The 56,951-nt window shown below is 71.8% G+C and carries 51 protein-coding genes and 3 tRNA genes (2 of these 54 running past the window's edge); 38 read left to right on the plus strand and 16 right to left on the minus strand.

Features of this window, described 5'->3' with window-relative positions; translation table 11 throughout:
• A protein-coding gene (locus ABZ822_RS04470; protein WP_360847068.1) for a roadblock/LC7 domain-containing protein crosses the window boundary here: on the minus strand, nt 1-234 show its 5' portion. The gene continues 180 nt to the left of window position 1, outside the view; the window shows 234 of its 414 coding nt (coding positions 1-234); the start codon lies at nt 232-234; its stop codon lies off the left edge, out of view.
• Between the two features lie 9 nt (nt 235-243).
• Nucleotides 244-3,819: a nitrate- and nitrite sensing domain-containing protein gene (locus ABZ822_RS04475; RefSeq protein ID WP_360846610.1), complete on the minus strand. Its 3,576-nt coding sequence runs from the start codon at nt 3,817-3,819 to the stop codon at nt 244-246.
• A gap of 472 nt (nt 3,820-4,291) precedes the next feature.
• On the opposite strand from ABZ822_RS04475, the gene ABZ822_RS04480 reads away from it, so the two are divergent.
• The 3 genes from ABZ822_RS04480 to gltX all read left to right on the plus strand — a co-directional run bounded on the left by ABZ822_RS04480 (nt 4,292) and on the right by gltX (nt 6,880).
• Complete coding sequence (locus ABZ822_RS04480) at nt 4,292-4,471, plus strand: hypothetical protein (RefSeq protein WP_360846612.1); 180 nt, start codon at nt 4,292-4,294, stop codon at nt 4,469-4,471.
• A gap of 158 nt (nt 4,472-4,629) precedes the next feature.
• Nucleotides 4,630-5,412: a fumarylacetoacetate hydrolase family protein gene (locus ABZ822_RS04485; protein ID WP_360846614.1), complete on the plus strand. Its 783-nt coding sequence runs from the start codon at nt 4,630-4,632 to the stop codon at nt 5,410-5,412.
• Nucleotides 5,405-6,880 (plus strand): glutamate--tRNA ligase, encoded by a 1,476-nt coding sequence (gltX, locus tag ABZ822_RS04490; RefSeq protein ID WP_360846616.1) that lies wholly within the window; start codon nt 5,405-5,407, stop codon nt 6,878-6,880. Before ABZ822_RS04485 ends, gltX begins: the two co-directional genes overlap by 8 nt.
• Before the next feature lie 70 nt (nt 6,881-6,950).
• Here gltX and ABZ822_RS04495 read toward each other — a convergent pair whose 3' ends face one another.
• From ABZ822_RS04495 to ABZ822_RS04505, 3 genes are read right to left on the minus strand one after another with little or no spacing between them, the layout of a single operon-like run.
• Entirely contained in the window at nt 6,951-7,154 is a 204-nt protein-coding gene (locus ABZ822_RS04495) for a DUF397 domain-containing protein (RefSeq protein ID WP_360846618.1), read from the minus strand.
• A 13-nt stretch (nt 7,155-7,167) separates the two neighbouring features.
• Nucleotides 7,168-7,374, minus strand: coding sequence for a DUF397 domain-containing protein (locus ABZ822_RS04500; protein ID WP_360846620.1), 207 nt, complete (start codon nt 7,372-7,374; stop codon nt 7,168-7,170).
• On the minus strand, nt 7,371-8,153 hold the full coding sequence (locus tag ABZ822_RS04505) for a helix-turn-helix transcriptional regulator (protein ID WP_360847071.1): 783 nt from the start codon (nt 8,151-8,153) through the stop codon (nt 7,371-7,373). The genes ABZ822_RS04500 and ABZ822_RS04505 overlap by 4 nt, the downstream gene beginning before the upstream one ends.
• 178 nt (nt 8,154-8,331) lie before the next feature.
• Here ABZ822_RS04505 and ABZ822_RS04510 point away from each other — a divergent pair, with 178 nt between their 5' ends.
• The 4 genes from ABZ822_RS04510 (at nt 8,332) to ABZ822_RS04525 (ending at nt 9,265) form a co-directional block, all read left to right on the plus strand.
• Nucleotides 8,332-8,784 (plus strand): ATP-binding protein, encoded by a 453-nt coding sequence (locus ABZ822_RS04510; protein ID WP_360846622.1) that lies wholly within the window; start codon nt 8,332-8,334, stop codon nt 8,782-8,784.
• 157 nt (nt 8,785-8,941) lie between these two features.
• Nucleotides 8,942-9,013: transfer RNA gene (locus ABZ822_RS04515), tRNA-Gln, on the plus strand.
• A 37-nt stretch (nt 9,014-9,050) separates the two neighbouring features.
• Nucleotides 9,051-9,123, plus strand: a tRNA-Glu gene (locus ABZ822_RS04520).
• Nucleotides 9,124-9,189: 66 nt separating this feature from the next.
• Nucleotides 9,190-9,265, plus strand: a tRNA-Glu gene (locus ABZ822_RS04525).
• Between the two features lie 269 nt (nt 9,266-9,534).
• Here the strand turns inward: ABZ822_RS04525 and ndgR are convergent.
• Nucleotides 9,535-10,251, minus strand: coding sequence for an IclR family transcriptional regulator NdgR (ndgR, locus tag ABZ822_RS04530; protein WP_360846624.1), 717 nt, complete (start codon nt 10,249-10,251; stop codon nt 9,535-9,537).
• A gap of 172 nt (nt 10,252-10,423) precedes the next feature.
• Here ndgR and leuC point away from each other — a divergent pair, with 172 nt between their 5' ends.
• The 4 genes from leuC (at nt 10,424) to ABZ822_RS04550 (ending at nt 13,607) form a co-directional block, all read left to right on the plus strand.
• Complete coding sequence (gene leuC / locus ABZ822_RS04535) at nt 10,424-11,848, plus strand: 3-isopropylmalate dehydratase large subunit (protein WP_360846626.1); 1,425 nt, start codon at nt 10,424-10,426, stop codon at nt 11,846-11,848.
• Nucleotides 11,849-11,853: 5 nt separating this feature from the next.
• Entirely contained in the window at nt 11,854-12,447 is a 594-nt protein-coding gene (leuD, locus tag ABZ822_RS04540) for a 3-isopropylmalate dehydratase small subunit (RefSeq protein ID WP_360846628.1), read from the plus strand.
• A 115-nt stretch (nt 12,448-12,562) separates the two neighbouring features.
• Entirely contained in the window at nt 12,563-12,790 is a 228-nt protein-coding gene (locus ABZ822_RS04545) for a hypothetical protein (protein ID WP_360846630.1), read from the plus strand.
• A gap of 148 nt (nt 12,791-12,938) precedes the next feature.
• Nucleotides 12,939-13,607 carry an HU family DNA-binding protein gene (locus tag ABZ822_RS04550; RefSeq protein ID WP_360846632.1) on the plus strand — a complete coding sequence of 223 codons (669 nt, stop codon included), beginning with the start codon at nt 12,939-12,941 and terminating at the stop codon, nt 13,605-13,607.
• Between the two features lie 152 nt (nt 13,608-13,759).
• On the opposite strand, the gene ABZ822_RS04555 is transcribed toward ABZ822_RS04550, so the two are convergent.
• Both ABZ822_RS04555 and cofC read right to left on the minus strand, forming a co-directional pair.
• On the minus strand, nt 13,760-13,963 hold the full coding sequence (locus tag ABZ822_RS04555) for a hypothetical protein (RefSeq protein WP_360846635.1): 204 nt from the start codon (nt 13,961-13,963) through the stop codon (nt 13,760-13,762).
• A gap of 98 nt (nt 13,964-14,061) precedes the next feature.
• Nucleotides 14,062-14,844 (minus strand): 2-phospho-L-lactate guanylyltransferase, encoded by a 783-nt coding sequence (gene cofC, locus ABZ822_RS04560; protein WP_360846637.1) that lies wholly within the window; start codon nt 14,842-14,844, stop codon nt 14,062-14,064.
• A gap of 150 nt (nt 14,845-14,994) precedes the next feature.
• On the opposite strand from cofC, the gene ABZ822_RS04565 reads away from it, so the two are divergent.
• Genes ABZ822_RS04565 through ABZ822_RS04575 form a run of 3 tightly spaced genes read left to right on the plus strand, consistent with a single transcriptional unit; the run spans nt 14,995 to nt 17,988 of the window.
• Nucleotides 14,995-15,810 carry a lysophospholipid acyltransferase family protein gene (locus tag ABZ822_RS04565; protein WP_360846639.1) on the plus strand — a complete coding sequence of 272 codons (816 nt, stop codon included), beginning with the start codon at nt 14,995-14,997 and terminating at the stop codon, nt 15,808-15,810.
• Nucleotides 15,807-16,808, plus strand: a complete 1,002-nt coding sequence (locus ABZ822_RS04570) for an NAD(P)H-dependent glycerol-3-phosphate dehydrogenase (protein WP_360846641.1) — start codon at nt 15,807-15,809, stop codon at nt 16,806-16,808. The genes ABZ822_RS04565 and ABZ822_RS04570 overlap by 4 nt, the downstream gene beginning before the upstream one ends.
• A gap of 34 nt (nt 16,809-16,842) precedes the next feature.
• The gene (locus ABZ822_RS04575) at nt 16,843-17,988 is read left to right on the plus strand and encodes a D-alanine--D-alanine ligase family protein (RefSeq protein ID WP_360846643.1); all 1,146 of its coding nucleotides are present in this window, start codon (nt 16,843-16,845) and stop codon (nt 17,986-17,988) included.
• 49 nt (nt 17,989-18,037) lie between these two features.
• Here ABZ822_RS04575 and ABZ822_RS04580 read toward each other — a convergent pair whose 3' ends face one another.
• Together ABZ822_RS04580 and ABZ822_RS04585 are read right to left on the minus strand one after the other, a co-directional pair.
• Entirely contained in the window at nt 18,038-18,544 is a 507-nt protein-coding gene (locus tag ABZ822_RS04580) for a DUF3515 domain-containing protein (RefSeq protein ID WP_360846645.1), read from the minus strand.
• Nucleotides 18,545-18,564: 20 nt separating this feature from the next.
• Complete coding sequence (locus ABZ822_RS04585) at nt 18,565-18,798, minus strand: Lrp/AsnC ligand binding domain-containing protein (protein ID WP_064070330.1); 234 nt, start codon at nt 18,796-18,798, stop codon at nt 18,565-18,567.
• A gap of 188 nt (nt 18,799-18,986) precedes the next feature.
• Here ABZ822_RS04585 and ABZ822_RS04590 point away from each other — a divergent pair, with 188 nt between their 5' ends.
• Both ABZ822_RS04590 and thiD read left to right on the plus strand, forming a co-directional pair.
• Nucleotides 18,987-19,955, plus strand: coding sequence for a thiamine-phosphate kinase (locus ABZ822_RS04590; protein WP_360846647.1), 969 nt, complete (start codon nt 18,987-18,989; stop codon nt 19,953-19,955).
• Between the two features lie 49 nt (nt 19,956-20,004).
• Entirely contained in the window at nt 20,005-20,853 is an 849-nt protein-coding gene (thiD, locus tag ABZ822_RS04595; protein WP_360846649.1) for a bifunctional hydroxymethylpyrimidine kinase/phosphomethylpyrimidine kinase, read from the plus strand.
• A gap of 144 nt (nt 20,854-20,997) precedes the next feature.
• Here thiD and rpmB read toward each other — a convergent pair whose 3' ends face one another.
• Nucleotides 20,998-21,183: a 50S ribosomal protein L28 gene (gene rpmB / locus ABZ822_RS04600; RefSeq protein ID WP_014628431.1), complete on the minus strand. Its 186-nt coding sequence runs from the start codon at nt 21,181-21,183 to the stop codon at nt 20,998-21,000.
• A gap of 255 nt (nt 21,184-21,438) precedes the next feature.
• Between rpmB and ABZ822_RS04605 the strand changes: the two genes are divergently transcribed.
• From ABZ822_RS04605 to ABZ822_RS04655, 11 genes are all read left to right on the plus strand, one after another.
• Nucleotides 21,439-23,598 (plus strand): DAK2 domain-containing protein, encoded by a 2,160-nt coding sequence (locus tag ABZ822_RS04605; RefSeq protein WP_360846652.1) that lies wholly within the window; start codon nt 21,439-21,441, stop codon nt 23,596-23,598.
• A gap of 141 nt (nt 23,599-23,739) precedes the next feature.
• Nucleotides 23,740-25,956, plus strand: coding sequence for an ATP-dependent DNA helicase RecG (gene recG, locus ABZ822_RS04610; protein ID WP_360846653.1), 2,217 nt, complete (start codon nt 23,740-23,742; stop codon nt 25,954-25,956).
• A gap of 270 nt (nt 25,957-26,226) precedes the next feature.
• A complete protein-coding gene (locus ABZ822_RS04615; RefSeq protein ID WP_360846655.1) occupies nt 26,227-26,745 on the plus strand; it encodes a hypothetical protein in 519 nt (172 codons plus the stop codon).
• Between the two features lie 130 nt (nt 26,746-26,875).
• Complete coding sequence (gene rsmD / locus ABZ822_RS04620) at nt 26,876-27,475, plus strand: 16S rRNA (guanine(966)-N(2))-methyltransferase RsmD (protein ID WP_360846657.1); 600 nt, start codon at nt 26,876-26,878, stop codon at nt 27,473-27,475.
• A gap of 26 nt (nt 27,476-27,501) precedes the next feature.
• Entirely contained in the window at nt 27,502-27,987 is a 486-nt protein-coding gene (coaD, locus tag ABZ822_RS04625; protein WP_360847074.1) for a pantetheine-phosphate adenylyltransferase, read from the plus strand.
• A gap of 127 nt (nt 27,988-28,114) precedes the next feature.
• On the plus strand, nt 28,115-29,197 hold the full coding sequence (locus ABZ822_RS04630) for a cell division initiation protein (RefSeq protein WP_360847077.1): 1,083 nt from the start codon (nt 28,115-28,117) through the stop codon (nt 29,195-29,197).
• A gap of 182 nt (nt 29,198-29,379) precedes the next feature.
• The gene (locus ABZ822_RS04635) at nt 29,380-30,009 is read left to right on the plus strand and encodes a YceD family protein (protein ID WP_360847080.1); all 630 of its coding nucleotides are present in this window, start codon (nt 29,380-29,382) and stop codon (nt 30,007-30,009) included.
• A gap of 2 nt (nt 30,010-30,011) precedes the next feature.
• A complete protein-coding gene (rpmF, locus tag ABZ822_RS04640; RefSeq protein ID WP_009714764.1) occupies nt 30,012-30,185 on the plus strand; it encodes a 50S ribosomal protein L32 in 174 nt (57 codons plus the stop codon).
• Nucleotides 30,186-30,204: 19 nt separating this feature from the next.
• Nucleotides 30,205-31,041 carry a ribonuclease III gene (gene rnc, locus ABZ822_RS04645; RefSeq protein WP_360846660.1) on the plus strand — a complete coding sequence of 279 codons (837 nt, stop codon included), beginning with the start codon at nt 30,205-30,207 and terminating at the stop codon, nt 31,039-31,041.
• Nucleotides 31,042-31,420: 379 nt separating this feature from the next.
• Complete coding sequence (gene mutM / locus ABZ822_RS04650; protein WP_360846662.1) at nt 31,421-32,302, plus strand: bifunctional DNA-formamidopyrimidine glycosylase/DNA-(apurinic or apyrimidinic site) lyase; 882 nt, start codon at nt 31,421-31,423, stop codon at nt 32,300-32,302.
• 209 nt (nt 32,303-32,511) lie between these two features.
• Nucleotides 32,512-33,870, plus strand: a complete 1,359-nt coding sequence (locus ABZ822_RS04655) for a glycosyltransferase 87 family protein (RefSeq protein ID WP_360846664.1) — start codon at nt 32,512-32,514, stop codon at nt 33,868-33,870.
• A gap of 4 nt (nt 33,871-33,874) precedes the next feature.
• On the opposite strand, the gene ABZ822_RS04660 is transcribed toward ABZ822_RS04655, so the two are convergent.
• Nucleotides 33,875-34,585 carry a CAP domain-containing protein gene (locus ABZ822_RS04660; RefSeq protein WP_360846666.1) on the minus strand — a complete coding sequence of 237 codons (711 nt, stop codon included), beginning with the start codon at nt 34,583-34,585 and terminating at the stop codon, nt 33,875-33,877.
• Nucleotides 34,586-34,861: 276 nt separating this feature from the next.
• On the opposite strand from ABZ822_RS04660, the gene ABZ822_RS04665 reads away from it, so the two are divergent.
• From ABZ822_RS04665 to ABZ822_RS04680, 4 genes are all read left to right on the plus strand, one after another.
• Nucleotides 34,862-35,143 (plus strand): acylphosphatase, encoded by a 282-nt coding sequence (locus tag ABZ822_RS04665; protein WP_360846668.1) that lies wholly within the window; start codon nt 34,862-34,864, stop codon nt 35,141-35,143.
• 384 nt (nt 35,144-35,527) lie between these two features.
• The gene (locus tag ABZ822_RS04670) at nt 35,528-35,740 is read left to right on the plus strand and encodes a hypothetical protein (protein WP_360846670.1); all 213 of its coding nucleotides are present in this window, start codon (nt 35,528-35,530) and stop codon (nt 35,738-35,740) included.
• A 193-nt stretch (nt 35,741-35,933) separates the two neighbouring features.
• Nucleotides 35,934-40,037: an AAA family ATPase gene (locus ABZ822_RS04675; protein WP_360846672.1), complete on the plus strand. Its 4,104-nt coding sequence runs from the start codon at nt 35,934-35,936 to the stop codon at nt 40,035-40,037.
• Nucleotides 40,038-40,234: 197 nt separating this feature from the next.
• Complete coding sequence (locus ABZ822_RS04680) at nt 40,235-41,659, plus strand: sugar porter family MFS transporter (protein ID WP_360846674.1); 1,425 nt, start codon at nt 40,235-40,237, stop codon at nt 41,657-41,659.
• 42 nt (nt 41,660-41,701) lie between these two features.
• Here ABZ822_RS04680 and ABZ822_RS04685 read toward each other — a convergent pair whose 3' ends face one another.
• Nucleotides 41,702-42,691, minus strand: a complete 990-nt coding sequence (locus tag ABZ822_RS04685) for an LLM class flavin-dependent oxidoreductase (RefSeq protein ID WP_360846676.1) — start codon at nt 42,689-42,691, stop codon at nt 41,702-41,704.
• An 89-nt stretch (nt 42,692-42,780) separates the two neighbouring features.
• Nucleotides 42,781-44,274, minus strand: a complete 1,494-nt coding sequence (locus tag ABZ822_RS04690; RefSeq protein WP_360846678.1) for a cytosine permease — start codon at nt 44,272-44,274, stop codon at nt 42,781-42,783.
• A gap of 207 nt (nt 44,275-44,481) precedes the next feature.
• On the opposite strand from ABZ822_RS04690, the gene ftsY reads away from it, so the two are divergent.
• Nucleotides 44,482-45,705: a signal recognition particle-docking protein FtsY gene (ftsY, locus tag ABZ822_RS04695; RefSeq protein ID WP_360846680.1), complete on the plus strand. Its 1,224-nt coding sequence runs from the start codon at nt 44,482-44,484 to the stop codon at nt 45,703-45,705.
• 163 nt (nt 45,706-45,868) lie between these two features.
• Here ftsY and ABZ822_RS04700 read toward each other — a convergent pair whose 3' ends face one another.
• A complete protein-coding gene (locus ABZ822_RS04700) occupies nt 45,869-46,540 on the minus strand; it encodes a bifunctional DNA primase/polymerase (protein ID WP_360846682.1) in 672 nt (223 codons plus the stop codon).
• 437 nt (nt 46,541-46,977) lie between these two features.
• Here ABZ822_RS04700 and ABZ822_RS04705 point away from each other — a divergent pair, with 437 nt between their 5' ends.
• The 5 genes from ABZ822_RS04705 to ffh all read left to right on the plus strand — a co-directional run bounded on the left by ABZ822_RS04705 (nt 46,978) and on the right by ffh (nt 54,924).
• The gene (locus ABZ822_RS04705; protein WP_360846684.1) at nt 46,978-48,471 is read left to right on the plus strand and encodes a hypothetical protein; all 1,494 of its coding nucleotides are present in this window, start codon (nt 46,978-46,980) and stop codon (nt 48,469-48,471) included.
• A 458-nt stretch (nt 48,472-48,929) separates the two neighbouring features.
• Nucleotides 48,930-50,291, plus strand: a complete 1,362-nt coding sequence (locus tag ABZ822_RS04710) for an ammonium transporter (protein ID WP_360846686.1) — start codon at nt 48,930-48,932, stop codon at nt 50,289-50,291.
• Nucleotides 50,288-50,626 (plus strand): P-II family nitrogen regulator, encoded by a 339-nt coding sequence (locus ABZ822_RS04715; protein ID WP_360846688.1) that lies wholly within the window; start codon nt 50,288-50,290, stop codon nt 50,624-50,626. The genes ABZ822_RS04710 and ABZ822_RS04715 overlap by 4 nt, the downstream gene beginning before the upstream one ends.
• 47 nt (nt 50,627-50,673) lie before the next feature.
• The gene (locus ABZ822_RS04720; protein WP_360846690.1) at nt 50,674-53,241 is read left to right on the plus strand and encodes a [protein-PII] uridylyltransferase; all 2,568 of its coding nucleotides are present in this window, start codon (nt 50,674-50,676) and stop codon (nt 53,239-53,241) included.
• A gap of 111 nt (nt 53,242-53,352) precedes the next feature.
• Nucleotides 53,353-54,924, plus strand: a complete 1,572-nt coding sequence (gene ffh / locus ABZ822_RS04725; protein ID WP_360846692.1) for a signal recognition particle protein — start codon at nt 53,353-53,355, stop codon at nt 54,922-54,924.
• A 108-nt stretch (nt 54,925-55,032) separates the two neighbouring features.
• Here the strand turns inward: ffh and ABZ822_RS04730 are convergent, their stop codons facing one another.
• Nucleotides 55,033-55,878, minus strand: coding sequence for an SAM-dependent methyltransferase (locus tag ABZ822_RS04730; RefSeq protein ID WP_360846694.1), 846 nt, complete (start codon nt 55,876-55,878; stop codon nt 55,033-55,035).
• Nucleotides 55,879-56,144: 266 nt separating this feature from the next.
• Between ABZ822_RS04730 and proS the strand changes: the two genes are divergently transcribed.
• Nucleotides 56,145-56,951, plus strand: the 5' portion of a protein-coding gene (gene proS, locus ABZ822_RS04735) for a proline--tRNA ligase (protein WP_360846697.1). Its footprint extends 609 nt past the window's final position; 807 of the gene's 1,416 nt are visible here — the first part of the coding sequence; the start codon lies at nt 56,145-56,147; its stop codon lies beyond the right edge, outside the window.

The raw sequence follows: 56,951 nt of genomic DNA on the forward strand, positions 1-56,951 counted from the left end.
CTCCACCACGGTCTGGTTGACCATGCCGCCTTCGAAGATGCGGGAGGCGCCGGATGTCAGTGAGGTCAGGCCCGAGGCCACGGCCGCCAGCTGGTCGGCGCGGTCGCGCGGGAACCCTTCGGACATCGCGAGCAGCAGGCCGTCGGCCGAAACCACCACCGTGTGCGACACCCCGGGGGTGTTGTCCACGAAGTTGGTGATCAACCAGTTCAGGTTCTGCGCCGCCTGGCTCATCGGACTCAACTAACGCTCCTGCTGGTAAGTGGGGCCGAAGCCCTGGTTGTTGCTGTCGTGCCCGTCCGTCCCGGCCTGACGGCCTCGTTGGATGCCCCGCCGGAGGTTGGTCAGCCGGCCGCGCACGTCGTCGGGCGCACGGGAGACCTGCGGTGACGTCGGGTGGGTCTGCTGCTGCGACGCGGTGCCCGCCACGAGGTTGGCGCGCGGCACACGGCGCGGAAGCCCCGAGGTGGTGACACCGCCGGAGGCGGGCTGCCGGACCCGCTCGGCCTGGCGGCCGAGCTCGTCGTTGGGCGAGGAGCGCCAGGCGTCCGAGCCGTTCTGGCCGCGGGCGGGCTCGCGCTGCTCTCGCTGTTCGCGCTGCGGCGGTGCGGACTGCTGCGGCGGCACCGGGGACGCCGGACGGCCCGAGGGCTGCTGCGGCACGGAGCGCGACGGCTGGCCCTGCGTACGGCCCGGGCGTTCGGCCAGCCGGCCGCCACCGCGGAACCAGTCGGACTCCAGGGTGTCGAAGAGCGGCGTACGGCCGTCCCCGCCGCTGGTGGGCGGCCCGTCCAGCTCGGAGGGCGGCAGCGCGAACTGGCCGCTCTCCTGCGGCTGTTGCTGCTGCCGCTGCTGCTGTGGCTCCCGCTGCTGCGGTGCCTCGTCGTAGTCCGGGCGCGGGAACTGCGTCGTCGACTCGACGTCCTCGTGACCGCGCGGGGTGTCGGCGTTGTCGCGGGGGGCCGTGGTCGGCCAGTCGTCGGAACCGGCGGCGCGGCGCGCGCCCCAGCTGGTCCCCGGCTCCTGGGTTCCCGGGCCGCCGGAGCCGCCCGGCAGCTCGGCGGCGGGACCACGCGGCGGCAGCTGGGGCCGCCCGCCCCGGTCGGAGCCGGAGGGACCGCGGCCCGCGGGGCCGCCTGAGGGCGCCCCGCTCGGCGAGGCGACGGTCGGAGTCGAGCCGCGGCCGTCGCTCGCGCCGGGACGCGGCGGAAGAGCGGGGGCACGGCCCTGGTCGTCGGTGCGGCCCGGTCCCGCCGGGGGCATGCCCGTACGGGAGCCGGGGGCGTTACCGGCGGGCGCGGATCCGCCGGGGCGGCCCGGACCGCTGCCGGGACGCCCGGCGGGGGAGAAGGCCCCGCTGTCGCGGGATTGGGCGGTGTCCTCGGTGCCGCCGGGTCGGCCGCCCGGGGCGAAGGCATTGCCGGTACCGGCACCGGCGGTGGGGCGGGAGGGCAGCGGGTTGCCCGTGCGGCCCTGCTGGCCGCCGGATCCCGGGCCACCGGAGCCCGGACCGTTCCCGCCGGGGCCGCCCTGGGCACCGCCCGGGTCGCGGCTCGGCAGCGCGGCACGCGCTCCGCCGCCCGTGACCTGGCTGCGCGGCGTCATGCCCGCGAGACGGCTGGTTCCGGGAGTGGAAGCACCGCCCGAACCGCCCACGGGGGGCGCCGGCTTGCCGGCCGCCTTCGCGCCGCCCTGGGCGACGTCGACGGGCAGCATGACGAGCGCGGTCGTGCCGCCGGAGTCCGAGGGACGGAGCTGGATGCGGATGCCGTGCCGCAGGGACAGGCGGCCGACCACGAAGAGACCCATGCGCCGCGAGACGGAGACGTCCACGGTCGGCGGGCTGGCCAGCCGCTCGTTGATCGCGGCCAGGTCCTCGGGTGAGAGGCCGATGCCGGTGTCATGGATCTCGACGAGCACGCGGCCGTCGGGCAGCGCGTGACCGGTGACCTTGACCTTGGTCTGCGGCGAGGAGAACGACGTCGCGTTCTCCAGCAGCTCGGCGAGCAGGTGCACGAGGTCGTTGACGACGCGTCCGGCGACCTCGGTCGTCGGGACGGCGCTCAGCTCGATCCGCTCGTACTGCTCCACCTCGGATGCCGCGGCGCGGAGGACGTCGACCAGCGGGACCGGGCGGGTCCAGCGGCGGCCGGGCTCCTCGCCCGCGAGGACGAGGAGGTTCTCGCCGTTCCGGCGCATACGGGTCGCGAGGTGGTCCAGCTTGAACAGCGACGAGAGCTGGTCCGGGTCGGCCTCGCGGCTCTCCAGTTCGGAGATCAGCGAGAGCTGACGCTGGATGAGGCCCTGGCTGCGGCGCGAGAGGTTGGTGAACATCGCGTTGACGTTGCCCCGCAGCAGCGCCTGCTCGGCGGCGAGGCGGACCGCCTCGCGGTGCACGTCGTCGAACGCCGCGGCCACGCGGCCGATCTCGTCCCGGCTGTGCACACCGACGGACTTGACGGAGGTGTCCACGTCCTGCGGGTCGGACTCGGAGAGCTGCTTGACCAGTTCGGGCAGGCGCTTCTGCGAGACGTCCTGCGCGGTGTCCTGCAGCCGGCGCAGCGAACGCACCATGGAGCGGGCCACGACGAACGCGCCGACGAGCGAGACACCGAGGACGAGCAGGATGATCGCACCGTTGAGGATGGCTTCCTGCTGGGCCTCGGAGCGCAGCTCGCGCGCCTTCTCCTCCATCTCGGAGAGCAGCGTCTGCTCGATCCGGGACATCTCGTCGATCTTGGTGCTGTCCTGGTCGTACCAGTCCTTGTACGACCGCTTCTCGTTGGAGATCTGGCCGTCGGTCTTCAGCACCCGGGCGGCGTAGGTGTCCGCCAGGATGATCTCGGAGTTGCCGCCGTCCTCCAGGGCCTGCAGCAGCTCCTGGGACGAGGCCTTGCTGCCCCCGTAGACCTGGCTGAACTGAGCGATCGCGGATTCCTCGCTCTGCTGCGCGGACTGGCCGTAGAGCCGGTCGTTGGCGGAGAGCTTCGGCTTCGGCTCGTGGGCCAGACCGGCGGCGATGACCGCGCGCTGGATGGACGCGTACTCCTTGGCCGAGGAGAACGCGGCCAGGGCGCGGGTGGACCGGATCATCTCGCTGTTGCTGGTGGCCTGGGCCATGTCCTGGGACAGCGACAGCAGCGAGGTGATCAGCTCGTTGTAGCTGATCGCCGTCTGTGCGATGTACTCGCTGTCGTCGTAAGCGGTCGCCCGGATCGTCTTGATCTTCTCGAGCTGCTTGAGGATGTTGACGAGCGAGGAGTTGACGCCGACGAGGGCCTCGGAGTTCGAGGCCTCGATGTCCTGGGTCGCCTCGCGGAACGACTGCTTGGCGCGGTCGGTCTTGATGCGCGAGTAGACGACGTCGTCGTTCTTGTCGTCCCCGGTGGCCAGCGGCCCCGCCGAGTGGTCGCGCTCCTCCTGGAGCGCCGACGCCAGTTCGGTGGCCTGCTTGGTCATCTCGGTCAGCAGCTTCATGTTCTCGAGCTGCTGGAGATTGTCCATCGAGGTCTCGATGCGCAGCGCGCCCAGTGACGTCGCGGCGACGACGGGCAGCGTGAGCAGAGACACCAGGCGGGTGCTGATGCGCCAGTTGCGCAGGGCCATGCGCGAGCCGGAGCCCTGCGCGGGCCGCGTCTGCGGCGGTTCGGCGGAGTCGCCGGCGCCGGGCGGACCCGGGCGGGCAGGACTCAGCGTCCCGCTGTTCTCCGGCGTGGAGCCCGCACCCTGGGCACGCTGGGGTGTGGAGCCACGATCGGTTCCACCGCGCGGCTCGGGCTCCGCCGCAGCGCTGTCATCCCTCTTGAAACGTCCCTGCACTAGCGTCGCAACCTCTGGACCAGGCGTCCCGCCGCGTGAGCGGCGGGACGGTGTCGAGTCATTGTGGGGAACGGTGGCCCCGGCGGTCCGTGGAATTCCAGCACAGTGCCGGATCTGCAACAAGACCGGCGGGTGAGAGCGTGACAGACATGACGCTGTGTGCGCGTGAAATCACCGCCTGTGGAAACCGAATTCAGCGATAACGGACTTTTTTCCACCAGTTGAACGGCCCGTTCCGGTGTCCCAGTAGCGGTGATCAGGAGCGGAACGTTCCCTTCAGTGAGTATTGTCCGTTTCCGGGCGCTGTGAGTCGCGACCGGAATGGGCGAATTGCCTGGGTGTCGGTGACCAAAATCACATGAGGATCAAGGGAGTTGAGGCTTCCCGGTGCGAGCGCGTGGGAATGGCGCGTCTAGCCTGTCGCTTGACAAAGACAGGCCTTTCGACAAGCGACCCCACGAGGCAGACACCGGTGAAGACCACGATGCTGTTCCGCAACATAGCCAACCCGCGCCGCACCACCCTCGCGCACCTCGAGGATGCCGAGGATCTGCGGTTCGAAGGCGCCGTCACGGCGGAGCACAGCGCCGACCTGCCCGAGCAGACCGCGAACCCGCGGCGCACCGTCCTGATGGACGTCCCCGAGGTCTGATCCGTTCCGCGCGCCGGCCGGCGCTCCGCGAGCGCCCGCCGGAGGTTGTGCGAGCGCCGGCCAGTACGTTCCGCGAGCGCCCGCGAAGCTGCGTCACACCCCCGCGATAGCCTGGAGTGTCAGTCTCCAGCAGTGATCCAGAGGGGCAGCGGCTTCGCGTGCGCATCGCCAGGTTCTCCATCGACGGCAACGTCGCCTTCGGCGTGGTGGAAGGAGATCCCTCCTCCAAGGAGGGACCCGTCCTCGACATCATCAAGGGTCATCCCTTCGCCGAATTCGAGCGCTCGGGCCAGAAGGTTCCCATCGGCAAGGTCCGGCTGCTGCCGCCCGTGCTGCCCAGCAAGGTCGTCGCGATCGGCCGCAACTACGCCGAGCACGCCGCCGAGCTGGGCCATGAGGTGCCCGAGGTCCCGGTCGCCTTCTTCAAGCCGTCCACCGCCGTGACCGGCCCGGGCGACCCCATCGCGTACCCGGCCTTCTCCGGTGAGGTGCACCACGAGGCCGAGCTGGCCGTCGTCATCGGCCGTATGTGCCGCGAGGTGCCGCGGGAGCGCGTGAAGGACGTCGTCCTCGGCTACACCTGCGCCAACGACGTCACAGCACGGGACGTCCAGCGGCGCGAGTCGCAGTGGGCCCGCGCCAAGGGCTTCGACGGCTCCTGCCCGCTCGGCCCCTGGGTGGAGACCGAACTCGACCCCGCCGACCTGGGGATCATGTGCACCGTCAACGGCGAGCAACGTCAGCTCGGCCGTACGAGCGACATGGTCCACTCCGTCGCGGACCTGATCGTGCACATCACCGAGGCGATGACGCTGCTCCCCGGCGACGTCGTCCTCACGGGCACCCCGGCAGGGGTCGGCCCGCTCACCGTCGGCGACGAGGTCGCCGTCACCATCGAAGGCATCGGCACTCTCACCAACAAGGTGATCAAGCGTGGCTAGCGCACCCGTACGCGTACGTTTCTGTCCGTCGCCGACCGGCAACCCCCACGTGGGCCTGGTCCGCACCGCCCTCTTCAACTGGGCCTTCGCGCGCCACCACGGCGGCACCCTGGTCTTCCGCATCGAGGACACCGACGCGGCCCGCGACTCCGAGGAGTCCTACGAGGCGCTGCTCGACTCCATGCGCTGGCTGGGCTTCGACTGGGACGAAGGCCCCGAGGTCGGCGGCCCCCACGAGCCGTACCGCCAGTCGCAGCGCATGGACCTCTACGCCGACGTCGCCCGCCGGCTGCGGGAGCGCGGTTTCGCCTACCCCTGCTACTGCACCACCGAGGAGCTGGAGCAGCGCCGCGAGGCCGCCCGCGCCGCGGGCAGGCCGTCGGGCTACGACGGGCAGTGCCGCACGCTGACGGCCGAGCAGATCGAGGCGTACGAGCGCGAGGACCGCACGCCGATCATCCGCTTCCGGATGCCCGACGAGCCGATCACCTTCACCGACCTGGTGCGCGGCGAGCTGACCTTCAGCCCGGAGAACGTGCCGGACTTCGGCATCGTCCGCGCCAACGGCGCCCCGCTCTACACCCTCGTCAACCCCGTCGACGACGCGCTCATGGAGATCACGCATGTGCTGCGCGGCGAGGACCTGCTGTCCTCCACCCCGCGGCAGATCGCGCTCTACGCCGCGCTCGCCGAGATCGGCGTCGGCAACGGCACCACCCCGCAGTTCGGCCACCTGCCGTACGTGATGGGCGAGGGCAACAAGAAGCTCTCCAAGCGCGACCCGCAGGCCAACCTCAACCTCTACCGCGAGCGCGGCTTCCTGCCCGCGGGACTCCTCAACTACCTGTCCCTGCTGGGCTGGTCGCTCTCGGCCGACCGTGACGTCTTCACCATGGACGAGATGGTCGCCGCCTTCGACATCGACGGCGTCAACGCCAACCCGGCGCGCTTCGACCTGAAGAAGGCCGAGGCGATCAACGCCGACCACGTCCGCCTCATGGACGTGAAGGACTTCATCGCCGCCTGCGAGCCGTGGCTGCGCGCGCCGCACGCGCCGTGGGCGCCCGAGGCGTTCGACGCCCAGGCCTTCGCCGCGCTCGCGCCGCTCGCCCAGACGCGCCTCACCGTCCTCTCCGACATCACGGCCAACGTCGACTTCCTCTTCCTGGACGAGCCCGTCGAGGACGAGGCGTCCTGGCAGAAGGCCATGAAGCCGGGCGCGGACGCCTTGCTGAAGACCGCCCGCGAGAAGCTCGCGGCCGCCGACTGGAACGCCGACGCGCTGAAGGAGGCCGTCATCGCCGCCGGAGAGGAGCACGGCCTCAAGCTCGGCAAGGCCCAGGCCCCGGTCCGCGTCGCGGTCACCGGCCGTACGGTCGGCCTCCCGCTCTTCGAGTCCCTGGAGGTCCTCGGCCGCGACCGCACCCTGGCCCGCGTGGACGCGGCCCTGGCGAAGATCTCGGCGTAACGGCCGTACGCACGGCGGAAGGGCTCGGAAGCGCGCTGCTTCCGGGCCCTTCGTGCGTCAACTCCCGCCTCTAACCGGCGTGCCGCCGTGCGAAGTCGACGAAGTCGGCCCATGCGTCAGGTGTGAAGGTGAGGTCGCGTCCGGTGGGGTTCTTGGAGTCCCGTACGTGGACGGCGTCAGGGGTGGCGGCGACCTCCACGCATTCGCCGCCGGCGGACCCGCTGTAGCTGCTCTTCACCCAAGTCCGGTGATGTGTGTGCTGCTCCGATGCCATGCCGCCTCCGGACCTAGCGATGGGAACGTCGTGCGAAGTCGACGAAGTCGGCCCACTCCTCGGATGTGAAGGTGAGCGTGCCCATGGTGGGGTTCTTGGAGTCCCGTACATGCACGGCGCAGGCGGTGGCGGCGACCTCGATGCACTCGCCGCCTTCGGCTCCGCTGTGGCTGCTCTTCAGCCAGGTGAGCTGACCAGTCTCGGACTGCTTCATCATCATGCTTCTCCCAGCAACTTCTCGATGCGCAGCAGGGATTCCTGCGGGCTCAGCGCCTGTGCCCGGATGATTCCATACCGCAGAGCAAGCACACGGACCCTCTCCCGTTCGGAGATGAGCCTCCCGTGACCCTGGCTCTCCAGATAGGCCACCTGGTCACCGTTCATAGGCGTCATCAGTGTGAATGGCCCATCCACACCGGCATTGTCGGTGACGTCCAACGGCATGACCTGGATCTCCACATCCGGGTTCTGTCCGGTGAGATGAAGCTGTTCGAGTTGGCCTCTCCGGACGTGGGGCCCGCCGAACTGCCGTAGGAGCACGATCTCTTCGAGGACGAAGCTGAGCGTGGGCGCTGGTTTGCGACCGAAGATGGCCTGCCTGGCAAGCCGCGCCGTGACCTGACGTTCAACGGCGCTCTTGTCCCAGCGTGGGCGTCCCATCGCGAACACGGCCCGCGCATACTCCTCCGTCTGCAACAGCCCCGGCACGACGTGCGTCGCGTACGCGTGGAACTCGATCGCCTCTTCCTCCACTCGCGCCGCGTCGCGGAAGAACGCCGGGTAACGCGCGCGGGCCACCTGCTGCTTCATGGCGAGCAGGACACCGCCCGCGCCCAGGAGATCGTCCGCCTTCTCGATCAGCTCCGGGCGGGGGATGCGGCGGCCCTGTTCCACGGCTGCGATCTGGGCCTCCCCGTATCCGAGGTGCCCGGCAAGTTCCGCCTGGGTGAGCCCTGCCCGCTCCCGGAACAGCTTGATCTGCCGCCCGAACGACCGCATGAACTCGCCGCTCGGATCCTCGCGGCCCGATGCCGTATCCCGCTTCGGCTCCGTCACCGTGTGCCCTCCGCCCGCTTCCCCGCACGACCCCGACAGACGGGGAACCGACCCCGACAGTCACGCTCCGTACGCATGCCGTTGCTGGTCAGGCTAGGGGCGCCTCGGCACGCTCGTACGCATGACGACCGAAATTCCCTCGTCCTCGGCCACAGGCCAACCGGCCCCGCCCGCCCCTGAGTTCACGATGCGTTTCACCTCCACGCCGCGCGGGGCCCGCCTGGCCCGGCGGCTGGCGTCGCAGCGGCTGGAGAGCTGGGGGCACCCGTACGGGACGCGGGTGAACGACGAGGCGACCCTGATCGTGGCCGAGCTGGCGGGGAACGCGGTGCGGCACGGTCATGTACCCGGCCGCGACTTCCGCCTCCGGCTCGAGCTGCGCCGCGCGTGCCTCCGCGTCGAGGTCACGGACACCCGGGCCGAACGTCTGCCGCCACGAGCCGTGGCCGAGCCACCGCCGTCGGCGGAGTCGGGCCGGGGGCTGTGGCTGGTCTCCCAACTCGCGCTGCGCTGGGGGATCGCCACCCGTGCGGACGGGCCCGGCAAGACGGTGTGGGCCGAGGTCGGGACCTGAACGGAGCCCTGCCGGCGGCACGGCTCAGCCCGCCCGATACCCGTTTTGGAGCGTGGTCTTCGATCGGGTAATGTTCTTCCTGCGCCGCCGAGCGGGCCGAAAGGCCGACCGGGAAAGCGCAAGCCGGACAAAACCCCCTCAGGGGGTTGCGTTTTGGTGGGGTATGGTGTAATTGGCAGCACGAGTGATTCTGGTTCACTTAGTCTAGGTTCGAGTCCTGGTACCCCAGCAAGAGTTCACTTCGGTGACTCTTGGAGCAGTGCCTAGCCCCCGTTGTGTAGCGGCCTAGCACGCCGCCCTCTCAAGGCGGTAGCGCCGGTTCGAATCCGGTCGGGGGTACAGATCCTGCCTTCCGCCACCATCCGGGTCGCTCCCGGAGGCGGCGACGAGTCAAGGATCGCCAGGGCCCCCGTTGTGTAGCGGCCTAGCACGCCGCCCTCTCAAGGCGGTAGCGCCGGTTCGAATCCGGTCGGGGGTACCAACGAAAGCCCCTCCTCACGGAGGGGCTTTTCGCATGTCTGCACGCCGCCCATCCCGAACTCCTCGTTCCGCCGGCCCGCGCGAGACGTTGCATGAAGCGCGGCCGCGCGTCCGTCGACGTCAACCCGCCGTCGTCAAGGCCGAGTGCGAACACCCGGAGACCGAACCGGCGGGACGGCGTCCCGGTGACCGTTCAGCGGGACGGCCGAGCGCGGCCGGGCCCGCCGCGCAGGGACGAGCCCCGGAGGTCCGCGGCGGGTGGCCCGAGGCTCAGCCGCTGCGGCGCAGCGCCTCGCTCAGCCGGCCGGCCGCGTCGACGACCGCCTGGGCATGCATCCGCCCCGGGTGGCGCGTCAGCCGCTCGATCGGCCCGGAGACCGAGACGGAGGCGACCACGCGGTTGGACGGGCCCCGCACCGGAGCGGAGACCGAGGCCACGCCCGGCTCGCGTTCGCCGATGGACTGGGCCCAGCCCCGGCGCCGTACCCCGGAGAGCGCGGTGGCCGTGAAGCGGGCACCCTGCAGGCCGCGGTGCAGCCGCTCGGGCTCCTCCCAGGCCATGAGGATCTGTGCCGCGGAGCCCGCCTTCATGGGCAGCGTGGAGCCGACGGGCACGGTGTCCCGCAGTCCGGACAGCCGCTCCGCCGCGGCCACGCAGATCCGCATGTCGCCCTGGCGCCGGTAGAGCTGCGCGCTCTCCCCGGTCACGTCGCGCAGATGCGTGAGCACCGGCCCGGCCGTGGCCAGCAGCCGGTCCTCGCCGGCCGCCGCGGCCAGCTCCGCCAGCCGCGGTCCCAGGATGAAGCGGCCCTGCATGTCGCGCGCCACCATCCGGTGGTGCTCCAGGGCGACCGCGAGCCGGTGTGCCGTGGGGCGGGCGAGACCGGTCGCGGCGACGAGCCCGGCCAGGGTGGCCGGACCGGATTCGAGGGCGCCGAGAACCAGCGCTGCCTTGTCGAGAACACCGACGCCGCTAGAGTTGTCCATGAAACGATATTCGCGTCTCACTCTGTGAAACGCAAGTTCAATTTCCTGCGGAACCCGTCACTCTGGTTGAGGCGGGCGCAGACCACGGCCCGCAGGCGCCGCCCGGCACGGGGGCGGGCGACGCCCAGGGAATCGAGCAGGGCCGGCGGACCGGCCGGCCGGAGGGAAAGCGATGGCACGGACACTCGCGGAAAAGGTCTGGGACGACCATGTCGTCCGGCGCGCGGAGGGCGAGCCCGACCTTCTCTTCATCGACCTGCACCTGCTGCACGAGGTGACCAGCCCGCAGGCGTTCGACGGCCTGCGCCAGAACGGTCGGCAGGTCCGGCGCACCGATCTCACCATCGCCACCGAGGACCACAACACCCCCACCCTCGACATCGACAAGCCGATCGCCGACCCCGTCTCGCGTACCCAGCTGGAGACGCTGCGCAAGAACTGCGCGGAGTTCGGCGTCCGGCTGCACCCGCTGGGCGATGTCGAGCAGGGCGTTGTCCACGTTGTGGGACCGCAGCTCGGACTCACCCAGCCCGGCACGACCGTGGTCTGCGGCGACAGCCACACCTCCACCCACGGCGCGTTCGGCGCGCTCGCCTTCGGTATCGGCACCAGCCAGGTCGAGCACGTGCTGGCCACGCAGACGCTGCCGATGGCGCCGTTCAGGACGATGGCGATCACGGTCGAGGGCGAGCTGCCCGAGAGCGTCACCGCAAAGGACCTGATCCTGGCGATCATCGCGCGCATCGGCACCGGCGGCGGCCAGGGCTACGTCATCGAGTACCGCGGTTCCGCCATCGAGAAGCTGTCGATGGAAGCGCGGATGACCATCTGCAACATGTCGATCGAGGCCGGCGCCCGCGCAGGCATGATCGCTCCGGACGAGACGACGTTCGCTTACATCAAGGACCGCGATCACGCACCCCGGGACGCGGACTGGGACGCCGCCGTCGCGTACTGGAGGACGCTGCGCACCGACGAGGACGCGGTCTTCGACCACGAGGTCGTCATCGACGCATCGGCGCTCGCGCCGTTCGTCACCTGGGGCACCAACCCGGGCCAGGGCGCGCCGCTCTCCGAGTCGGTACCCGACCCCGCCTCGTACACCGACGCGTCCGAGCGTCACGCTGCCGAAAAGGCCCTGGAATACATGGGTTTGACGGCGGGTCAGCCATTGCGCGAGGTCACCGTCGACACCGTCTTCGTGGGCTCCTGCACCAACGGCCGCATCGAGGACCTGCGCTCGGCCGCGGCGCTTCTCGAGGGGCGCCGGATCGCCGACGGCGTCCGCATGTTGGTCGTCCCCGGGTCCGTACGCGTCGCCCTCCAGGCCGTCGAAGAAGGCCTGGACAAGGTTTTCACCGCCGCGGGGGCCGAATGGAGGCACGCGGGCTGCTCGATGTGTCTGGGCATGAACCCCGATCAGCTGAAGCCCGGTGAGCGCGCCGCGTCCACCTCCAACCGCAACTTCGAGGGGAGGCAGGGCAAGGGCGGCCGTACGCACCTGGTCTCGCCGCAGGTGGCCGCCGCCACCGCGGTTCTGGGGCATCTCGCCTCCCCGGCCGACCTCGCCGACGCCCCGACCCTCGTGGAGGCCTGAGAACGATGGAAGCTTTCACCACGCACACCGGCCGGGCCGTCCCGCTGCGCCGCAGCAACGTCGACACCGACCAGATCATCCCCGCACACTGGCTGAAGAAGGTCACGCGCGACGGTTTCGAGGACGGGCTCTTCGAGGCCTGGCGCAAGGACCCGGAGTTCGTGCTGGAGCGGCCCGAGCACCAGGGCGCGACCGTTCTGGTCGCCGGATCCGACTTCGGTACCGGATCCTCGCGCGAACACGCCGTGTGGGCGCTGCAGAACTACGGTTTCAAGGCCGTGATCTCGTCCCGTTTCGCCGACATCTTCCGCGGCAACTCGCTCAAGAACGGCCTGCTCACGGTCGTGCTGCCGCAGGAGACCGTGGATCGCCTGTGGGCGCTGAGCGAGGCGGATCCGTCCGCCGAGATCACCGTGGACCTCGTCGCCCGGGAAGTCCGAGCCGACGGCATCACCGCCGAGTTCGAGCTCGACGAGAACGCCCGCTGGCGGCTTCTGGAAGGTCTGGACGACATCAGCCTCACTCTCAAGAACGAAGCGGACATCGCGAAGTACGAGGCGGGCCGCCCGTCGTTCAAGCCGCGGACTCTAGAGGTCTGATCAGCACGGTTGTCCTTCTGCGCCCCCAGCCGACCGGTTGGGGGCGCAGGTGCGTCGAGGGGCTCTGTTGACATCCCGCGAAGCGACAACTCGCCCCAGGTGGCACAATCGGTGCATGGACCGCGAAAGCCAACTCGAGCTACACCGGCTCGTCGCGGACCGGCTCAAGGAGGCGCACAGCAGGGTGCGCTCGCTGCAAGTCCCGGAGGGCGTGCGTATGGCACTGTCCCGGAAGCTGCTGGTCATCACTGGTGCGTCCAAGCACGATCTCGCCAACGCGGCAAGGCGGCTGGACCGCTTCATGAAGGACCTCGACGAGGGCCGCTATCCCGAAGGCGGCTGATGCCGCCACCGAACCGGGCGTGACAGTCGAGTCGGTTGCGGCACAAGGGTGATTAGCCCGTTTCGTGTTTGATTTGCGGTATATATCTGCCTAACGTGCGAAAAGGCTTGAACAGTTTCGTTCCGGCAATGTCTCCGAAGGGGAAGACGTGAACAAGGCGCAGCTCGTAGAAGCGATTGCCGACAAGATGGGCGGCAGGCAGCAAGCCGCCGAGGCTGTCGACGCGGTACTGGACGCGATCGTGCGTGCAGTTGTCTCCGGGGAACGGGTTTCCGTCACCGGTTTCGGTTCGTTCGAGAAGGTCGACCGCCCGGCGCGGTACGCCCGCAACCCGCAGACCGGCGAGCGCGTCCGGGTCAAGAAGACCTCGGTGCCCCGCTTCCGCGCGGGTCAGGGCTTCAAGGACCTGGTGGCGGGCTCCAAGCGGCTGCCGCGCGGCGGCGAGGTCTCCGTCAAGAAGGCGCCCAAGGGCAGCCTCCAGGCCGGCGGTGCCACCAAGAAGGCCGCCGCGAAGAAGACCACCGCCAAGAAGACGGCGGCGGCCAAGAAGGCGGCTGCGAAGCGGACGTCGGCGGCGAAGAAGGCCGCGAAGAAGGCCGTGAAGAAGACCACCGCCAAGAAGACGGCGGCGAAGAAGACCACCGCCAAGAAGACGGCGGCGAAGAAGACCACGGCCAAGAAGACGGCGGCGAAGAAGACCGCGGCGAAGAAGGCCACCGCCAAGAAGGCGCCCGCGAAGAAGGCCACCGCCAAGAAGGCGCCGGGCCGCCGGACCGGAGCCCGCAAGACCACCGCCAAGAGGGCGGCGGCGAGGTAAGCACCCTCCTCCCTCCCCAACGCGCCGGGCCGGACTCCCCTCAGGGAGCCCGGCCCGCGGTGTTGTCCGGGGCGGACGGCCGGTGCCACGGCTCGGCGCTCGCACGGCCCCCGCACAGGGCCTGAGCGGGCCTGGGTGGCCGTGAACCGGCGTCAGAGCGTCTGGAGCGTCACCAGAGCGATCCGGCGGTCCCCGCCGTCGCCGTCCACCTCGATCCGCACCCGCTGACCGGGCCGCAGCAGCCGCAGGCCGCCCGCGTCGAACGCCGCCGCGTCGAAGGGCAGGGGAGTCCCGTCGTCGAGCAGCACGCTGCCGCTGCGGGTCTCGGAGTCGTAGGTGAACGCGGTCGCCTGCATGCGGCTCAGCCTAGTCCGGGCCCGGTCGGCGACCGCCCGCCGCCCCCGCGCTCCCGCATCCCGGCCGGCCCCGGTCATGGGCGCGGCCACGGAGCCCGTCAGGCGCCGTCCGCCGCCCCGCCACGGGCCTGTGAACCGGCGGTGGAGCGGGACGACGGCTCCCCGGCTCCGGGTTCCGTACGGGAGCCCTCGCCCGTCCCGACGCCGCCGCCCGTGCCCGGAGCGCAGGGCGCCGTCGCGCACATCCGGGCCGTGTACGGGCCCACGCCCAGCCCCAGAGCGGCGTGCAGGTCCTCGCCGGTGTCCACGTCGCGGCGCACCGAGTCGACGCCCTCCAGCACGATCTCCAGAGCTCCGGAGGCCCTGTGCCGCTCCCGCGAGGCCCCGCCGAAAGCCGGGGCCAGATCCACTTCCGGAGCCGCCGTGAGAAGCGTTGTGCCGATTTCCGCCGCATCCGCCAGAAAAGCCCGCGGAAAAGTCCCGGCAATCGCCAGAACGCGCGTCAGCTCATCCGGCCGGAGCGCCGGAAGGTCCGCGTTGAGGACCGCGATACGGGCCCGCGGAACGGCATCGCGCACCGTGCGGGCGCCGTGCGTCAGCGCCGCGTTCAGCCCCGCGCCGGGGGCGTCCGGCACCGCGCGGGCACCCAGTGCCGTCATCTCCGCGGCCGCCAGCCGGTCGTCCGTGACCACGACGACCTCCCGTACCGCCGGACACCCGAGGGCGGCGGCCACGGTGTCCTGCGCGAACGCCAGGGCGAGACCGGGCCGCAGGCCGTTGCCCGCCGCCTCGGCGAGCCTGCTCTTGGCCAGGGACAGCGGTTTGAGCGGCACCACCAGGGACCACCCGGCAACCGGCACGGCTTCTCCGACTCTTCGCATCGCGTCCCATTCTGGCCTGCCCTCCCGGCGGCCCTCGCAGCCGACCGGAAGGCACGGGGTTACGGTGTTCTCGACAGACCGGGACCCTGGGGCGACACTTGTGCGGCTGTCGGTCCGCAGCTCAGCAGGTCCCACAAGGAGGGTGTCCGAGTGTCCCGCCGCAGAATCGGCTTCTGGTACCGCTTGGCCGCGGTCATCGCAAAACCGCCGCTGGTGGTGCTGTTCAAGCGGGACTGGCGTGGAGTGGAGCACATTCCGGCCGAGGGCGGATTCATAACGGCGGTGAACCACAACTCGTATCTGGACCCGCTGTCGTATGCGCACTTCCAGTACAACACCGGTCGCGTCCCGCGATTCCTCGCCAAGGCAGGGCTCTTCAAAGCACCCTTCGTCGGCACCATGCTCCGCGGCACCGGCCAGATCCCCGTCTACCGCGAGTCCACCGACGCCATAGACGCCTTCCGCGCCGCCGTGAACGCCATCGAGCGCGGCGAATGCGTCGCCTTCTACCCCGAGGGCACCCTCACCCGCGATCCCGACCACTGGCCGATGCAGGGTAAGACGGGGGCCGCCCGCGTCGCGCTGCTCACCAAGGCGCCGGTCATCCCCGTCGCGCAGTGGGGCGCCAACCACGCGATGCCGCCCTACGCCAGGGACCGGAAGCTCCGCCTCTTCCCGCGCAAGACGCTGCTGGTGAAGGCCGGTCCGCCGGTGGACCTCTCCGCCTACTACGGGATGGAGCCGACCTCCGACGTCCTGCGCGCCGTCACCGACACGATCATGGCGGCCGTCACGGAACTCCTCGCCGAACTGCGCGAGGAGCCCGTGCCCCTCGAGCCGTACGACCACCGCCAGGCGAGAGCCGAGCAGCGCAGACGCGCGGAGCGGCGGGCGCAGCGCGGGATCGTCGAGGAACAGAGGGCCGAGCAGCAGAAGAAGGTCCAGGAGCAGGGGGAGACCACGTGACGCGCTGCGCCGTCTTCGGCACCGGATCCTGGGGCACGGCCTTCGCGATGGTGCTCGCCGACGCCGGCTGCGAGGTGACCCTGTGGGGCCGCCGCCCGGAGGTCGCCGAAGCCATCAACACCGGCCACACGAACCCCGACTACCTTCCCGGGACCGAACTCCCCACGTCCGTCACGGCGACGACCGACCCCGCGGAGGCCGCCCGCGGCGCGGAGTTCACCATCCTCACCATCCCCTCCCAGACGCTGCGCGGCAACCTCGCCGAGTGGGCGCCGCTGCTGCCCGCGAACACCGTGCTCGTCAGCCTGATGAAGGGCGTGGAGCTGGGCACGGCCAAGCGCATGAGCGAGGTCGTCGAAGAGGTCGCCAAGGTGCCGGCGGAGCGCGTCGCGGTGCTCACCGGGCCCAACCTCGCCCGCGAGGTCGCCGCCCGGCAGCCCGCCGCCGCTGTGGTCGCCTGCGCCGACGAAGCGGTGGCCCAGCGTCTCCAGGCCGCCTGCCACACGCCGTACTTCCGGCCGTACACCAACACCGATGTCGTCGGCTGCGAGCTGGGCGGTGCCGTGAAGAACGTCATCGCGCTCGCCGTGGGCATCGCCGACGGCATGGGGCTCGGCGACAACGCCAAGGCGTCCCTCATCACCCGCGGCCTGGCCGAGACCACCCGCCTGGGACTGGCCATGGGCGCCGACGCCCGCACCTTCGCGGGTCTCGCGGGCATGGGCGACCTCGTCGCCACCTGCTCCTCGCCGCTGTCCCGCAACAACACCTTCGGCACCAACCTCGGCCGCGGCATGACGGTGGAGGAGACCATCGCGGTCACCAAGCAGACCGCCGAGGGCGTCAAGTCCTGCGAGTCCGTGCTCGATCTGGCCCGGCGCCACGGCGTCGACATGCCCATCACGGAGACGGTCGTCGGCATCGTGCACGAGGGAAAGCAGCCGCTCGTGGCGCTGAAGGAGTTGATGTCGCGCAGCGCCAAGGCCGAGCGGCACTGACGTGGCCCGAACTGTTCGGTAGGGTCGTCGCGATATGAGCAGCGAGCACTCCCCCCAGAGCCCCAAGCCGCGCGTGGCCGTCGTCTTCGGCGGGCGCAGCTCGGAACACGCGATCTCCGTGGTCACCGCGGGCGCCGTGCTGAGCGCGATCGACCGAGGGAAGTACGACGTGCTGCCGATCGGGATCACGCCGGACGGCCGCTGGGCGCTCACCGCCGACGCCCCCGAGCGTATGGCGATCACCGACCGGAGGCTGCCCAGCGTCGAGGACGTCGCCGAGTCCTCCTCCGAGGGTGCCGTGCTGCTGCCGCTCGACCCGGCCAGCCGCGAGGTCGTGTACTCGGAGCCCGGCTCTGTGCCCAAGGCGCTCGGCGAGGTCGACGTCGTCTTCCCCGTCCTGCACGGCCCGTACGGCGAGGACGGCACGATCCAGGGAATGCTGGACCTCGCCGGGGTGCCGTACGTCGGCTCGGGCGTCCTCGCTTCCGCCGTCGGCATGGACAAGGAGTACATGAAGCGGGTCTTCATCTCCTACGGGCTGCCCGTCGGCCCGTACGAGGTGATCCGTCCCCGCGAGTGGGAGCAGGATCCCGCGGCCGCCCGCAAGAAGATCGTGGACTTCGCCGGCGACCACGGCTGGCCGCTCTTCGTGAAGCCCTCCCGGGCCGGTTCCTCGATGGGCATCACCAAGGTCACCGGACTCGAGGGTCTGGACGAGGCCGTCGAGGAGGCCCGGCGCCACGACCCCAAGATCCTCGTCGAGTCGCTGCTGCGGGGCCGGGAGATCGAGTGCGGAGTGCTGGAGTTCGAGGACGGGCCGCGCGCGAGCGTCCCCGCCGAGATCCCCTCCGAGGCCGACCACGCCTTCTACGACTTCGAGGCGAAGTACATCGACTCCGCCGCCGGGATCGTGCCCGCCCCCCTCACCGAGGACGAGACCGCCCGCGTCCGGGAGCTGGCCGTACGGGCCTTCGACGCCGCCTCCTGCGAGGGCCTGGTCCGCGCGGACTTCTTCCTGCTGGACAGCGGGGAGTTCGTGATCAACGAGATCAACACGATGCCCGGCTTCACGCCGATCTCCATGTACCCGCGGATGTGGCAGGAGACCGGCGTGAGCTACCCGGAACTGGTCGACCGGCTGATCCAGGCCGCGCTGCGGCGCCCCACCGGACTGCGCTGAGCCCTCCGCGACGCCGCACCCCGGCGCCCCGGGCCGCGCGGCCCGGGACTCACAGCTCGCTCGGCACGCTCTTCTTCACGGCCTTGGCGAGGTCGAGCAGCGGGCTCGTCTCGGGCGCGTACTTCCCCGGGACGGTCACCTCCACGTACGCCAGGCGGCCCGTGGTGGTGAAGCGGTAGCCGTCGTCCTGCTTCTCGGTGAGCCAGAGCACGCCGTTCACCTCCATCCCCTCGGCCGTGGGGTTGTAATGTTCACTTCCATGCGTGAGCAGCTCGGGCCGCGGCACCCCGCAGCGGAGCTGCACGGCCGGATCCCCCCAGTCCGCCGCGAAGTCCGAATCCGGCCCGTCGGCGCTCCGGTCGAGACCGTCCACCGACTTCGGCAGGGTCTCCTGGAGCTTCCGGCACAGATCGGCGGCTTCCGCGGACGGCTTGGGAACCGGGCGCGCGTCACCCTCGTCGCTGAAGGAGCAGCCGGAGAGCACGGACATGCCGACAGCGGTGGTCAGGAGCGCGGCAAGGGGCAGGCGGGAACGCCGGAGAGGAAATTCACTCACCGGCCGAGCATAGACGGGGGCTACAGATGAACCACCGGGCAGGTCAGGGTTCGTGTGATGCCGTCGACCTGCTGGACTTTCGCCACCACCATGCGGCCCAGCTCGTCCACGGTGTCGGCCTGCGCCCGCACGATCACGTCGTACGGTCCGGTCACATCCTCGGCCTGGATCACCCCCGGGATCTTGGCAATCGTCTCGGCGACGGTCGAGGCCTTGCCGACCTCGGTCTGGATCAGGATGTACGCCTGTACCACGGAACCTCCAGGGCGGCCACGAGGATCATGTGGAGAGAAGGGACGCCACGGTATCGCGTCGCGCAGCGGCACGGGGAGACCCGCGCGGCGCACGGCGTGCTCTGCGCGGCGGAGAGGACCAGGATGACCGTACCGGCACCACAGTCGGCAGGCGAGCGCAAAACCATTGGGGCAGAAGGGGCACACCGATGAAGGGCACCGTGGGCGAGCTGGGGGAGTTCGGGCTCATCAGGGAGCTGACCTCGCGGCTCACCACCACCCCCGCCGTACGGCTCGGGCCGGGGGACGACGCCGCGGTCGTGGCCGCGCCGGACCGGCGGGTGGTGGCCAGTACGGACGTACTCCTCGAGGGGCGGCACTTCCGCCGCGACTGGTCCACGGCGTACGACGTCGGGCGCAAGGGGGCCGCCCAGAACCTCGCCGACATCGCCGCCATGGGCGCCGTGCCCACGGCCCTGCTCCTGGCGCTCGTCGTCCCCGCCGACCTGCCCGTGACCTGGACGACCGAGCTGATGGACGGCATCCGGGACGAGTGCCAGGTGGCGGGCGCCGCCGTCGTCGGCGGCGACGTCGTACGCGGGGACACCATCACGGTCGCCATCACCGCGCTCGGCGATCTGCGCAACCACGAGCCGGTGACCCGCGCGGGCGCACAGCCGGGCGACGTCGTGGCCGTCACGGGCTGGCTGGGCTGGTCCGCCGCCGGGCACGCGGTCCTCTCGCGCGGGTTCCGCTCGCCGCGGGCCTTCGTCGAGGCGCACCGACGGCCCGAACCGCCGTACCACGCGGGCCCGGCCGCCGCGGGCCTCGGCGCGACCGCGATGACGGACGTGAGCGACGGACTGGTCGCCGACCTCGGGCACATCGCCGAGTCGAGCAAGGTGCGGATCGACCTGCGGTCCGCCGCGATCGACATCCCCACGCAGATGTCGGACATCGGACAGGCTGTCGGCGTCGACCCGATGACCTGGGTGCTGGGCGGGGGAGAGGACCACGCGATCGTGGCGACCTTCCCGCCGGACGTGAAACTCCCCGCCCGCTGGCGGGTGATCGGGGAGGTCCTCAACCCCTCCGCGCTGCCGCGGGTCACGGTGGACGGAGCGCCGTGGGACAAGGGCGGATGGGACCACTTCGGGGACGAGGAGGACGCCCCCTAGACTCCGACCCCGTGGCCAACGGCCGCAGGACAGCCGCAGGGAGAGCCGTATGGAGACTGGCCCGGGGGCGACGCCCCCCATACCGCCGCGCGTTCTGACGATCGCCGGTTCCGACTCCGGCGGAGGCGCGGGCATCCAGGCCGACCTCAAGACCATGCTGGCGCTGGGCACGCACGGGATGAGCGTGCTGACGGCCGTCACGGCGCAGAACTCCCGTGGTGTGCAAGGCGCGTGGGAACTGCCCGCCGACGCCGTACGGGCCCAGTTCCGCAGTGTCGTCGACGACATCGGCGTCCAGGCAGTGAAGACCGGCATGCTCGCGACGTCCGAACTCGTCGGCGCGGTCGCGGATCTGCTCACCGGTCTCCGGGTCCCCGTCGTCGTCGACCCGGTGGGTGTCTCCAAGCACGGCGACCCGCTGCTCGCCACCGAGGCCCTGGACTCCGTACGCGGCCGCCTGCTGCCGCTCGCGACGGTCGCCACCCCGAACACCGACGAGGTCGCGCAACTCACCGGGGTACGGGTCGCGGCGGAGGCCGATCTGCGGACGGCCGCGGAGGCCGTCCTCGCCTTCGGGCCGCGCTGGGCCCTGATCAAGGGCGGGCACCTGGACGGCGATGCCGTGGACCTGCTCACGGACGGCACCGAGGAGCACTGGCTCCGGGCCGGGCGGCACGACAACCGGCACACGCACGGCACGGGCTGCACGCTCGCCAGCGCGATCGCCGCCCAACTGGCCAAGGGGCAGGACGTGCCGGAGGCGGTGGCGGCGGCGAAGGAGTACGTGACGGGGGCGATCGCCGCGGGGTTCCCGCTGGGCGAGGGGATCGGCCCGGTCGACCACGGGTGGCGGTGGCGCCACGGGGGTACGGCGGGTCAGGACTCGACGGCGGGCTAGCGGGTCAGCGCCGTACGGCTCCGCGTAAGTGGCCGGTGCGGGGCTCCTGGCGAGTGGCCGGTGTGCGGGAACGCAAAAAAGCCGGTCCACCGTGGGTGGACCGGCTTCGGGCAACCGGTTGATGGCTGCGCTACGACGGGAACGTCAGCGCGCGACCTTGCCGGCCTTGATGCACGAGGTGCAGACGTTGAGCCGCTTCGGCGTCCGCCCGACCACTGCGCGCACCGTCTGGATGTTGGGGTTCCAACGACGGCGAGTGCGGCGGTGCGAGTGCGAAATGTTGTTGCCGAAGCCCGGCCCCTTGCCACAGACGTCGCAGTTGGCAGCCACGGGTCACTCCAAAGACTTCAGATGCACTTACAGTGAAATTCCGGCCTCGCCGAGATCAGTCTCTGACCGGCAGTTCCGGGTGGGAATGGCCCGGCTCGCGCCGGGCAACCGGAGCAGCATACAACGGCCGCTCCCGCAGAACGAAACTACCATGACCGGCCGGGGCCCCGGCCCCTGCCGGGACCGGCCCCGCGGCTACCCTGCGGAGCATCCCCTCCGCGCAATCCCTCCGCCCCCGGTCCGAGGAGGACGCTGGTGCCGCACACCCTCGACGCCACCACGGTACGCACGTGGTGCGGGCTGGCCCTCGAAGCGCTGGGGCAGGCCCGTGAGGGAATCGACGCGATCAACGTCTATCCGGTCGCGGACGGGGACACCGGGACGAATCTCTATCTGACCGTCGAGTCCGCGGCCCAGGCCGTGGACGCCGTCTTCGACGCGCACGCCGCGGTGGCCGACGAGGAGGGTCCTGCCTTCCCCGACGCCGTACGGGCCATGGCCCACGGTGCGCTGATCGGCGCACGCGGCAACTCGGGGACGATCCTCGCGCAGCTCCTGCGCGGCATGGCGGAGGTGCTGGCCGCGGAACCCGACGGCTCCGGCACCGGACCCTCGGGCGCCGGCGCCGAGAGGGTGGGCCGAACGCGCGGGTCCGACGCCGCCGAGGCGCTGCGCCGCGCCCTGCGACGGGCGGCGGAGTCGGCGTACGAGGCCGTCGCCCACCCCGTAGAGGGCACCGTCCTCACCGTGGCATCGGCCGCTGCCGACGCCGCCGGGCAGGCGGAGGGCGGTGCCGTGGCGGTGGCGCGTGCCGCGTACGAGGGGGCGCGCAAGGCACTGGAGGCGACCCCCGGTCAGCTCGACGTCCTGGCCCGCGCCGGTGTCGTGGACGCGGGCGGCTCAGGTCTCGTCACGGTCCTGGGGTCCTTGGTGGAGGCCGTCTCGGGCGAGACGGCGATGGGGCCCATCGCGGCGGCACCCTCCCGACGCGCGGCCACGTCGCCCCGTCCTGCGCCGGTTCCGCCGCTGCACTCCGCCGGTTCGGCAGCCCGTACCGCACCCGCGGCAGCGGCGCCCGCACAGCGGCGTGCCACCGACAGCGCCGCCGCGGTCGGCGCGGGGGAGGGCCACAGGACCGGTCACCCGTCGCCTGGGGCCGCGGTCGCGCCCTCGGTGCGCCAGTCAACCGGAAGCGGGGGCACGGCAGTTGAGGGGCGCGTCGGCGACGCCGCCCCGGCATCGGGCGCGGCCACGCGTCACGCGGCAGGTCCGGACGCCACCGGGAGCGCGCCGGGGGAGGCCCCCGTCCGCGCGGGCACCGCCCCCCGCCAGGCGGCGCGGGAGGAGCACGACGGGGCGGCCGAGACCGCTTGCGCGCCCCCGGAGCCGACGGGGCACCTGCCAGAGGCCGCGTTCCACCACCCCGGCGAGGGCCGGGCCGCCGTCGAGGGGCATGACGCCGGGCCCCGGTCGGGCCCCGCCTACGAGGTGATCTACCTCCTGGAGGCGACCGACGAGGCCGTCGCCGTCCTGCGTTCCCGCCTCGACGCCCTGGGGGACTCCCTCGTGGTGGTCGGCGGGGACGGGCTCTGGAACGTCCACGTCCATGTGGACGACGCCGGTGCGGCCGTCGAGGCGGGCGTCGACGCCGGGCGCCCGTACCGCATCCGGATCACCCACTTCGGCGCGGCCGCGGCGGCCGCGGAGAGCGCCCCCGGTGCCCCGGGCGAGGACCACGAGCGGACCGAACGGGCCGGCCGTGCCGTGGTGACCGTCGTCCCCGGCGAAGGGCTCGCCGCTCTGTGCCGGGAAGCCGGCGCGACCGTCGTCACCGCACGTCCCGGGGAGCCCCCCGCGAGCGGCGAGCTGGTGCAGGCCGTCCGCCGTGCGCACGCGCGCGAGGTCGTCCTGCTGCCCAACGACGCCGCCCTGCGCCACACGGCCGCCGCCGCCGTCGAGCAGGCGCGCGCCGAGGGAGTCAGGGTCGCGCTCATCCCGACCCGCTCCTGCGTCCAGGGGATCGCGGCCCTCGCGGTCCACGAGCCGGACCGCCGCTTCGACGAGGACGTCGTCGCCATGACCTCCGCCGCCGGCGCCACCCGGTACGCCGAACTGGCCGTCGCCGAGCGGCAGTCGTTCACCACGGCCGGGGTCTGCGAGGCCGGGGACGTCCTCGGCATGATCGACGGGGACGTGGCGGTGATCGGCGCCAGCCTGGAGGGAACCGCCGCGGTCCTGCTCGACCGGATGCTGGCCGCGGGCGGCGAGATGGTCACGCTCGTGCTCGGCTCCGGCATCCCGGACGACCTCGGCGAGACGCTGGAGGCGCACGTACGGGAGGGGCATCTCGCCGTGGACACCGTGGTCTACCGGGGTGGCCAGCCGTCCGTACCGCTGCTCATCGGCGTGGAGTGAGGGCGGGCGCCGCCGTACGGCACCGCGGGGAGACGTAGGTCCACGCGCTGCCGCGGGGCGGGTGCGGCGCGTGCGCCGGACGGGGCGTCCGGAGCGCGCGCGGACGTCACGATGCGGGTTCTGTCACACCCATGGTGTGCAATGGACGGCGTGCCCGCGCTGGATGAATCCCTGAAGAAGACCGTCGGCGGCACCACCGCGAAGGTGATGGCCGACCAGCTCGGCCTGCACACGGTGGGCGACCTCCTGCACCACTACCCGCGGCGCTACGCCGAGCGCGGCGAGCTGACGCGCCTCGCCGACCTCCCGCTGGACGAGCACGTCACGGTCGTCGCGCAGGTCGCCAAGGCGGCGAAGAAGACCTTCAACCGCGGCAAGGGCGTGCGGCTGGAGGTCGTCGTCACCGACGGGAGCGGCTCCCTCACGCTGGTCTTCTTCGGCCGCGCGGCGCACCACCACGAGCGCGAACTGCTGCCCGGGCGGCGGGGGATGTTCGCCGGCAAGGTCTCGGTTTTCAACCGCGTACGCCAACTCGCCCACCCCGACTACGAACTGCTGGACCGCGCCGGGGACACCGACGCGGCCGAGGCGGTCGACGCCTTCGCGAACCAGCTGCTGCCGCTGTACCCGGCGTGCAAGCAGCTCCCGTCCTGGAAGATCGCCAAGTCGGTCGGGGCGCTCCTGGACACCTTCGAGGCGGACGGCTGGCGCGACCTCGTCGACCCGCTGCCGCCGGAGCTGAGGGAGAGCAGGGGCCTGACCACGCTCCCCGAGGCGTTCCGCCGCGTCCACCGGCCGCGTACGAAGGCCGACATCGCCCTGGCCAAGGACCGCCTCAAGTGGGACGAGGCGTTCGTGCTCCAGGTCGCCCTGGCCCGCCGCCGCCGTGCCGAGAGCCAGTTGCCCGCCGTGCCCCGCGCCCCGCGTGAGGGCGGTCTGCTGGACGCGTTCGACGCCAAGCTGCCGTTCACGCTCACCGAGGGCCAGCGGAAGGTCTCCGCCGAGATCTTCGGCGACCTCGCGGGCGAGCACCCCATGCACCGCCTCCTCCAGGGTGAGGTCGGCAGCGGCAAGACCATGGTGGCGCTGCGCGCGATGCTCGGTGTCGTCGACGCGGGCGGGCAGGCCGCGATGCTCGCTCCGACCGAGGTGCTGGCCCAGCAGCACCACCGGTCCGTCGTCGAGATGATGGGCGAGCTGGCCCAGGGCGGCATGCTCGGCGGGGCGGAGGAGGCCACCAAGGTCGTCCTGCTGACCGGTTCGATGGGGGCCGCGGCCCGCCGCCAGGCGCTGCTCGACCTCGTCACCGGCGAGGCCGGGATCGTCATCGGCACCCATGCCCTGATCGAGGACAAGGTGCAGTTCCACGACCTGGGCCTGGTCGTGGTCGACGAGCAGCACCGGTTCGGTGTGGAGCAGCGCGACGCCCTGCGCGCCAAGGCCGACCGGCCGCCGCACCTGCTGGTGATGACCGCGACCCCGATCCCGCGCACGGTCGCGATGACGGTCTTCGGCGACCTGGAGACCTCCGTCCTGGACCAGTTGCCCGCCGGGCGCTCACCGATCGCCAGCCATGTCGTACCGGCCCAGGACAAGCCGCACTTCCTCACGCGCGCCTGGGAGCGGGTGCGCGAGGAGGTGGAGAACGGCCACCAGGCGTACGTGGTGTGCCCTCGTATCGGCGACGAGGAGGACGACAAGGCGGCCAAGGCGGCCAAGTCCTTGGAGGAGGACGGCGAGAAGCGGCCGCCGCTCGCCGTCCTGGAGACCGCGGAGAAGCTGACGACGGGCCCGCTGGCCGGGCTCCGGGTGGAGATCCTGCACGGCAGGATGCAGCCCGACGCCAAGGACGACGTGATGCGGCGGTTCGCGGCGGGCGAGGTGGGCGTCCTGGTCGCGACCACGGTCATCGAGGTCGGCGTCAACGTCCCGAACGCCACCGTGATGGTCATCATGGACGCCGACCGGTTCGGCGTCTCCCAGCTCCACCAGCTCCGCGGCCGGGTCGGCCGTGGTTCCGCCGCCGGGCTGTGCCTGCTGGTCAGCGACGCGCCCGAGGCGAGCCCTGCCCGCGCCAGGCTGGCCGCCGTGGCCGCCACGCTCGACGGCTTCGAGCTGTCCCGGATCGACCTGGAGCAGCGGCGGGAGGGCGATGTGCTGGGGCAGGCCCAGTCCGGCGTGCGGTCCTCGCTGCGGATGCTCGCGGTCATCGAGGACGAGGAGGTGATCGCGGCGGCCCGCGAGGAGGCCGTGGCGGTCGTCTCCGCGGACCCCGAGTTGACCGCACTCCCGGAGCTGCGCACGGCGCTGGACGCGCTCCTGGACGCCGAGCGCGAGCAGTACCTCGACAAGGGCTGACACCCGCAACGAGGGCCGACACCGGCGACGAGGGCCGGCACCCGCGGCAAGGGCCGACACTGGCGACAAGGGCCGGCATCCGTACCGAGCCGGGGCAGCCCGTACGGCAGGGGCCCGGGCCTGCGGAACCGATGCTTCCGCAGCCCGTCACCGCCTCTCCCCAACTCCCTTGGCGGCAGGCCCGATTGTCAGACCCCCCTGAGAAGATGGAACCAGTCCGAACCGATCCGACCGGTGATCGGCCGACTTGGACCATTGGGGGCTTGTTTCATGGCATTCCGGCATCTGAACGAACTGCCGCTCGGCGACAAGATCTTCCGGATCGAGCTGGCGAGCGACGACGACTGCACCGTCACCCTCACCGTGACCGGCTGGCACGAAGATTCCCCGGAGACCCTTCTCGCGTCCGGCGCCCTCACTCTCCCGCTCACCGAAGTCCCGCCGCTGCGTATCGCGCTCAACCGCGCCCTGCGCGCCCTCGCCCTCGTCGCCGACGTGGCCGAGCCCATCCCCGACCGCGACGTGCTGCGCGAGCTGTTCCCCGGCCATGGCGCGCCCTGGGTGCCGCAGCACGAGGAGGACCTGACCCAGCGCTTCCACGAGGGCGAGACGATCGCCCGGATAGCCGCCCGCTTCGGCCGCACGCCCGACTCGGTGCGCGCCAAGCTCCGCGAGCTCGGCCACGACCCGCGCCGCCCCGAGTTCTGCCCGCCCGACGGCTGCCTGTCCTGGTCGCGGTACGCCTCGCCCGCGCTCGTCGGAGCGCCGCAGGCGTCCGCCCAGGAGTAGCGGATATGCCGGCCGGATCCCCGCACGGCACGGAGGTGCGGGGATCCGGCCGGCGCGGGACGCCATATCGTGGAGGGGCGGCGGCCGTGCGGGGCCGCTGCCCCTGACAGAGACGAAGGACCGGACACCCATGACCCGCGTGATCGCCGGAGCCGCCGGCGGACGCCGCCTGGCCGTACCGCCGGGCAACGGCACCCGTCCCACCTCCGACCGGGCGCGCGAAGGCCTGTTCTCCACCTGGGAGTCGCTGCTCGGCGGCCTGGACGGCGCGCGGGTCCTGGACCTCTACGGCGGCTCTGGCGCCGTCGGACTGGAGGCGCTGTCCCGCGGGGCGGGACACGTTCTGCTCGTGGAGGCCGACACCCGCGCGGCCCGGACCATCCGGGACAACGTCCGCGTGATCGGTCTGCCCGGCGCCGAGGTCCGCGGCGCGCGTGCCGAGCACCTGCTCGCGGGGCCGGCCCCCGCCGACCCGTACGACGTGGTCTTCCTGGACCCGCCCTATGTGCTCCCGGATGACGATCTTCGCGAGATCCTGATCACACTCCGTACCGAAGGCTGGCTCGCGCATGATGCGCTCGTCACCGTGGAGCGCAGCACCCGAGGCGGTGAATTCCGGTGGCCGGCCGGGTTCGAAGGGCTGCGGGCCCGTCGCTACGGCGAGGGCACGCTTTGGTACGGTCGCGCCGCCTCGACGCGCACCACAGCACCGACCACCCGCGTGTCATGACCGGACCGGAGAGCGAGGAACCACAGTTGCGCCGCGCCGTCTGTCCGGGGTCCTTCGACCCCGTCACCAATGGACACCTCGACATCATCGGGCGTGCCTCGAAGCTGTACGACGAGGTGTACGTCGCCGTGATGATCAACAAGTCCAAGAAGGGCCTGTTCAGCGTCGACGAGCGGATCGACTTCCTGCAACGGGTCACCGCCGGGTACGGCAACGTCAAGGTCGAGGCCTTCCACGGCCTGCTGGTCGACTTCTGCAAGCAGCGCGACATCCCCGCGATCGTCAAGGGCCTGCGCGCGGTCAGCGACTTCGACTACGAGCTGCAGATGGCCCAGATGAACAACGGCCTCTCCGGCGTCGAGACCCTGTTCGTCCCCACCAACCCCACCTACAGCTTCCTCTCCTCCAGCCTGGTCAAGGAAGTCGCCGCCTGGGGCGGTGACGTGTCCCACCTCGTCCCGCCGCTGGTGCTGGAGGCGCTGGTCAAGCGCCTCGGCGAGCGCGAGGCCTGACGGCGGGCGGCGGAGCGCCGGTCGCCTCGCCGGTCTGACAGTTCGTCATCAGGTGTCGGCGGGGTGCCCCGTGGTCGTACAGTCGTCAGGACCCGACCCATCCCGGCAGAGAGTGGCGAACCCCAAGGTGGACGTGCAGAAGAAGCTCGACGAGATCGTCGAGGCGATCGGCAGCGCCCGGTCCATGCCCATGTCGGCCTCGTGCGTGGTCAACCGAGCCGAGCTGCTCGCCCTGCTCGAAGAGGTCCGTGAGGCTCTGCCCGGCTCGCTCGCCCAGGCGCAGGAACTGCTCGGCGGCCGTGACCGGATGGTCGACGAGGCCCGCGCCGAGGCGGAGCGGATCATCCAGGGCGCGCACGCCGAGCGCGGCTCGCTGGTGTCGGGCACCGAGGTCGCCCTGCGGTCCCAGCAGGAGGCCGACCGCATCGTGGCCGAGGCCCGCACGGAGGCCGAGGAGATCCGGGCCGAGGCCGACGACTACGTCGACAGCAAGCTCGCCAACTTCGAGGTCGTCCTCACCAAGACCATCGGCTCGGTGGACCGCGGCCGCGAGAAGCTTCTCGGCCGCGGCCCCGGCCTCGACGAGCAGGGGTACGTGGACGAGGACGCCCCCGAGCGCAGCGCCGACCCCGCCACCCTGCGCGACCGCGCCGACGCGTACGTGGACACCAAGCTGGGCGCCTTCGAGGCCGTGCTCTCCAAGACCCTGGAGGCGGTCGGCCGCGGCCGGCAGAAGCTGCACGGACAGCGGCCCAGCGACGAACTGGCCGCGCACATGGCCGCGCAGGACGGCGTCGCCCAGGCACCGCAGACCTCGGACGCCGAGTACCTGGCGGGCCTGGCCGCCCAGGACCAGCCCCGGCAGGCCCCGGCCCAGCCGCAGCTCCCGGCTCAGCCCCAGGTCCCGGCCCAGACGCAGCCGCAGCAGGACTACTACACCGCCGCCGCTGCCTACCAGCAGCAGGACGCCTACGGCTACCAGCAGGCGTACGGCCGGCAGCAGGACGCGTACGGCGCCTACCAGGACCCGTACGGCTACCAGCAGGGCTACGCCCCGGCCTACGCCCAGCAGCAGGCCCAGCAACAGCAGCAACAGCAGCAACAGGCGCAACAGGCACAGCAGGGAGGGGCGGCGCTGGACGAGACCAGCCTCTTCGACACGAGCATGATCGACCTCGACCAGCTCCGGCAGTACGAGCAGGGCCGCTGACAGACCCGGCACTCCGGGCCCGGGGCCGCCCGGGCACCGGGCGGATTGGGCCCACGGCGCCCCGTCCAGTATCCTGGCCCTTCGGTCGCGCGTACGTCCGCGATCACGGCTGCCCGCAGTACCCGGAGTGATCGCTCCGGGCGACCGGGCCGCCGGCACCGCAGCGTAGAAAGCAGGAAGCCCTGAACGCCCGCCTCGACCACCGCAACCCGCTCGTGTTCGACACGCACGAGCTGGGGCGGCGTCCTGGCGCGCTGCAGCGGCTCACCCGCTCCGTCGACGCCCCGGGCGATCTCGGTATCGAGGTCATCGGGGTGCCCGGCGACGCGACGGTGGAGCTCGACCTCCGCCTGGAGTCGGTCATGGAAGGGGTGCTCGTCACGGGCACCGCCCGTGCGCCGCTCAAGGGGGAGTGCGTAAGGTGTCTGGAGCCGCTGGAGCGAGAGCTCGAAGCGGACTTCCAGGAGATGTTCTCCTACCCCGACGCCGATGACCGGAGCCGCGAAGCGGAGTCCGGCGACGACGCCGAGGACGAGGACATGCTCTTCCTCGAGGACGGCCTGTTCGACCTCGAGCCCGTGCTGCGTGATGCGGTGGTGCTCGCACTGCCGCTGCAGCCGGTGTGCCGGGAGGACTGCCCCGGACTGTGCCCCGACTGCGGGGCGCGGCTCGTGGACGACCCGGACCACCACCACGACGCCGTCGACATGCGTTGGGCGGCACTGCAGGGACTCGCCGGTTCACTCAAGGGCGGCGAGAAGGACGACATGAGCGGCGCCGAAGCGGGCGTCGACGAGAAGCAGGAGAAGTAGCCGTGGCCGTTCCCAAGCGGAAGATGTCGCGCAGCAACACGCGTCACCGCCGGTCGCAGTGGAAGGCTGCGGTCCCCACCCTGGTGGCGTGCGAGCGCTGCCACGAGCCGAAGCAGCAGCACATCGCGTGCCCGAGCTGCGGCACCTACAACCGCCGCCAGGTCCTCGAGGTCTGAACGGCGGGTGACAGGCTTCATGTCGGACGCCAGTAAGCCGAAAAAGGCTCAGGCAGACAAGGCCTCGTCCCATGCGCTCCTGGAAGGGCGGCTCGGCTATCGGCTCGAGTCCGCCCTTCTGGTGCGTGCGCTGACCCACCGCTCGTACGCGTACGAGAACGGCGGTCTGCCCACCAACGAGCGGCTGGAGTTCCTCGGGGACTCCGTGCTCGGACTGGTGGTCACGGACACGCTGTACCGGATCCACCCGGACCTGCCCGAGGGCCAGCTGGCCAAGCTGCGGGCCGCGGTGGTCAACTCGCGCGCACTCGCCGGGGTCGGACGCGGCCTGGATCTGGGCTCGTTCATCCGGCTGGGCCGGGGCGAAGAGGGCACGGGAGGCCGGGACAAGGCATCGATCCTCGCGGACACCCTGGAAGCGGTGATCGGGGCCGTCTACCTGGACCAAGGACTCGACGCGGCCGCCGAGCTGGTGCACCGGCTCTTCGACCCGCTGATCGAGAAGTCCTCGAACCTTGGCGCGGGCCTGGACTGGAAGACCAGCCTCCAGGAGCTCACCGCCACCGAGGGTCTCGGGGTGCCCGAATACCTGGTCACCGAGACCGGGCCCGACCACGAGAAGACCTTCACGGCTGCCGCCCGCGTCGGTGGTGTCGCGTACGGCACCGGCACCGGCCGCAGCAAGAAGGAAGCCGAGCAGCAGGCGGCGGAGACCGCCTGGCGCGCGATCCGCGAGGCCGCGGACGCCGCGGCGAAGGCGGAGGCGGAGGGCGCTTCCGGCAACGGGAAGTCCGGAGCCGCCGGCGACGGCGGTTCCCAGGGCTCCCGCGCCAACGCCGACCACTCGGCAGGCTGACGCACCACCGCCCGGCCCCTCGCGGGGACGGGCGGTACGCGTCTCGAAGGCTTCTCTCGCGGCCCGGTCGGCACCCGGGCCGCAGGTCGTCGGGTCGTCACCGGGCCCGCCGTGCGCGTCGTCGCGGGCGCGGTACGTCCCGCTCGCGCGCCCGCGCGTACCGAACCCACCCGCGCCCCGCGCACTGCACCGGGGCGCCGAGGGCCGGTCACGCCCCGTCCCGGTGGAGTGCACCTCAACTCGCGGTGGCATGCGACCACCGCCTGCCGCGAAGTGGGGCACCCCACTCCGCCCGGCACCGCCACGGACGTGTCCGCGGCGCACCCGCGGGAATGACCTTGGCGCGCCCACGTCCGTCGACCCTCCCGGAGGAGCCCCCGTGCCAGAGCTGCCCGAAGTCGAGGTGGTCCGCCGCGGCCTGGACCGCTGGGTGTCCGGGCGCACCATCGCCTCCGTCGAGGTACGGCACGCCCGCGCGATCCGGCGCCATCTGGCCGGCCCCGCCGACTTCGCAGACCGGCTCGTCGGCGCCACGTTCGGCCCGGCCCACCGCCGCGGCAAGTACCTCTGGCTGCCCGTCGAGTCCACCGGCACCTCGGTCCTCGGCCACCTCGGCATGAGCGGTCAGCTCCTCGTCCAGCCCGAGGGCGCCCCCGATGAGACCCATCTGCGCGTCCGCTTCCGCTTCGCCGACGAGGCGGGGACGGAGCTGCGCTTCGTCGACCAGCGGACGTTCGGCGGACTCTCCCTGCACGCCCAGGCGCCGGGGGAGCCGGACGGACTGCCGGACGCCATCGTCCACATCGCGCGCGACCCGCTCGACCCGGACTTCGACGAGGCCGCTTTCCACGCCGCGCTGCGCCGCCGTCGTACGACCGTCAAGCGCGCCCTCGTCGACCAGTCCCTCATCAGCGGCGTCGGCAACATCTACGCCGACGAGGCCCTGTGGCGCTCCAAGCTCCACTACGACCGGCCGACGGCGACCCTGACCCGGCCCCGGAGCACCGAACTCCTCGGCCACATACGGGATGTGCTGAACGCCGCCCTCGCGGTCGGCGGCACCAGCTTCGACAGCCTCTACGTCAACGTGAACGGCGAGTCCGGCTACTTCGACCGTTCCCTGGACGTGTACGGCCGGGAGGACGAGCCGTGCCGCCGGTGCGGCACCCCGATCCGGCGGCGCCCCTGGATGAACCGCTCCAGCTACTACTGCCCCCGCTGCCAGCGCCCTCCGGCCCGCCGGACGCTCGCCCCGCGCTGAGTCATCGGCGTCGCGACCGCGACCACGGCACCTCACCGCCCGACCGCCCCCGTCGTAGCCGAACGGGCCCTGCCGCGCGGGCTCCTGCGCCTGCCCCGCTGCCCGGCGCGCGTGAACCACACAAGGTCACTAATTGCCTATATTCAGTGAGGTTTGTCCTACTTCATTGCAGGGACCCTCACGAATCCTCATCGGCGTACGCGGAGGCGATGGTGACCGAAGTGCCCACGGCGGTCGGCCTGGATGAGCCCAGCAGGGTGTGCGACACCGCCCCGCCGCCGGCGCGGAAGGAGGTCCGCCCCGCCCCCGTACCCGATGCCCCGGGTCACCGGCTCCGCTGGAACCGGCCGCGGACCTGGCCGCGCGACTGGCTGCTCCTCGCCGCGTACTGGACCGCTTCCCGGCTGCTGATGCTCGCCCTGCTCCGGCAGGGGCACGACGACATCGCGGCAGAGGTCCATGTGCTCTACCAGGAGTGGGACGAGAAGCTGCGGAGCGGATCGTTCCCCATCGGGGACGTGAGCTGGCAGTACCCACCGGGCGCCGCATTCGTCATGGTCGCCCCGGGGCTGGTCCCCCGGATCAGCTACCTCCAGGCCTTCGTGCTGCTCATGCTCGTCGCCGACGCCGTGGTCCTGCTGGCGCTGCTGCTCGCGGCGCACCGCGGGCAGGGACGCAGCCTCGCCGGAGCCTGGATGTGGGCGCTCGCCCTGCCGCTGCTCCTGAGCCTGCCCTTCGCCCGCTACGACGTGCTGGTCACCGCTCTCGCCGTCCTCGCCCTGCTCCTGCTGCCGGCCCGCCCCCGGCTGGGCGGCACCCTGGCCGGGCTCGCCGCGGTGATCAAGGTGTGGCCGGTGCTGACCGTGCTCGGCACGCCCCGGGGCCGTACGACGCGCGAGACCTGGTTCGCGCTCGCCGCCTCGGCCGGAGTCCTCCTCCTGCTGCTCGCGGCCGGATTCCGGGGCACCTTCGCCTTTCTCTTCGCCCAGCAGGAACGCGGGGTGGAGATCGAGTCGATGGGCGGCGCGGCGCTCCACGCGGCCCGTCTGTTCGGCTGGCCGGGGGAGATCAGGCATCAGTACGGCTCGTTCGAGTTCGTCGGCCCGTACGTCTCCTCGGTCGCGGCGGCCTCGCTGCTGCTCACCGCCGCCGCCTTCGCGTGGCTGCTGCTGTGGAGGGTGCGCGCCCGCCGCTGGACCGACGCCACGCCCTACGACGCCGCGCTGGCCGCCGTACTCCTCTTCACGGCCACGAGCCGGGTGATCAGCCCGCAGTACCTCATCTGGCTGATCGGACTGGCCGCGGTGTGCCTGACGGCGGGGAGGACGACACAGCGCCCGGTGGCGGCGCTGCTGCTGCTCGTGGCCGCCCTGACCACCGTCGACTATCCGCTGTTCTTCGGTGCCGTGGTGGGCAGTTCATGGCAGGGGGTCACCGTGGTGGTGCTCCGGAACGTCCTGCTGCTCGCGGCGACGGTGCTGTCCTGCGTACGTCTGTGGCGGGCCACGGTGCCGCGCGGCCCACGTGCGGCGGACCTCCTGCCCTGGGGCCGGCGGTCCGCGGCGTGAGGGCTCAGAAGCCGAAGTCCTGCGTCCACCAGGGGCCGCCGTCGCCGAACTGCGCGCCGACGCCCAACTTCTTGTAGTCGCAGTTGAGGATGTTGGCGCGGTGGCCGGGGCTGGCCATCCAGGCGTCCATGACCGCCTTGGCGTCCTGCTGGCCGCGGGCGATGTTCTCGCCGCCCAGGCCGAGGATCCCGAGGACGTCCGCACGGTCCCAGGGGTTCTCCCCATCCGGGTCGGTGTGGTCGAAGAAGTCGCGGTCGGCCATGTCCTCGCTGAAGGTCTCGGCCAGGTCCGCGAGGTCCTTGTCGCGCTTCACGGGACGGCAACCGGCTTCCTTGCGCTCCTTGTTGACCAGGCTCAGCACCTTGGCCTCGGCGGAGGACTCCGATCCGGATCCGCCGCTCCCGGGCTTCTCCGGCCGGTTCTCGGGCGGGCGGGACGACGAGGACGGCTTGCTGTCCTCGTCCGAGGGGTCGGACGGCCGCTTCGTCGGTTCGGAGGGCTTCTCCGGACGGTGCGAGCGGGACGGGATCGAGCTCGGTGAGCTCGTGGGGTCGTTGCCGCGGCCGATCGGGCTCGACGGGCGGCTGGTGGGCGCCGTGGACGCGGTGCCCTGCGGATCGAAGCCGGGTATGCCCCCGGTCTCCACCTGGCTGCCGTGGCCGGCGGCACCGCCGACCGTGTACTCGTCGCCTCCCGGGACCAGCCCGGAGGCCATGGCAACTGCTCCCACCGCCATGGCGGCCGAAGCGCCGAGGAGACCCGTGCGTACAGGCGCGTAGCCGCGGCGGGCACCTCGGTGCCGGCCGGCGCCGTTCCTCGGTGGGGGCGCGGAAGCAGTGCGTCGGTGGCGGCCCATCGCTGCCTTCCTCCACATGCGTTGGAGACACCGTGTTTCACTCGGATGAGTGAGCTGTTTGTTCGCGGGGCACTGTACGGCATCACAGGTGGGGCCGGTGTGCTTCTTGAGTAAATGGCCGGTTAGCGTGGTGACATGAGCGAAGATGTCCGGCTCACGGCGTGGGTCCGTGGCCGTGTTCAGGGCGTCGGCTTCCGCTGGTTCACCCGAGCGGAGGCTCTCGAGATCGGTGGTCTCTCAGGCTTCGCCTCGAACCTCTACGACGGCCGCGTCCAGGTCGTCGCCGAGGGCTCGCGCGACGGCTGCGAGAGGCTGCTGGACTGGCTGCGTGCCGGCGACACGCCCGGGCACGTCAGCGGTGTGACGGATATCTGGGACATTCCGCGGGGCGGGTACCAGGGCTTCGAGATCCACTGATCGACACCGCGCTCCACGGCCTCCCGTACGGGCGTCCACCGGGGCACGAAATGCTGCTGTCATGTGCGTGGGGGCGGGATGACCTGGTGGTTGCCAAGAACGCGTGGTCATGGAAAGCTGCGGCCGTAAGGATGATCTCCACGCGCCACGGGCCTCCTGGAGTGAGCAGCGCCGCGCACGCAGCCGCCGCGCGCCACCAGGCCGCCCGGCCGTACGGCGTGTGATCGTGTTGACCGTCCAACCATTTGGTGAGACGCTGGAATCCCCGCGCACCCTACCTGTTTGACATTGTGAACAACGGTGATGGCAGACATCGCGGGTGCGACATTCCCTCACGACCCACACCGCATCGGTCGGTCACTCATTTGTGGAGGACCATCCATCATGGCAAAGGCGCTTCTCGGTTACGTCGGCGGATCCGACCCGCGACTCCTCGCCGAGATGCGACGGCTGCAGCAGCGTGTACAGGACCTCGAATCCGAGCTCGTACGGATTCAGGCCGAGAACGACGCGCTCGCAGCTGCCGCTCACCACGGCGACTCGCTGCTCGACGGCATCGACATCGACGTACCCAAGGCGGAGCCTGCGCTGACCTGACCTCAGCCATCGTCATCGGCCGGTCGGGCTGCAACGTCAGCCGCTCAAGAATCTGCAAGGGACGCTTCGGCGTCCCTTCTTTCCTTTCCGCCCGGTCATCCGTAGGGCGCCTCCCTTACCGAAGGATGTGCCCTGCGTATCCTCCGGTGAAACTCTCCGGAGACACCCGAGCGCAAAGGTAGAGTCCGACGGCGTGCACCTCAAGAGCCTGACCCTGCGCGGGTTCAAGTCCTTCGCGTCGGCCACGACGCTGCGGTTCGAGCCCGGCATCACCTGTGTCGTGGGCCCGAACGGCTCGGGTAAGTCCAATGTCGTGGACGCCCTGTCCTGGGTCATGGGCGAGCAGGGTGCGAAATCGCTGCGCGGCGGCAAGATGGAGGACGTGATCTTCGCCGGGACCACCGGCCGTCCCCCGCTCGGACGCGCCGAGGTCTCGCTGACGATCGACAACGCCGACGGCGCTCTCCCCATCGATTATGCCGAAGTCACCATTACGCGGATCATGTTCCGCAACGGCGGCAGCGAATACCAGATCAACGGGGACACCTGCCGCCTTCTCGATATCCAGGAATTGCTCTCCGATTCCGGTATCGGCCGCGAGATGCACGTCATCGTCGGCCAGGGTCAGCTCGACTCCGTCCTGCACGCCGACCCGATGGGCCGCAGGGCCTTCATCGAGGAGGCGGCGGGCGTCCTCAAGCACCGCAAGCGCAAGGAGAAGGCGCTGCGGAAGCTGGACGCGATGCAGGCCAACCTCGCGCGCGTCCAGGACCTCACCGACGAGCTGCGGCGGCAGCTGAAGCCGCTCGGACGTCAGGCCGCGGTCGCCCGGCGGGCCGCCGTCATCCAGGCCGACCTCCGCGACGCGCGCCTCCGGCTGCTGGCCGACGACCTGGTGGCACTGCGCGAGGCGCTGCGTACCGAGGTCGCCGACGAGGCGGCGCTCAAGGAGCGCAAGGAGGCGGCGGAGGCGCAGTTGCGGTCGGCGTTGCAGCGCGAGTCCGCCCTCGAGGACGAGGTCCGCCGGCTCACCCCGCGTCTCCAGCAGGCGCAGCAGACCTGGTACGAGCTGTCGCAGCTCGCCGAGCGGGCGCGCGGCACCATCAGCCTGGCCGACGCCCGGGTGAAGAGCGCGTCCGCCGCGCCCCCGGAGGAGCGGCGCGGTCGTGATCCGGAGGACATGGAGCGCGAGGCCGCCAGGATCCGCGGGCAGGAGGCGGAGCTGGAGGCCGCGCTGGAGGCGGCGACCCGGGCCCTGGAGGACACGGTCGCCCACCGGGCCGAACTGGAGCGCGAGTTGGCGATGGAGGAGCGGCGTCTGAAGGACGTCGCCCGCGCCATCGCCGACCGCCGTGAAGGGCTGGCCCGGCTCCACGGCCAGGTCAACGCCGCCCGCAGCCGGGCCGGTTCCGCTCAGGCCGAGATCGACCGGCTGGCGAGCGCGCGCGACGAGGCGCAGGAGCGCGCGGTGGCCGCCCAGGAGGAGTACGAGCATCTCAAGGCCGAGGTCGACGGACTGGACGCGGGCGATGCCGAGTTGGCCGGGCGCCACGACCAGGCCAAGCGTGACCTCGCCGCGGCCGAGACCGCGCTGAGCGAGGCACGGGAGGCGGCCACCGCCGCCGAGCGCAAGCGCGCGGCGACCTCGGCGCGGCACGACGCCCTGGCCATGGGCCTGCGCCGCAAGGACGGTACGGGCGCGCTGCTGGCCGCCGCCGACCGGCTGAGCGGCCTGCTGGGCCCGGCCGCGGAGCTGCTGACCGTCACACCCGGCTACGAGGTGCCGGTCGCCGCCGCCCTCGGTGCCGCCGCCGATGCCGTCGCCGTCGCGGACCCGGCCACCGCCGCCGAGGCGATCCGGCTCCTGCGGAAGCAGGACGCGGGCCGGGCGGCGATTCTGCTGGCCGCCGTTCCGGAGCCCGGCTCCGTCGCGACGGCGTACGCGTCCGCAGCGGGGCCGTCCGGCAGCGGGCGGGTTCCCGGTCAGGCCCCGGACTCCGGCGGTGCGGGGGGCCGGGTGGGCGTAGGTGCCCAGGGCACCGCCGCTCCCGGGTCCGCAGCAGAGGCCGCGGACGGTGTCACGTCCGTTTCCGGCCGCGCCGGAACGGCGCCGGGCGACGGCCACGGGGCTCCGCACACGCGCCCCGACGACGACCCCGACGGCGGGTACGGGGACCGGCCGGCCTCCGCGGAGGCTCGTACGTACCCGGCGGTGACGGGACACCCGGACCCGGAGGGCACCTCCGCGGCCGGTGCCTCGACCGGCGACGGCGGCCCTTCCTCGCGGCCCACCGGCGGTCCGCACCCCTCCGCCCGCCCGGGGGAGGGGACGCTCGGCGCGCCCCGTTCCGGGGAGGCCGGGCCCGGGGGCGGCGGTGACGGCGATGCTGCCGCTGCGCAGGGCGGGCTGCCCGGTCAGCGGTCCGACGCACCCCGGCCCGGCGGCCCCGGGGCACCGCACGACGACGCCGCGGACTCCGGGCCCACCGCCGGCCACCCGCCCTACGCCCACGATCTCGTCCGGGGTCACGCGGACCTGATGCCCGCCCTGCGCCGGCTGCTGCGCGACGTGGTGGTCGTCGGAACCCTGGAGGACGCCGAGGACCTTCTCGCCGCGAGTCCCGGGCTCATCGCCGTCACCGCCGAAGGCGACGTGCTGGGCGCGCACTTCGCGCAGGGCGGCTCGGCCGGTGCGCCGAGCCTGCTGGAGGTGCAGGCGTCCGTCGACGAGGCGGCGGCCGAACTCGAGGACCTGGCCGTACGGTGCGAGGAGCTGGCGCAGGCGCAGCACCGTGCGAGTGAGCAGCGCGCCGCGAGCGCGGCGCTCGTCGAGGAGCTGGCGGCGCAGCGCAGCGCGGCCGACCGGGAGAAGTCGGCCGTCGCCCAGTCGCTCGGCCGGCTCGCCGGGCAGGCGCGTGGCGCGGCGGGCGAGGCCGAGCGCATGACCGCGGCCGCGGCGAAGGCCGAGGAGGCGCTCGTCCGTGCGACCGAGGAGGCCGAGGAGCTGGCCGAGCGGCTGCGCACCGCTGAGGAGGCGCCGGCCGAGGAGGAGCCCGACACCTCGGCGCGGGACCGGCTCGCGGCCGACGGCGCCAACGCGCGGCAGACCGAGATGGAGGCGCGGCTGCAGGTCCGTACCCACGAGGAGCGGGTCAAGGGCCTTGCCGGGAGGGCGGATTCGCTGGACCGGGCGGCGCGCGCCGAGCGCGAGGCGCGGGCGCGCGCGGAGCAGCGGCGGGCCCGGATGCGCCATGAGACCGAGGTCGCCTCGGCGGTCGCGGACGGCGCCCGGCAGTTGCTCGCCCATGTCGAGGTCTCGCTCGTACGTGCCGAGGAGGAGCGGGCGGCGGCCGAGCGCGCCAAGGCCGAGCGGGAACAGGAGCTGACGGCCGAGCGTAACCACGGGCGGGATCTGAAGGGCGAGCTGGACAAGCTGACGGACTCGGTGCACCGCGGTGAGGTGCTGGGCGCCGAGAAGCGGATGAAGATCGAGCAGCTGGAGACCAAGGCACTGGAGGAGCTGGGTGTCGAACCGGCGGGGCTCATCGCCGAGTACGGTCCCGAGCAGCTCGTACCGCCGTCACCGCCGGCCGAGGGCGAGGAGCTGCCGGAGGACCCGGAGCATCCGCGCAACCAGCCCGTTCCTTATGTCCGTGGGCAGCAGGAGAAGCGGCTCAAGGCCGCGGAGCGGGCGTACCAGCAGCTCGGCAAGGTCAATCCGCTGGCGCTGGAGGAGTTCGCGGCGCTGGAGGAACGCCACAAGTTCCTCAGCGAGCAGCTCGAGGACCTGAAGAAGACCCGGGCCGACCTCCTTCAGGTGGTGAAGGAGGTCGACGAGCGGGTCGAGCAGGTCTTCACCGAGGCGTACCGGGACACCGCCCGGGAGTTCGAGGGGGTTTTCTCCCGTTTGTTCCCCGGGGGTGAGGGGCGTCTCATCCTGACGGATCCCGACAACATGCTCACCACGGGCGTGGACGTCGAGGCCCGTCCGCCGGGCAAGAAGGTCAAGCGGCTCTCGCTCCTCTCGGGCGGTGAGCGGTCGTTGACCGCCGTGGCGATGCTGGTGTCCATCTTCAAGGCCAGGCCGAGCCCGTTCTATGTGATGGACGAGGTCGAGGCCGCGCTCGACGACACCAATCTGCAGCGGCTGATCCGCATCATGGAGGAGCTGCAGGAGAGCTCCCAGCTCATCGTGATCACCCATCAGAAGCGGACCATGGAGGTCGCGGACGCGCTGTACGGCGTGTCGATGCAGGGTGACGGCGTCTCGAAGGTCATCAGCCAGCGCCTGCGGTGATCAACTTCAAGTATTGAACGAAATCTTCACATCGCGTCAGCGGCCTTCTTTTGCTTTGGTCTATTGACTTCGAAACTTGAAGGCATAGTCTCTGCAACGTTGCTTTTACCTTCAAGTGGTGGCGCATCCATGTCCGCGTGCCATCAGAAGGGTCCGACCCCCAGACCCGGCGGCGCTGCCGGGCCAAGGAGTACACGTTGACCACCACCGCGCAGCCACCGCAGACCGAAGGGCGCAAGGCCCGCCCGGAGCATCTCGGCCACGTCATCTTCATCACGGCCGCCGCAGCGATGGGCGGGTTCCTCTTCGGATACGACAGCTCGGTCATCAACGGTGCCGTCGAGGCCATCCGGGGCAGGTTCGGCGTCGGCTCCGAAGCCCTTGCCCAGGTCATCGCGGCCGCGCTCATCGGCTGCGCCGCCGGTGCCGCCACCGCGGGCCGCCTCGCCGACCGCATCGGCCGTATCCGTGTGATGCAGATCGCGGCCGTGCTCTTCACGGTCAGCGCCATCGGGTCCGCCGTACCGTTCGCGCTCTGGGACCTGGCGATGTGGCGGGTGTTCGGCGGCGTCGCCATCGGTATGGCGTCGGTGATCGGCCCGGCCTACATCGCCGAGGTCGCCCCGCCCGCGTACCGCGGCAGGCTCGCGTCCTTCCAGCAGGCCGCCATCGTCATCGGCATCGCCGTCTCCCAGCTCGTCAACTGGGGTGTGCTGAACGCCGCCGACGGTGAACAGCGCGGCGAACTGGCCGGGTTCGAGGCCTGGCAGTGGATGCTCGGCGTCATGGTGATCCCCGCCGTCCTCTACGGCGTGCTGTCCTTCGCGATCCCGGAGTCCCCCCGCTTCCTGATATCCGCCGGCCGCACCGAGGAGGCGCGCAAGGTCCTGGCGGAGGTCGAGGGCAAGAGCGTGGACCTCGACACCCGAGTCGCCGAGATCGAGACGGCGATGCGCACCGAGCACAAGTCCACCTTCAAGGACCTGCTCGGCCGCCGCGGGCTGCTGCCCATCGTCTGGATCGGTATCGGCCTCTCGGTCTTCCAGCAGCTCGTCGGCATCAACGTGATCTTCTACTACTCGTCGTCGCTGTGGCAGTCCGTCGGCATCGACCCGAGCAGCTCGTTCTTCTACAGCTTCACCACGTCGATCATCAACATCATCGGCACCGTCATCGCGATGGTCTTCGTCGACCGGATCGGCCGCAAGCCGCTCGCCCTCATCGGCTCCGGCGGCATGGCGCTCTCGCTCTCCACGGCCGCCTGGGCGTTCTCCTACAAGACCGGCAGCGGCACCGACATCTCCATGCCCGACCTGCAGGGCACGGTGGCGCTCGTCGCCGCCCACGCCTTCGTGCTGTTCTTCGCCCTCTCCTGGGGCGTGGTGGTCTGGGTGCTGCTCGGCGAGATGTTCCCCAACCGGATCCGTGCCGCCGCTCTCGGCGTGGCCGCATCGGCCCAATGGGTCGCCAACTGGCTGATCACCGTGAGCTTCCCGTCCCTCTCGGACTGGAACCTCTCCGGCGCGTACGTGATCTACACGGTCTTCGCCCTGCTCTCGGTTCCGTTCATCCTCAAGTGGGTGCCGGAGACCAAGGGCAAGGCGTTGGAGGAGATGGGCTGACCCCCCCGCCGCCCACTCCTCGTGGCAGGTCGCTGCCCCGGCTCATCCCTGGAGCCGGGGCAGTACCTTTTCGCCGAACAGATGCAGACTGCGCCAGCCCTCGTCCACCGGCATCCCGCCGCACAGCGGATGCAGCACCAGGCTCCCCGCGCCGTCCTCGGAACCGGCGAGGTCCACGCACGCGTCGGGGGTGAGGATGCGGTGGACGCCTTCGCGGCGCAGCCCCTCGACCGTGTCCGCGTGAGAGCGCACGGCCGAGCGGATGCCGCCGCCGGACTGCCAGGACGCGTACGTCCGCGCCTCGTGCAGCAGATGTTCGCCGTACAGCGCCCACGCGCGGTCCGGGTCCTCCGCGATGTGCAGCAGCGGGGTCCGGGCGGGCGGCATCATGCACCAGCCCTCGGTCCCGAACTCCTCGCGGCAGGCGTGGTAGTACGCCTCCAGCTCCGGCAGATGCGCGCTCGGGAAGAAGGGCAGCGCGAGGCGGGCCGCGCGCCGTGCCGCCGCCCGGGAGCTGCCGCCGACCAGGAGCAGCGGATGGGGCCGGGTGTACGGGCGGGGGGTGACGCGGACCGTGCGGCCCTCGTACGTGAACGGCTCGCCCGTCCACGCCGTCAGCAGCGTCTCCAGCGCCTCGTCCTGGAGCCGGCCGCGCCGCTCCCAGGGGCGGCCCAGCATCGCGTACTCCTCCTGCCGGTAGCCGATGCCCGCCACCGCCATGATCCGCCCGGCGCTGGTGAGGTCGAGCACGGCGAGGTCCTCGGCCAGGCGCAGCGGGTCGTAGAGCGGGGCGATGAGCGCCGAGACGGTGACGGCGAGGCGGCGGGTCGTGCCGAGGAGGGCGCCGGCGAAGACCAGGGGCGAGGGCAGCCAGCCGTTCTCGGCGCCGTGATGCTCCTCGGTCTGGATCATGGTGACCCCGCGGTCGTCGGCGTAGGCGGCCATCTCCACGGCGGCGCGGTAGCGCCTGGACAGCGACTCCGGCGAGGCGCCGGGGTCGACGAGGTTGAACCGTACGACGGTGACGGGCATGACGGACGTCCCCCTTCGCCTGCGCGGTGAGCGGGCGAGGGGACGGTAGTTGACGATGCGTCAGATATCCAGGGGTGCGGCCGGCGGACTCAGCGCACGGCGGCCGGGGTGGCGTCCTCGGCGGGCGCGCCCTCCTCCACGGGTCCGGCAGGAGCGTTCTCCCGAGGTGCCGGCAGGACCGCGAAGACCGCCGCGGCCAGGGCGATGGTCGCCGCCCAGCCCAGACCGTTCCGGCCGATCCAGGTGGTGGCCAGCGGGCCGGTGAACCACTCCAGCTTCGTGAGACAGACCCCGGCCGCGAGCGCGATGCCCCAGGCCGTCAGCGCCTGCCAGCAGAAGCCGCCCCGGTACCAGTAGCGGCTGGTGCGGCCGGTGTCCATGAGGCCGCTCGCGTCGTACCGCACCGCCTTGCGCCGGCGGCGTGCCATGTCGACGCCGTAGACGCCGATCCAGGCGGAGAAGGAGACGGCCAGCAGGGTCAGGAACGTGATGAAGGAGTCGAGGAAGCTCTTGGCCACGAGCATCAGGAACAGTCCGCCGACGAGGCTGATGACGGCGTTGACGCTCACCGCGAGCGCCCGCGGCAGCCGGACGCCCATCGTCTGCGCCGTGAACCCGGCCGAGTACATCGACAGGCTGTTGATCAGCAGCATCCCGACCAGGGCGGTCAGCAGATACGGAACGGCCAGCCAGGCGGGGAGAACATCGCCCAGGAACGAGACCGGGTCCTTCGCCGTGGCCAGATCGGGTGTGATCGCCGCCATCACCCCGCCCATCGCCACCATGGGGACCACCACCAGGGCCGCGCCGGAGACCGTCACACCGGCGATCCTGCGGCCGGAGGCGCGGTGCGGCAGATAGCGCGTGAAGTCCGGGCCCGAGGGAACCCAGCTGATCCCGCCCGCCGCGATGGTGCCGACTCCGGCCACCAGCAGGGAGGCGCTGCCCGCGGGCCGGGAGAGGACCTCGTGCCAGTCGACGTGCGTGACGAGGTAGCCCAGCACCAGGACGCTGAAGGCGCCGAAGAGATATGTCGACCAGGTGTTGCACACCGCCAGCACCTTGCGCCCCATGCCGCTCACCAGGAACGTGCAGGCCACGAAGGCGACGAGCGTCACGGCGATCAGGACGCCGCCGCTCTCGATGCCGAAGACCAGGTCCAGCACGGTCAGGATGGCGTACGAGCCGGTGACGGCGTTGATCGTCTCCCAGCCGAACCGGGCGACCCAGATGATCGCCCCCGGGAAGTAGTTGCCGCGGACGCCGAAGGTCGCGCGCGACAGCATCAGCCCGGGCGCACCGCCCCACTTCCCCGACACGGACAGCAGGCCGACCATCCCGTACGAGACGGCGGAGGCGCAGGCGCCGACCAGCAGCACCTGCCAGAGGTTCAGCCCGTTGAACACCACCAGCCCGGCGCCCATGGTGAGCAGGAGGACGGAGATGTTCGCCGCCACCCAGGTCGGGAAGAGCTCGCGGACCCGTCCACCGCGCTCGCGGTCGGGTACGGGTTCGATACCGCGGGTCTCGACGGTGCGGTCGGTCTCGGGCGTGGGCGGGGGAGGGGGCGCGGTGGTGCCCATGAAGAAGCGGCTCCGTAGCGGTTCGCGGCGGTTGAACGGCCTGGTGGGGGCAGGGAAAAGGGCCGGGAGGGCACCAGGTGCGCCGCTCGGCCCCGAACCAGTGTAGGGGGCACGGGTGTGCGGCCATGGCGTGCGATTTGCCACGTTTGCGCCCGCGGGTCCCCGAGGGCTCGCCAACGCGGCCGGGTGGCCGATACTGGGTCCGTTATGGACACCGTCATCCTTGCTGTAGTCATCGCCGTGATCGCGCTCGGCGCGATCAGCGGGCTCGTGATCGGCAGCCGCCGGAAGAAGAAGCCCGAGAGCCCGTCCAGTACGCCCACCATCACCGCGCCTCCCGCCGAACCGCATGTCGGCGACGAGGCCGAGACCCCGCACGACGAACCACGCCGCACCATCGAGGAAGTCGGCCTCCCCGAGGCGGAGGCCGAGGCCCCGGCCCCCGGGGCGCCGATCGTCACCGAGCCGGTCCCGCCGGTCGAGGTCCCCGAGCCCACCGCCGGCCGCCTCGTACGGCTGCGGGCCCGGCTCTCCCGGTCCCAGACGACCCTGGGCAAGGGACTGCTCAGCCTCCTCTCCCGCGAGCACCTCGACGAGGACACATGGGAGGAGATCGAGGACACGCTGCTGACCGCCGACGTCGGCGTCGCCCCGACCCAGGAACTGGTCGAGCGGCTGCGTGAGCGCGTCAAGGTGCTCGGTACGCGGACGCCCGAGGAACTGCGCGGACTGCTGCGCGAGGAACTGCTCAACCTGATCGGAACCGAGGCGGACCGCTCCGTCCACACCGACGGTTCGGTGGGGGGCGCCGACGGTGACGAGGTCCCGGGCATCGTCATGGTCGTCGGAGTCAACGGCACCGGGAAGACCACCACCACCGGCAAGCTGGCCCGGGTGCTCATCGCCGACGGGCGCAGTGTCGTCCTCGGCGCGGCCGACACCTTCCGCGCCGCCGCGGCCGACCAGCTCCAGACCTGGGGCGAGCGGGTGGGCGCCCGTACGGTCCGCGGGCCCGAGGCCGGCGACCCCGCGTCGGTCGCCTTCGACGCGGTGAAGGAAGGCATCGCCGAGGGCGCGGACGTCGTCCTCATCGACACCGCCGGCCGCCTGCACACCAAGACCGGCCTGATGGACGAGCTGGGCAAGGTCAAGCGGGTCGTGGAGAAGCAGGGCCCGGTCAGCGAGGTCCTGCTCGTGCTCGACGCCACCACCGGACAGAACGGCCTGGTGCAGGCGCGGGTCTTCGCCGAGGTCGTGGACATCACGGGGATCGCGCTCACCAAGCTGGACGGCACCGCCAAGGGCGGCATCGTCGTGGCCGTGCAGCGGGAGCTGGGTGTGCCGGTGAAGCTGGTCGGACTGGGCGAGGGTGCCGACGATCTCGCGCCGTTCGAGCCCGAGGCGTTCGTGGACGCCCTGATCGGCGACTGAGCCCCACGTAGGGGAGCGGCTCCGGCCGGGCCCCGTCGCGGATGAACGACGCGACGGGGCCCGGCCGTTCCGCGTCGACGGGCCGGATGAGGGTGCCGGTGCCGGCGAGAGCGCCGACGCCGTGAGGGGGGCGGCGCCGTGAGGGGGCCGGGCCGGGGTGGCGTCAGGCGGCCGAGCGGTGACAGACGTACGCGAGCGTGCCCAGCAGCAGCCGTGCCTGCGGCGGCCGGCCCGCGGTGTCGAGGGTCGGCGGGCGCAACCAGCGCACCGGTCCGAGGCCCGCCAGGTCGGACGGCGGTGCCGTGATGTGGCTGCCGGCGCCGATGCCGTGCAGGTCCAGGCCGGTGTCGTCCCAGCCCATCCGGTAGAGCAGTTCGGGGAGTTCGGCCGCGCCGCCGGGGGCGACGAAGAACTGCGCCCTGCCGTGCGGAGTGACGGTGACGGGGCCCAGAGGCAGCCCCATCCGCTCGAGGCGGACCAGGGCGTGCCGCCCCGCCGTCTCGGCGACCTCGATCACCTCGAACGACCGGCCCACCGGCAGGAGCACGGCGGCGCCCGGCACCTCGGCCCAGGCGGCGGTGACCTCGCCGAGCGTGGCGCCCGCCTTCACCTCGGGCGCGAAGTCCAGCGGGTGGGCGCCGGGACGGGGACAGTCGGGCGCCCCGCAGGAGCACTCTCCGTCGCCGTCACCGGGGCCGCGCTTCGCGCGGGCGCCGGGGGCGACGTCCCATCCCCAGAGGCCGGTGTACTCCGCCACGGCCGTGCACTCGGTCGCACGGGCACGCCTGCGTGAGCCGGACCGCATGTCGCGGATGCCGCCGATCGTGAAGCCCATGCTCCCTCCAACGGGTCACTGTCGCCGATGGTTACGTCATGGAGTCTCGCCGTGACCGTCCGTTGTCATCCCGCGTCTGCGGCGGCGTGGCGTGGCTCAGCGGGTGGTGTGCGTCGGAGCGTGCGCTCCCGTGTGCGCCTCTCCGCCCCCTTCTCGTCGCCTTGTGTCAAGTGAATCGCGAAGCGCTGCGGGTGAGTTCATTCGAAGGGGTGGCGAATGGTGGCGATTCCGGGAATCGCCTCGCGAGCACGGTGATCGCGGGATTACTTTGAGTGCACGAACTCCCGTGAGTGCACCCGCTGTTGGGTATGCCGGTGGCATGACGCCCCGTCTCCCCGCCCTCCTCGCAGGCCACTTCACGGGACAGGACGCCGCAGAAGGCGGCATCCTGGGGACGGTTCGCGGACGACGTCGAAGTGTGGGTTGGGGGCGTTCCGGTGAGCGGCAACGGCGGTAGCGGGTCGAGCGTCGACAAGCGCCCCAATGAGCAGCTCGGTTCGTGGTTCGTGCGCAGTGGCTGGTCGAAGGGCGAACTGGCGCGCCAGGTCAACCGCCGCGCCCGCCAGATGGGCGCCCACCACATCAGCACGGACACCTCCCGCGTGCGCCGCTGGCTCGACGGCGAGCAGCCGCGCGAGCCGATTCCGCGGATCCTCTCCGAGCTGTTCTCCGAGCGCTTCGGCTGCGTCGTCGCCATCGAGGAGATCGGCCTGCGCGCCGCCCACCAGTCACCCTCCGTGTCGGGCGTCGACCTCCCGTGGGCCGGCCGGCAGACGGTCGAGCTGATCAGCGAGTTCTCGCGCAGCGATCTGATGCTGGCGCGGCGTGGCTTCCTCGGCACCTCCCTCGCCCTCGCGGCCGGCCCCGCCCTCATCGAGCCGATGCAGCGCTGGCTGGTGCCCACCCCTCCCGGTGCGCCGGCCGATGTCCCGGTGCTGGCCGCTCAGGCCGCCGCGCGCCGGACCACCAAGCTGTCCGGGCCGGAGCTGGATCTCCTCGAGGCCACCACCAGGATGTTCCGCCAGTGGGACGCCCAGTGCGGCGGCGGGCTGCGCCGCAAGGCGGTGGTGGGCCAGCTCCACGAAGTCACCGATCTGCTGCAGGAACCCCAGTCCGATGCGGTCTCGGCCCGCCTGTTCAAGGTCGCGGCCGAACTGGCCGAGCTGGCGGGCTGGATGAGCTACGACGTCGGTCTCCAGCCCACCGCCCAGAAGTACTTCGTCCTCGCCCTGCACGCCTCCAAGGAGGCGGGGGACAAGCCGCTCGGCTCCTATGTGCTGTCCAACATGAGCCGTCAGATGATCCATGTCGGGCGGCCGGACGACGCCCTGGAGCTCATCCACCTCGCGCAGTACGGCAGCCGGGACTGCTCGACCGCGCGGACCCAGGCGATGCTGTATGCGATGGAGGCCCGGGCGTACGCCAACATGGGCCAGCCCAACAAGTGCCATCGCGCCGTCCGCATGGCGCAGGACACCTTCGCCGACATCTCCGGGGCGGAGGAGCACGACCCGGACTGGATCCGGTTCTTCTCCGAGGCCGAACTCCACGCGGAGAACGCGCACTCCTACCGCGACCTGGCCTATGTGGCCGGGCGCAGCCCGACGTACGCCTCGCTCGCCCGGCCGGAGATGGAGCGGGCCGTCGAGCTGTTCGGCAAGGACGACATCCACCAGCGCTCGTACGCCCTGAACCTCATCGGCATGGCCACCGTCCATCTGCTGGAGAAGGAGCCCGAGCAGTCGGCGGCCGCGGCCGAGAAGGCCCTGTCCGTCGCAAGGCGGGTGCGCTCGGAGCGGGTGAACACCCGGCTGCGGAAGACCGTGGACACCGCGGCCCGCGACTATGCGGACGTGGCCGAGGTCGTCCACGTCGCCGATCAGCTCGCGCTGCACCTTCCGGACTGCGTCGAGACCGCCCAGGCGGTCTGACCGGGCGCTCCCGAACGCCCGGGCGGCCGATTTCCACGTCACGGGAGCGCGTCCCGCGTTACGCGAGCCTGCCCGGCGCCTGCGTTACGCGAGCCTGCCCGGTCCCCGCGTTACGGGAGCCCGCCCAGGCCTTCCCCGGCGTCACCGCGCCGTTACTCCGCGCCGCGCCCACGCGCCGGGCAGCATCGCTCCCGTACGCCCAACCGGCTCCTTTTCCGCAGGTCAGCCGGTTGGCCATCGCCGCAATGCCGCGTGCTCGCGGCAGAGTATCGGCGGTGCCCCGCGGACCACCGGCAGTTCATCCGCGCGTAACACACCCACGCTCTTCGTCACGGCGGCGAAACACCGTGCGGCATCGACTGAAACCGGCCTGCGTCAATGTCGAGGCGCATAACCGGCCCACCCCCCTCCGCTTCAGGCTCCGCCCGCACGGGCCGCACGACGACGAGGAGACGCCGATGCCCTCAGGCATCACCACACTCGCCGCAGACGCTCCCCAGTTGTCTGCCGCCAACACCGGATTCATGCTCATCTGCTCCGCGCTGGTGATGCTCATGACCCCGGCCCTCGCCTTCTTCTACGGAGGCATGGTCCGCGTCAAGAGCACCCTGAACATGCTGATGATGAGCTTCATCAGCCTGGGGATCGTCACCATCCTGTGGGTGCTGTACGGCTTCAGCCTCGCCTTCGGCACCGACTCCGGAAGCCTCATCGGCTGGTCCAGCGACTACGTCGGACTGAGCGGCATCGGCCTCACCCAGCTCTGGGACGGCTACACGATCCCGATCTACGTGTTCGCGGTCTTCCAGCTCATGTTCGCGATCATCACGCCCGCCCTCATCAGCGGTGCGCTCGCGGACCGGGTGAAGTTCACCGCCTGGGCGCTCTTCATCGCCCTGTGGGTGACCGTCGTCTACTTCCCGGTCGCGCACTGGGTCTGGGGCGCGGGCGGCTGGCTCTTCGAGATGGGCGTCATCGACTTCGCGGGCGGTACGGCGGTCCACATCAACGCAGGTGCCGCGGCCCTCGGTGTGATCCTGGTGATCGGCAAGCGCGTCGGCTTCAAGAAGGACCCGATGCGGCCGCACAGCCTGCCGCTGGTGATGCTCGGCGCCGGTCTGCTGTGGTTCGGCTGGTTCGGCTTCAACGCCGGTTCCTGGCTGGGCAACGACGACGGCGTGGGCGCGGTGATGTTCGTCAACACCCAGGTCGCCACCGCCGCCGCGATGCTGGCCTGGCTCGCGTACGAGAAGATCCGCCACGGCGCGTTCACCACCCTTGGCGCGGCGTCCGGCGCGGTCGCGGGTCTGGTGGCCATCACCCCGGCGGGTGGCTCCGTCAGCCCGCTCGGCGCGATCGCAGTCGGCGCGATCGCCGGTGTCCTGTGCGCCATGGCCGTGGGCCTGAAGTACCGCCTCAACTACGACGACTCCCTCGACGTCGTCGGTGTCCACCTCGTCGGCGGTGTCGTCGGCTCCCTGCTGGTGGGCTTCTTCGCCACCGGCGGTGTCCAGTCCGACGCCAAGGGCCTGTTCTACGGCGGCGGTCTCGACCAGCTCGGCAAGCAGGCGACGGGCGTCTTCGCCGTCCTCGCATACTCTCTGCTCGTCTCCGCGATCCTCGCCTTCGCCGTCGACAAGGTGATCGGCATGCGGGTCTCCGAGGACGTCGAGGTCTCCGGCATCGACCAGGACGAGCACGCGGAGACCGCGTACGACTTCAGCGGAGCCGGCGGCGGCTCGGTCGCCCGTAAGGCCGTCCCCGCCACGAATCAGGACGCCCGCGCCGCAGCCGCGGCGGACAAGAAGGTGGACGCATGAAGCTCATCACCGCAGTCGTGAAGCCGCACCGGCTCGACGAGATCAAGGAGGCGCTGCAGGCCTTCGGTGTTCAGGGTCTGACCGTCACCGAGGCCAGTGGCTACGGGCGGCAGCGCGGCCACACCGAGGTCTACCGCGGTGCGGAGTACACCGTCGACCTCGTCCCGAAGATCCGCATCGAGGTGCTGGTCGAGGACGCGGACGCCGATCAGCTCATCGATGTGGTCGTGAAGGCGGCGCGCACCGGCAAGATCGGCGACGGCAAGGTCTGGAGCGTCCCGGTCGACTCGGCGGTCCGTGTGCGGACCGGCGAACGCGGCCCGGACGCCCTCTGACACCGACCGACCGGAACTGACCGGAACCGACCGGACTAGGAGCCCGAGTGACGGCGGAAGGCCTCGACGAGCAGAGCCCCGGATCCACGGGGGAAGCATCCGGCTCGGGACCCGGCAGCTATGCGGCGGCCCGGCTGCGTCTCCTCCAGGAGGAGGCGCAGGCGGGGCCGCCGCGCCGCGCTGCTCTGGCCGGTCTCACCGACGACTGGCTGTCCGGGCTGCTCCACCGGGGCGCCCGGGACGCCGGCCTCGGCGGTGTCTCGCTCGTGGCCGTCGGGGGGTACGGCCGCGGCGAACTCTCCCCGCGCAGCGACCTCGACCTGCTCCTTCTGCACGACGGCAGCGCGGACGCCGCAGCCGTGGCCGCCCTGGCCGACCGCCTCTGGTACCCCGTGTGGGACCTCGGGCTCGCCCTCGACCACTCCGTCCGCACCCCCGCCGAGGCCCGCAGGACCGCGGGGGAGGACCTCAAGGTGCAGCTCGGCCTGCTCGACGCCCGCCATGTCGCGGGCGATGCCGGGCTGACGGCCGGGATGCGCACCGCCGTCCTCGCCGACTGGCGCAACCAGGCCCCCAAGCGGCTGCCCGAACTGCTGGAGCTGTGCCAGGAACGGGCCGAGCGCCAGGGCGAGTTGCAGTTCCTGCTGGAACCGGACCTCAAGGAGGCCCGGGGCGGCCTGCGGGACGTGACCGCGCTGCGCGCCGTCGCGGCCTCCTGGCTCGCCGACGCGCCCCGCGAGGGACTGGAGGCGGCGCGGCGGAACCTGCTGGACGTACGCGACGCACTGCACCTGGCCACCGGCCGGGCCACCGACCGGCTGGCCCTCCAGGAGCAGGACCAGGTGGCCGCCGGTCTGGGCCTGCTGGACGCCGACGCGCTGCTGCGCCAGGTGTACGAGGCCGCGCGCCGCATCGCGTACGCCGGGGACGTGACCTGGCGCGAGGTCGGACGGGTGCTGCGCGCCCGGGCGACGCGGCCCAAGCTGCGCTCCCTGCTCGGCGGCCGTGGCCGCACGGGCCGTCCGCAGGGCGAGTACGAGCGGACGCCGCTCGCCGAGGGCGTCGTGGAACAGGACGGCGAGGTGGTGCTCGCCCGCACCGCGCGCCCCGACCGCGACCCCGTGCTCCCGCTGCGCGCCGCCGCAGCGGCGGCCCAGGCCGGACTGCCGCTCTCGCTGCCCGCGGTACGGCGCATGGCCTCACCCGGCCTCCGGCAGGGGGAGACCCACGCCCGCCCCCTGCCCGTGCCGTGGCCGTCCGAGGCCCGCGAGCAGCTCGTCACCCTGCTCGGTGCGGGGGCACACACGGTGCCGGTGTGGGAGGCGCTGGAGGCGGAGGGCCTGATCACCCGGTTCCTGCCGGACTGGGAGCGCGTACGGTGCCGTCCGCAGCGCAACGCGGTCCACCGCTGGACCGTCGACCGGCACCTGGTGGAGACCGCCGTACGGGCGTCCGCGCTGACCCGCCGGGTCAGCCGCCCCGACCTGCTGCTGGTCGCGGCCCTGCTGCACGACATCGGCAAGGGCTGGCCCGGCGACCACTCGGTGGCGGGCGAGGTCATCGCCAAGGACGTGGCCACCCGCATCGGCTTCGACCGCGGCGACACCGCCGTCCTGGCCGCGCTCGTCCGTCATCACTTGCTGCTCGTGGAGACCGCGACCCGGCGCGACCTGGACGACCCGGCCACGATCGCCTCGGTCGCCCAGGCCGTCGGCAGCACCGGAACCCTGGAGCTGCTGCACGCCCTGACCGAGGCCGACGCGCTGGCCACCGGGCCCGCGGCCTGGAGCGCCTGGCGTGGTTCGCTGGTCGCCGATCTGGTGAAACGGGTCACCGCGGTGCTCGCGGGCGAACCCGTCGAGGAGCAGGCGGCGCCCCAGGAGACCACGGCCGAGCAGGAGCGTCTGGCCGTCGAGGCCCACCGCACGGGCGGGCCCGTTCTCGCCCTGCACGCGCACACCGAACCCGCCCTGCCCGGCGAGGAGGAGACCGGCGCCGACGACGCGGAGGCCCGGCCCGAACCGGTCGGCGTGGAACTGCTCATCGCCGTACCCGATCAGAAGGGCGTGCTGCCCGCGGTCGCCGGAGTCCTGGCCATGCACCGGCTGACCGTCCGCGCCGCCGATCTGCGCGCCGTCGAACTGCCCGGCGCCGTCGCCGCGCAGGGCTCCGACGGGCGGCGTCCGGGCGAGGTGCTGCTGCTGAGCTGGCGGGTGGCCGCCGAGTACGGCTCGCTGCCGCAGGCGGCCCGCCTGCGCAACGACCTGGTCCGGGCGCTGAACGGCTCCCTCGACATCGCCGCCCGTCTCGCCGAGCGCGAGGCCGCCTACCCGCGCCGCCGCGGCGTGGAGGCCCCGCCCCCGCGGGTGACCGTCGCCCCGGCCGGCTCCCGGCTCGCCACCGTCATCGAGGTGCGCGCCCAGGACGCGCCCGGGCTGCTCCACCGCATCGGCAGGGCGCTGGACGCCGAGGTCGTCCGCGTGCGCAGCGCCCACGTCAGCACGCTCGGCGCGAACGCGGTCGACGCGTTCTACGTCACGGATCCGGCCGGCGGTCCGCTGCCGGACGGACAGGCGGCACAGGTCGCCCGTGCCGTGGAGAACGCCCTGGGGTGAGTCCCCCGCGCGGGGCCCGGTGCGGTACGGGGCAGACCGCACCCGGGCCGTACGGATACCCTTGGGAGTCATCTGCCCGACCGCTCCCCGATCCGAGGATTCGCGACCGCCGTGTTCGACACTCTTTCCGACCGCCTCGCAGCGACGTTCAAGAACCTCCGGGGCAAGGGCCGCCTCTCCGAGGCGGACATCGACGCCACGGCGCGGGAGATCCGTATCGCGCTGCTCGAGGCGGACGTCGCGCTGCCCGTGGTGCGGTCCTTCATCAAGCAGATCAAGGAGCGCGCGACCGGCGCCGAGGTCTCCCAGGCGCTGAACCCCGCCCAGCAGGTCATCAAGATCGTCAACGAGGAGCTCATCGGCATCCTCGGCGGCGAGGCCCGCCGCCTGCGGTTCGCCAAGCAGCCTCCGACGGTGATCATGCTCGCCGGTCTGCAGGGTGCCGGTAAGACCACCCTCGCCGGAAAGCTGGGCCGCTGGCTGAAGGGGCAGGGCCACACCCCGGTACTCGTCGCCGCCGACCTCCAGCGCCCCAACGCGGTGAACCAGCTCGGCGTCGTGGGCGAGCGCGCCGGGGTCGCCGTGTTCGCCCCGGAGCCGGGCAACGGCGTGGGCGACCCGGTCCAGGTCGCCAAGGACTCCATCGAGTTCGCCCGCTCCAAGCAGCACGACGTGGTGATCGTCGACACCGCGGGCCGCCTCGGTGTCGACGCCGAGATGATGCAGCAGGCCGCGGACATCCGTGACGCGGTCGGCCCGGACGAGATCCTCTTCGTCGTCGACGCGATGATCGGTCAGGACGCGGTCAACACCGCCGAGGCCTTCCGCGACGGCGTCGGCTTCGACGGCGTCGTGCTCTCCAAGCTCGACGGCGACGCCCGCGGTGGTGCCGCGCTGTCCATCGCGCACGTCACCGGCCGCCAGATCATGTTCGCCTCCAACGGCGAGAAGCTGGACGACTTCGACGCGTTCCACCCGGACCGCATGGCGTCCCGCATCCTCGGCATGGGCGACATGCTCAGCCTCATCGAGAAGGCCGAGCAGACCTTCAGCCAGCAAGAGGCCGAGAAGATGGCCGCCAAGCTGGCGAAGGGACCCAAGGAGTTCACGCTCGACGACTTCCTGGCCCAGATGGAGCAGGTCCGCAAGATGGGCTCCATCTCCAAGCTTCTCGGCATGCTCCCCGGCATGGGCCAGATGAAGGACCAGATCAACAACCTCGACGAGCGGGACGTGGACCGCACCGCGGCGATCATCAAGTCGATGACGCCCGGCGAGCGCCATGACCCGCACATCATCAACGGCTCGCGCCGCGCCCGTATCGCCCGTGGTTCCGGTGTCGACGTCAGCGCCGTGAAGAACCTGGTGGAGCGGTTCTTCGAGGCCCGCAAGATGATGTCGCGCATGGCCCAGGGCGGCGGCATGCCCGGGATGCCCGGGATGCCGGGCATGGGCGGTGGCCCCGGCCGGCAGAAGAAGAAGCAGAAGCAGGCCAAGGGCAAACAGCGCAGTGGCAACCCGATGAAGCGCAAGGCCGAGGAGCAGGCCGCGGCGCAGCGCAAGGCCGCGGGCGCGGGCAGCCAGCAGGGCGGGGCGTTCGGCCTTCCCGGCGCGGGGGAGGACGCGAGCTCCTTCGAACTCCCCAAGGAATTCCGGGACATGCTCCCGCCCGGGGACAAGTAGGCCCACACCGCGGCGCGTTCACGCGCATCTGACGACGCGACACGGCCGCGGCCGGGAGATCCGTTCCCGGCCGCGGCCGTCGTCGTGGGCGGCGCACCCGCCGGCGCGTCAGACGCGGGCGATGAGATAGCGGAAGACGTTCGGCATCCGCACCGTGCCGTCGGGGCGGGCGTACGGATGCAGGGCCTCGGTCAGCTCCTTCTCGACCTGCGCCTGGTCCGTGGCCTCGGCGGCCGCGTCGAACAGCCCGGTCGACAGCAGGCCCCGTACCGCGCTGTCCATGTCGGCGTACCCGAACGGGCAGGCCACCCGGCCCGAGCCGTCCGGCCGCAGTCCCGCCCGGTGCGCCATCTCTTCCAGATCGTCCCGGCCGCCCGGCTGCCGGCCGCCACCGGGCGCGGGCAGCGGTTCGGCGAGCCGGGACGCGATGCGCAGCACCGACGCCGTGGCGCACCGCTCGGCGGGGCCCCAGCCGGCCAGCGCGACCGCCGTGCCGGGCTCCGCGGCCGCGGCGGCCTCCGCCAGCGCGACCACCAGATCGCCCCCGGCGTACGCGTGCGGGTCGAAGGCGGTCACCAGGTTGAACCGGGCGCCGGCGGGGTCGGCGACCTCGTCCGGAGCGCCGCCCAGCAGGCGGGCGGGGGCCTGGCCGCCCGGCCCGCCCCCGTCCGGGAGCAGGCGCTCCCGTGCCAGGGCCAGCCGCTCCGGATGGGCGTCGGTCCCGGCGACGCTCGCACCGCGTACGGACGCCATGAGCAGGGCCAGTCCTGAGCCGCAGCCCAGGCCCAGCATGCGGGTGGCCGGGCCGACCTCCAGGCGTTCGTACACCGCCTCGTACAGCGGCACCAGCATGCGTTCCTGGATCTCCGCCCAGTCCCGGGCTCGCGCGGAGCCCGGGAGTCCGGGAGGGGAAGCGGGGTGAAGGTGGTGCTGCGACACGAGCGTGGGTGTCATCGATGCGCCCCAATCCGCCGAGAGCCGTTGCCGTCCTGCGCCTGATCCGCCCCCGTGAAGCGTGTGCATTCAGCCGAATTCCCCGGCGAAGGTCCCGGGCCGCGGCCCGGGGAGCCAGGGATCCCCGATGCCAGGTAACTGCCGATCCGTCCCGGAGTCCAGGGGTTGTGCGAGGGTGCTTGCGTGCACCCTGCGTGCGCCCCCCGTGTCAGCCCGTGCACCCTCCGATTCACATTTCAGGGTGACACCCCCGTACCATCTCCGCCATGGCAAAAGCTCCCGTGCTCACCCCCCAGGCGGAGGATTTCCCGCGCTGGTACCAGGACCTGATCAACAAGGCCGAGCTGGCCGACAACGGCCCGGTGCGCGGCACCATGGTCATCCGGCCGTACGGCTACGGCCTGTGGGAGCACATGCAGCAGGACATGGACCGCCGGATCAAGGAGGCGGGTGCGCAGAACGCGTACTTCCCCCTCTTCATCCCGCAGTCCTACCTGACCAGGGAGGCCGAGCACGTCGAGGGCTTCGCCCCCGAACTGGCCGTCGTCACCCACGGCGGCGGCAAGGAGCTGGAGGAGCCGGTCGTCGTCCGGCCCACCTCCGAGACGATCATCAACGAGTACTTCTCGAAGTGGGTGCAGAGCTACCGCGACCTGCCCCTGCTCATCAACCAGTGGGCCAACGTGGTCCGCTGGGAGATGCGGCCCCGGCTGTTCCTCCGCACCTCGGAGTTCCTCTGGCAGGAGGGCCACACCGCGCACGCCACCTATGAGGAGGCCCGGGACTACGCGGCCCGCATCCACCGGCACGTCTACGGCGACTTCATGGAGAACGTCCTCGCCATGGACGTGGTCCTCGGCCGGAAGACCGCCAAGGAGCGCTTCGCGGGCGCCATCAACACCCTCACGCTCGAGGGCATGATGGGCGACGGCAAGGCGCTGCAGCTGGGCACCAGCCATGAGCTGGGGCAGAACTTCGCCAAGGCCTTCAACACCCAGTACCTCTCCAAGGACGGCCGGCAGGAACTGGTCTGGCAGACCTCCTGGGGCAGCACGACCCGCATGATCGGGGCC

The sequence above is a fragment of the Streptomyces sp. NPDC047108 genome, from assembly GCF_040643575.1.
Taxonomy (GTDB): domain Bacteria; phylum Actinomycetota; class Actinomycetes; order Streptomycetales; family Streptomycetaceae; genus Streptomyces.

Bases quoted from the DNA above. Each gene is read 5' to 3' on its own strand.
- ABZ822_RS04495 (WP_360846618.1), bottom strand. From the start codon at position 7,154: ATGGCATCGGAGCAGCACACACATCACCGGACTTGGGTGAAGAGCAGC.
- ABZ822_RS04500 (WP_360846620.1), bottom strand. From the start codon at position 7,374: ATGATGATGAAGCAGTCCGAGACTGGTCAGCTCACCTGGCTGAAGAGC.
- ABZ822_RS04505 (WP_360847071.1), bottom strand. From the start codon at position 8,153: ATGCGGTCGTTCGGGCGGCAGATCAAGCTGTTCCGGGAGCGGGCAGGG.
- ABZ822_RS04510 (WP_360846622.1), top strand. From the start codon at position 8,332: ATGACGACCGAAATTCCCTCGTCCTCGGCCACAGGCCAACCGGCCCCG.
- ndgR (WP_360846624.1), bottom strand. From the start codon at position 10,251: ATGGACAACTCTAGCGGCGTCGGTGTTCTCGACAAGGCAGCGCTGGTT.
- leuC (WP_360846626.1), top strand. From the start codon at position 10,424: ATGGCACGGACACTCGCGGAAAAGGTCTGGGACGACCATGTCGTCCGG.
- leuD (WP_360846628.1), top strand. From the start codon at position 11,854: ATGGAAGCTTTCACCACGCACACCGGCCGGGCCGTCCCGCTGCGCCGC.
- ABZ822_RS04545 (WP_360846630.1), top strand. From the start codon at position 12,563: ATGGACCGCGAAAGCCAACTCGAGCTACACCGGCTCGTCGCGGACCGG.
- ABZ822_RS04555 (WP_360846635.1), bottom strand. From the start codon at position 13,963: ATGCAGGCGACCGCGTTCACCTACGACTCCGAGACCCGCAGCGGCAGC.
- cofC (WP_360846637.1), bottom strand. From the start codon at position 14,844: ATGCGAAGAGTCGGAGAAGCCGTGCCGGTTGCCGGGTGGTCCCTGGTG.
- ABZ822_RS04575 (WP_360846643.1), top strand. From the start codon at position 16,843: ATGAGCAGCGAGCACTCCCCCCAGAGCCCCAAGCCGCGCGTGGCCGTC.
- ABZ822_RS04590 (WP_360846647.1), top strand. From the start codon at position 18,987: ATGAAGGGCACCGTGGGCGAGCTGGGGGAGTTCGGGCTCATCAGGGAG.
- thiD (WP_360846649.1), top strand. From the start codon at position 20,005: ATGGAGACTGGCCCGGGGGCGACGCCCCCCATACCGCCGCGCGTTCTG.
- recG (WP_360846653.1), top strand. From the start codon at position 23,740: ATGGACGGCGTGCCCGCGCTGGATGAATCCCTGAAGAAGACCGTCGGC.
- ABZ822_RS04615 (WP_360846655.1), top strand. From the start codon at position 26,227: ATGGCATTCCGGCATCTGAACGAACTGCCGCTCGGCGACAAGATCTTC.
- rsmD (WP_360846657.1), top strand. From the start codon at position 26,876: ATGACCCGCGTGATCGCCGGAGCCGCCGGCGGACGCCGCCTGGCCGTA.
- rnc (WP_360846660.1), top strand. From the start codon at position 30,205: ATGTCGGACGCCAGTAAGCCGAAAAAGGCTCAGGCAGACAAGGCCTCG.
- ABZ822_RS04655 (WP_360846664.1), top strand. From the start codon at position 32,512: ATGGTGACCGAAGTGCCCACGGCGGTCGGCCTGGATGAGCCCAGCAGG.
- ABZ822_RS04660 (WP_360846666.1), bottom strand. From the start codon at position 34,585: ATGGCCTCCGGGCTGGTCCCGGGAGGCGACGAGTACACGGTCGGCGGT.
- ABZ822_RS04665 (WP_360846668.1), top strand. From the start codon at position 34,862: ATGAGCGAAGATGTCCGGCTCACGGCGTGGGTCCGTGGCCGTGTTCAG.
- ABZ822_RS04670 (WP_360846670.1), top strand. From the start codon at position 35,528: ATGGCAAAGGCGCTTCTCGGTTACGTCGGCGGATCCGACCCGCGACTC.
- ABZ822_RS04685 (WP_360846676.1), bottom strand. From the start codon at position 42,691: ATGCCCGTCACCGTCGTACGGTTCAACCTCGTCGACCCCGGCGCCTCG.
- ABZ822_RS04690 (WP_360846678.1), bottom strand. From the start codon at position 44,274: ATGGGCACCACCGCGCCCCCTCCCCCGCCCACGCCCGAGACCGACCGC.
- ftsY (WP_360846680.1), top strand. From the start codon at position 44,482: ATGGACACCGTCATCCTTGCTGTAGTCATCGCCGTGATCGCGCTCGGC.
- ABZ822_RS04700 (WP_360846682.1), bottom strand. From the start codon at position 46,540: ATGGGCTTCACGATCGGCGGCATCCGCGACATGCGGTCCGGCTCACGC.
- ABZ822_RS04710 (WP_360846686.1), top strand. From the start codon at position 48,930: ATGCCCTCAGGCATCACCACACTCGCCGCAGACGCTCCCCAGTTGTCT.
- ABZ822_RS04715 (WP_360846688.1), top strand. From the start codon at position 50,288: ATGAAGCTCATCACCGCAGTCGTGAAGCCGCACCGGCTCGACGAGATC.
- ABZ822_RS04730 (WP_360846694.1), bottom strand. From the start codon at position 55,878: ATGACACCCACGCTCGTGTCGCAGCACCACCTTCACCCCGCTTCCCCT.